The organism is Isoptericola sp. NPDC019571 (assembly GCF_044389385.1).
GTDB lineage: Bacteria > Actinomycetota > Actinomycetes > Actinomycetales > Cellulomonadaceae > Isoptericola > Isoptericola nanjingensis.
The window spans coordinates 408752-466422 of sequence record NZ_JBIRXZ010000002.1 but is presented as its reverse complement, the minus strand read 5'-3'; the positions used below and the strand labels follow the sequence as shown (position 1 = coordinate 466422).

The following is a 57671-nucleotide window of genomic DNA, read 5'->3' as shown; positions in this document are numbered from 1 at the left end:
GGCCACCCGCGACGGCGAGCCCGAACGTCGCCCGGCCGGAGGCGTCCACCCCGATGTCGGCGGCGCGCACGTCGGCCGAGGAGATGGTGCCGAAGGTGGTGACGGTGTGCTCCGGGGCGGCGAGCGACGCCATGGCCGCGACGCGCTGGTCGTCGGCGTTGAGCACGACGGCGCCGCCCGGCACGACGCCCGAGACCATCTCGGCCTTGGTGCGCGCGATGGCCTCGACCGAACCGAACTTGCCCACGTGGGCCACGCCGACGGCGAGCACGATGCCGACGTTGGGCGGGGCGATCCGCGTCAGGTAAGCGATGTTGCCGGGGCCGTCCGCGCCCATCTCCAGCACGAGGAAGCGCGTGGCCTCGGTGACGCGCAGGACGGTCAGCGGCAGGCCGACCTCGTTGTTGAACGACCCCGTGGGCACCACCAGGCCGTCCTCGGGGGCGACGCCCTCCGGCAGCAGGTCCACGAGGAGCTGGCCCAGCAGGTCCTTGGTCGTGGTCTTGCCCACCGAGCCGGTCACCGCGACGACCCGGAGGTCGCCCGCGGCCCGCACGCGGGCTAGCACGACGCGCGCGAGCTCGCCCAGCGCGGCCTGCACGTCGTCGACGACGACCGTCGGCACGCCCTCGAGCTCGCGGGCGGCCAGGACCAGCGCGGCCCCCGACTCGACGGCGCCGCGGGCGAAGTCGTGCCCGTCGACGCGCTCGCCGGGCAGCGCGACGAACAGCCCCCCGGGCTCGACGCGGCGGGAGTCCACGACGACGGGCCCGCTCACGGGCGTGGCGGCGTCGGCGTGCAGCCGTCCCCCGGTCGCCTCGGCGACGTCGGCGGCGGTCAGCGCGATCATGCGGTGGTCCTCTCGTGCCGCCGCTGCAGCGCGCGGCGGGCCTCGTCCCGGTCGTCGAGCTCGAGGTCGACGCCCGCGACCTCCTGGATGGTCTCGTGGCCGCGGCCCGCGACGAGGACGGTGTCGTCCGCCCCGGCGTCGAGCACGGCCTTCTCGATGGCGGTCGCGCGCGGCGCCGCCTCGGTCACGACGACGTCGCGACCCGAGCCGCGCGCCGCGTCGCGGGCCGCGCGGGCGCCCTCGAGCACCGCGGCGCGCACGGCGGCGGGGTCCTCGCCGTGGGGGTCGTCGTCGGTGACGACGACGACGTCCGCGCCCGCGACGGCGGCGGCGCCCATCGCGGGCCGCTTGCCCTTGTCGCGGTCCCCGGTGGCTCCGAACACGACGACGAGCCGGCCGGCCGTCGTCGGGCGCAGCGCGGCGAGCGCGAGCTCGAGCGCCTCGGTGTTGTGCGCGAAGTCCACGACGACGCGAGGGTGGCCGTCCCCGCCCGCGCCGACCACCTGCATGCGGCCCGGCACGACGGCCGAGAGGCCGTCGGCCGCGGCGAGGGCCTCGGCCACGTCCTCGACGTGCGCACCGCCCTCGAGCACCATCGCGACGGCGAGCGCGGCGTTCGCGACGTTGAACCCGCCGGGCAGGGACGTCGACGTGCGCAGCGAGCGCCCGTCGGCGTGCGTGAGCGTGAACGCGGAGCCGGTGCCGTGCGCCGCGACGTCCGTGACGGTCCAGTCCGCCGCCGCCTCGCCGTCCCGGGGGGCGCGGGTGCGCAGCGTCGCGACGGGCACCTGCGCGGCGGACGCCATGCGCTCGCCCCACACGTCGTCCACCACGACGACGCCGCGGCGCGCGTGCTCGGGCGTGAACAGCGACGCCTTCGCGTCGAAGTACGACTGCAGGTCGCCGTGGAAGTCGAGGTGGTCCTGGCTGAGGTTCGTGAACCCGACCACGCCGAACTCGATGCCGTCCACCCGGTGCATCGACAGCGAGTGGGAGGACACCTCCATCGCGAGCGTGCGCACCTCCGCCTCGCACATCGCGGCGAGCAGCGCCTGCAGGTCCGCGGCCTCCGGGGTGGTGAGCCGGCTCGGGAGCACCGTGTCGCCCGCACGCATCTCCACCGTGCCGATCAGGCCGCCGGTCCAGCCGAGGGCCCGCAGCAGGTGGTCGACCTGGTACGTCGTCGTCGTCTTGCCGTTGGTGCCGGTGACGCCGAAGGTCATCAGGTGCTCGGCGGGCTCCCCGTACACCCAGGCCGCGACGGGCCCGAGGACGGCCCGCGGGTCGTCGGCGACCAGGACCGGCACCACGGGGTCGAGCGCGTGCGGCCCGCGGGTGAGGATGGCGGCGCCCGCGGCGTCGGTGAGCACGGCCCGGGCCCCGCGGGCCACGGCGTCGGCGGCGAACCGCGCGCCGTGGGCCTGCGCACCGGGCAGGGCGACGAACAGGTCGCCACCTGCGACGACGCGGTTGTCGGACGCGACCGAGGTGACGACGACGTCGGCCGGGACCTGCGGCCGGGGGCCGCCCTCGTCCGGTGCCGCCGGCGTCGTCACCTCGAGCCCGAAGGCCAGGGCGAGGTCCCGCACCCGCCGGGGCGTCGTGCCCGCGGGCCGGATACGGGGAAGCGGGGATGTCACGGAGAAGAACCTACCGTCTGCGTGCTGCGGGCCCGGCACCCAGGGCGCCCGGCATGAGAACCGTCACGGACCGCACGGCGTCGTTCGCCGCCTCGGTCACCACGTCGTTCACCAGGTGAGGGCGTACGGCTTGAACGGGGTCGTGCTGGGGGGCACGTCCATCTTCTGCAGCGTGTACCCCATGAGGTCGCTGAAGACCGGCGCGGCCACCACGCCGCCGTAGATCGACGACTGGGGGCTGCGCAGGAAGACCGACACCGTGTAGCGAGGGTCGTCGGCGGGCGCGACGCCGATGAACGACGCCATGTAGGTGGTCCCGGCCCCCGTCCACATCTGGGCGGTGCCGGTCTTGCCGGCCACGCGGTAGCCGGGCACCCGCGCGTTGGCGGCGGTGCCCTCCTCCCCCACGACCGACTCCATCATCCGCATCACCGAGTCGGCGGTCTTCTCCGAGACCACGCGCTCCTTCGAGGGCGCTTCGGCGGGCGTGAACGTGCCGTCGGACGCGCGCGTGCCGGCGACCAGGCTGGGCTCCACCCGGACGCCGCCGTTCGCGACCGTCGAGAAGACCTGGGTCGCCTGCATCGCGTTCACGGCCACGCCCTGCCCGAACAGGATCGTGTACGGGGTGCGGGCGTCGTGCGCCAGCGTCTGCTCGGAGGGCAGGATGCCCGCCGACTCGCCCGGCAGCCCGAGGCCGGTGGGCTGCCCGAACCCGAACTTGCCGAGGTAGTCGTAGCGGACGTCGAGCGGGATCTTCTCGCCGATCTGCACCGTGCCCGTGTTGGACGAGTGCGCCAGGACGCCGGCGAGCGTCAGCTGCTGGTCGGGGTGCTCGTGCGAGTCCTTGAACGACTCGCCGTTGGGCGTGGTGAAACGGTACGGCACGCGGAACTGGCTGTCGGGCTTCCAGTAGCCCTCCTCGAGGGCTGCCGCCATCGTGATCACCTTGCCCGTGGAGCCGGGCTCGAAGACGTCCTTCACGGCGCGGGAGCCGTTGGCCACCGCGGACGTCGACCGGTCGTTGGGGTCGACGTCGCCCGAGTCGGCCACCGCGAGCACCTGGCCCGTGCGCACGTCCTCGACGACCGCCATGGCGTACTTCGCCCCGGTCTTCGAGACCGCGTCGTCGAGCAGCTCCTCCGCCTTCCACTGGACGTCCAGGTCGATCGTCAGCTCCACGTTGCTGCCGGGCACCGCCTCGGTGGTGTCCCGCTCCGAGTTGGGGATCGGGACGCCGTCGCGGCCGCGCTCGTAGGTGACCTTGCCGTCGGTGCCCGCGAGCACGTCCTCGTAGGCGCGCTCGAGCCCGCCCTGGCCCACCTGGTCGCGGTCGACGAAGCCCACGAGCGTGCCCGCGACGGTGCCCGCCGGATAGGTGCGGCGGGAGGTGAGCTCGGTGCGGACGTAGGCCTGCAGCTCCAGCTTGGCGATCGCCCGCTGCACCTCGGGCACGGCGTTGCGCTTGAGGATCACGTACCGGTCGTCGCCGTTGAGCTTCGCGGCGAGCTCCGCGGGCTGCGCGTCGAGGATCGGCGCAAGGAGCTGCGCGATGCCGAGCGCGCCGTCCTGCACCGCCTTGCCGGTGGCGGTGTCCACGCGCTGGCCGCCCTGGAAGCCCTGGATGGCGAGCGTGTCGGCGGAGATGGTGTACCGGTCGACGGACGTCGCGAGCACGCGCCCGTTGGCGTCGACGATGTCGCCGCGGTGCGCGAGCTGCACCGAGTGCGTGGTGCGCGCCTCCTGCGCCTTCGCCGCGAGCGCCGGTCCCTGGAAGATCTGCACCTGCACCAGCCGGCCCACGAAGACGGTGAGCACGAGCGCCGCGACGACCATGATCCACCGCTGCCGGCGCCCGGGGTCGCCCGGACGCCCCCGGCCCGCGGCTCCGCCACGCGGGCGCGGCGGTGCACCCCCGCCGCGCGCCGTCGTCCGGCCCGTGGAGCGGACCGGCGTCGTGCCCGCCCGCGGGCGCCCGCCGCCCGCGGGCGGGTTCGCGTTCCGGGCCGCCGTCCCGCGGCCCGGGCGGGAACGGGGCGTCGACCGCGAGGTCGAGCCTGTGCCAGGACGCGCGGCCGCCCGCGGCGTCGAGCCGTTCGTGGTGCGGGAGGTGCTCACCCCTCGAGTCTGCGGTGCCGGCGTCCGGGTCGTGCGGGCCGGGCCCGGGCGTGTCGCGCGCCCGCCGGCCGAGCGGCCTCCCGAGCCTGCGCCCGAGCCGCCGCTCCGCGCGCCGCCGCGGGCCGGAGGCGTCCGCCCGGTCACGGCGTCTCCGTGTCGCCGATCCCGACCTTCGCGCGCTTCTCGACGCTGATCATCGTCGGGTCCTCGGCGGGGACCATGCCGAGCTTCGTGGCGCGCTCCGCCAGCGACGACTCCGCGGCACGGAGCTTCTCCTGCTGGGTCTGGACGTCCTGCGCCACCTGACCCACCTCCGCCTGCAGCCGCGACGCCTCGTACGAGCCCCGCGCCATCGACGTGTTGAGGAGCAGGGCCGCCAGCAGCGCGGCGGCGAGGATCACCGCGCACAGCACGAGGAACGGGACGCCCGACGTCGCCTGGAGGGGGGCGCGGACCGCGTCGAGCCGGCGGCCGCGGTCGTCGGCGCCGCCCGGCAGCGAGGTCAGCGGTGCACGGCGGGGTGCCGCGGCCGGGCGGGTCCCGGGGGTGGCGGGGGCACGCAGGGCGCTCATCGGCGGTCCTCCTTGGGGTGCGGGCGGGTGCGCGGACGGGGCGCGGTGCGCATGTGGTCGGGGGTGGGGCGGACGCGGCGTGCGGCGCGCAGGCGGACCGAGGCGGCGCGCGGGTTGCGCCCGAGCTCCGCCTCGTCGGCCTCCTCCGCGCCCCGCGTCAGGGCCTCGAGGTAGGGCTTGTGGGTCTCCGGCTCGACGGGCAGGCCGGCCGGCGCGCTCGACGTCGTCCCGCGCGCGACGGCCCGCTTGACGATCCGGTCCTCCAGCGACTGGTAGGACTCGACGACGATCCGCCCGCCGACGGCCAGCGCCTCGATCGCGGCGGGCACGGCGCGCTCGAGCACCTCCAGCTCGCCGTTCACCTCGATCCGCAGCGCCTGGAACGTCCGCTTGGACGGGTTGCCGCCCGTGCGCCGCGCCGCGGCGGGGATGGACGCCCGCACCAGGTCGGCGAGCTCGCCCGTCCGCTCCCACGGCCGCTCCTCGCGGCGCCGCACGATCGCCCTGGCGATGCGCGGCGCGAACCGCTCCTCGCCGTACTCGCGCAGCACCCGCGCCAGCGCACGCTCGTCGTAGGTGTTGAGGACGTCGGCGGCGGTCGCGCCGCGCGTCTGGTCCATCCGCATGTCGAGCGGCGCGTCCTGGGCGTACGCGAAGCCCCGGCCGGCCTCGTCGAGCTGCAGCGACGAGACGCCGAGGTCCATGAGGACGCCCTGCACCCCGTCCAGCCCGAGCTCCGCGACGACCTCGCCGATCTCGTCGTAGACCGCGTGCACCGGGGTGAACCGGTCGCCGAAGCGGGCCAGCCGCTCGCCCGCGAGGCGCAGCGCCTGGGTGTCGCGGTCGATCCCCACGACGCGGGCCGTCGGGACCTGCTCCAGCACCGCCTCGGTGTGACCACCCATGCCCAGGGTGCAGTCGACCAGCACGCTGCCCGGCTCCGCGAGCGCCGGCGCGAGGAGGTCGACGCACCGCTGCAGCAGCACGGGCAGGTGACGGTCGCCCGCGGGTCGCGCGTCGTCCGGTGTGCTCATCGGTGCTCCTCCTCTCGTGCTCGGTCTCGTGTCGGGTCCGGCCCAGATGGTCGCCGGGGCCCCGCCCGGCCAGGTCTCCCTCCGCGCCGTTCTGGCACCGGGGAAGTGCGCCAGACCCTCGCGGGAGGAGGCCTCGTCGTGCGGGGCCCTGCTGCTGCTCGTCTGCTGTGCGGTTGTGGGTGGTGCCGGTGGTTCAGAACTGCAGGTCCGGGAAGATCTGCTCGGACGTCTCGGAGTACGACGACTCCTGCTCGGCCAGGTAGGTCTCCCAGGTGGTGCGGTCCCAGACCTCCACGCGGGTCCCGGCGCCGATCACGGCGACGTCCCGGTCGAGGCCGGCGTACGCGCGCAGGGCGGCCGGGATGACGACCCGCCCCTGCTTGTCCGGCAGCTCGTCGCTCGCACCCGACAGGAACACGCGCAGGTAGTCGCGCGCCTGCCGGCTGGTCACGGGGGCCTGCCGCACCTGCTCGTACATGCGGCCGAACTCGTCCATCGGGAGGAGGAAGAGGCAGCGCTCCTGTCCCCTCGTCATGACGAGGCCGGGAGCGAGTCGGGCGCGAAACTTCGCGGGGAGGATGAGCCGGCCCTTCTCGTCGAGCTTGGGGGTGTAGGTGCCGAGCAGCAGCCCGGCACCCGGAAACGTGTCCTCCAGACCTGCCACGGCTCGCACCTCCCCTCGCGCTCCCGCAGCCTCCACGCTACTCCACTTTCCTCCACCGGGCGCGGGGAACGAGGGGGAGTTCTCCCCATCTCACCCGCTCCCCCCACAGTCCCCACACATCGCCGCAGGTCAGGGCGTCAGGGGCGGGGCGAGCCGCCGGTGGAGGGCGGTGGAGGGCGGGTCGCCGGAATCGTGTCGCCCGCAGCGTGCGTCCGGTACCAGGAGGTGCCGCACGGCCGCGACCACCGCACGCGGGGTGCGTCGTGGAGCGAGGTGGAGCGGGTGATCGTCGTCACGTCCGGCCCCGATTCCACTAGGCTGCGAGAACGTCACGAGCACGTGAACCGGAGGTCACCCGTGCACCCAGAACCCGTCTCCCCCACGCTGGCCGGCGCACGCACGGAGACGGAGGACCACAGGGACGGACCCACCCCCTCCACGGGGACCGGCCTCGACGCCCTGACCAGAGATCTCGACGAGCTCGTCACCGCCACCACGCGGGTGCGGGAGGCGATCGACTCCGTGGTCTCGGGGCGTCCCGGCCTCGCCGAGGTGACCGTCGCCGTCCTGCTCGCCGAGGGTCACCTCCTGATCGAGGACGTCCCCGGCGTCGGCAAGACGACGCTGGCGAAGGCCCTCGCCCGCAGCATCGACTGCCGTGTCGGCCGCATCCAGTTCACCCCCGACCTGCTCCCGAGCGACCTCACCGGCGTCAACATCTTCCGCACCGCCACACACGACTTCGAGTTCCGGCCCGGGCCGGTGTTCAACAACGTGGTGATCGGCGACGAGATCAACCGCGCCTCGCCCAAGACGCAGTCCGCGCTCCTCGAGTGCATGGAGGAGGGCCAGACGACGATCGACGGCACCACGCACACGCTGCCGCGGCCGTTCCTCGTCGTGGCGACGCAGAACCCGGTGGAGATGGAGGGCACCTACCCGCTGCCCGAGGCGCAGCGCGACCGGTTCATGGCCCGCCTCACCGTCGGCTACCCGGACACGGACGCCGAGCTGCAGATGCTCGACCGCCAGGAGTCCTCCGACCCCCTGGACCACCTGTCCCCCGTCACCACCGGCGCCGACATGGTGCGGTACGCCGAGGCGGTGCGCGCCGTCTACGCGGCGGGACCCGTCAAGCAGTACGTGCTCGGCCTCGTGGGCGCGACGCGGCAGCACGAGGGGGTCCGGCTCGGCGCGTCGCCGCGGGCCTCGCTCCAGCTGCTGCGGGCCGCCAAGGCCGCCGCCGCCATGGCGGGGCGCGAGCACGTGCTGCCCGACGACGTGCAGTCCCTCGCCGTCTCGGTCCTGGCCCACCGTCTGATCCTCAGCACCGAGTCCCGGCTCGGCGGCGTGACCCCCGAGGACGTGATCTCCGAGATCGTCCAGCGCACCGCCGTGCCCGGCGGCCGCGTCGCCGTCGCCCCGCCCGCGGGGTCGTTCGCGCGGCCCTCCCGCGAACGCGGCCGGTAGGGCCGGCGATGTCCGGCGACGACCAGTCCGGCGCGGTCCCGGCCGCCACCGAGCGCAGGGCGGGGCAGCGCGGCCGCCGCGACGCCCGGCACCCGGCGCTGCGGCGGGTCGTCCGCGTCCGGCCCACGCGCCGCGGCCTCGCCCTGCTCGTCGCGGGCCTGGTGCTCGTCACGGTCGGCACCCTGCTCGACCTGCCCGACGTCGTGGGCCTCGGCGCCGCCGCCGTGCTGGCCGTCCTCCTCTCCTGGGTGCTCATGGGGGTGCAACGCCTCGACGCCGGTCGGGGGGCGCTCGTGGTCACGCGCGAGCTCACGCCGAACCCCGTCGTGCGCGACCAGACGGCCACGGTGCGCCTGGTCGTCGGCGCCCGCGCACGCACGGGCGCCGCCTACGAGCGGCTGGCCCGCCTGCGGCTGTCCGAGCAGGCCGCGCACGAGCTGGCGGGGCCGCACGGCATCCGCGCCCGGGTGACGGCGCACGCGGACCGCATCGCGGTCTCCTACGCGCTCACCCCGTCCCGCCGGGGCCGCTGGGCCCTCGGCCCGCTGCTCACCACGCGCACCGACGTCTTCGGGCTGGTCCGCACCACGCAGCCGCTCGGCGCCGCGACCCGCGTCGCGGTGTGGCCCCGCACCGTCGGCCTGCCCACGCGCACGCGGGTGCTCGGCGACGTCGAGCGCGCGGCCACCGGCGCACGGCTGGCGTCCACCGACGACTCCGTCCTGCGCGAGTACGTCTCCGGCGACGACCCCCGCCGGGTGCACTGGGCGGGCTCCGCGCGCCAGGGCCGGCTCATGGTCCGGGCGGACGAGAGCGCCGGCGTGCGGCCCGTGACCGTGCTGTTCGACCGGGCGCTGCTGCCGCCGCCCGTCGACCCGCGCACCGGCGTCTGGCCGTCCACCCGCGGCTCCCGCACGCACGCCGAGGGCGAGCTCGCCGTCGAGCTCGCGGCCTCCGTCGCGACGTCGTTTCTCGACGCCGGACACCCCGCGCGCCTGGTGCCCACCGGCTCGGGCCCCGCGCCCGTCCCCTTCGCCGCCGGCGCGCGCACCGGCCGCGCGACGGTCCTCGACCAGGCGGTCGACCTGCGCGGGCACCGCGGGGCCGCCGACGCCGAGCGCGCCGTCCTGCAGACGGTCCGCGCCCTGCGCGCCTCGCGCTCGCAGGAGGAGATCGTCGTCGCCGTGCTGGGCCCCCAGCCGGAGGCCGCGTTGCGCGACGTGGCCGAGCTCGGCGTCGAGGGCACCTGCTGGGCGCTCGTCGTGGCGCCGGCCGAGGCCCGGGACCCCGGTGCGGCGCCGGCGGGAGAGACGGTCGGCGCGCTGCGCGCCGCCGGCTGGCGCGTGGCCACCTGCCCCCCTGGCACGGCGCCCGACCGCGCCTGGGCGCTCCTCGCGGAGGGGGCAGCATGATCCCCGCCCACGCGGGCCCGACGGCCCGCACCGTCGCCTCCGGGGTCCTGGTCGCCGTGGCGGTCGCCGCCTCGATGCTCTCGCTCACGAGCATCGTGCTGCCGGGCGGCTGGACCCGCGCGGCCCTCCTCGGCATCGTCCTCGTCAGCGCGACGACGGTCACGTCCCGGGTCACGATCGAGCGGCGGGCCCGCGCTCGAGGGCTGCGCACCAAGGAGTCCGGCTCCGCCTGGCCCAGCGTGCTGGGCGGGGTCGTCGCCGCCTGGTTCGTCCTCGCGCGGTACGGCGGCCCCACCGCCGACCCCACCTTCGTGGTCACCCCGGAGCACCTGTCGCGCGTCGTGGCGCGGCTCGGCGAGGCCGGGGAGATCGCCCGGTCGGAGGTCGCCCCCGTGACGGGCAGCGTCCCCATGGGCCTGCTCACGGTCGGCGGCACGCTGCTCGTGCTGCTGCTCGCCGACGCTCTCGCGGGCGCGCTGCGCCGTCCCGCGGCGGTCGGCCTGCCGCTCCTCGCCCTCTGGGCCCCGCCGCTCGTGCTCGCGGGACGAGTGCCGTGGGGCGTGTTCGTCGTGACCGTCGCGGCCCTGCTGCTGCTCCTCACGCTCGACGGCCCGCTGGTCGCCCGGGCGCGACGGGCCGAGCGCACGCCCGCGCCCGTGCGGCGCGCCGAGCGGTCCCGCGCCGTCGCGACGACCGCCGGCGCCGTCGTCCTCGCCGTCGTCGCCGGCCTGGTCGGTACGGCGTCCGCCGCGCTCCCCGGCGGGCCCGCGGGCTGGTACCGCACCTTCACGACCACGGGCGACACCATCCGCCTCGCCGAGGACCTCGACATCCTGCGGAGCCTGACCGAACGGTCCCGCTCCGTCGTCCTGTCCTACGACACCGGTTCCGACGCCGACGTCGGGCCGTTGCGCAGCTACACCGCCACGGCCTTCGACGGGCGCCGGTGGCAGCGCGGGGAGGAGCGCGGCGGCAGAGACTTCGGCGACGGCGACGTCCTGTGGCCCGACGACCCGCCGTCCGGCGAGACCGCCGTCCGGACGGTCGCCCTCGACGTGGGCGAGCTCCGCGACGACAAGCTGCCCATCAGCATCGACCCCCGCCAGGTGGCCACGGACGGCGGCGGGTGGGGCTACGACCCCGCCAGGGACGAGGTGGTCGGGGGGCTGACGGCCGCGGGCGACTCCTACACCCTCACGGTGCACGAGCGGGACCTCGACCCCGCCACCCTCCGGGGGGCACCGGCGGCCGACCTCGACGAGGTCTACACCCAGGTGCCCGACACCGCGCACGCGGGCGACGTCGAGGCGGCCGCGCGCGAGGCCGTGGGCGACGCCGACACCGCCTACGACCAGGCCGTCGCCCTCCAACGCTGGCTGCGCGACCCCACCCGCTTCACGTACTCGACGACCATCCCCCGCGGCGGCACGGGAGACCCGGTCTGGGACTTCCTGCAGCACCGCACGGGCTACTGCATCCAGTTCGCGACGACCATGGTGGTCATGGCGCGGTCGCTCGGCATCCCCGCGCGCCTCGCGGTCGGGTACCTGCCCGGCGACCGCACCGGCGAGACCGCCTGGCAGATCACGGGGCAGGACTCGCACGCCTGGCCGGAGATCTACTTCCCCGGCAGCGGCTGGGTGCGCTTCGAGCCCACGCCCGCCCAGCAGACGGGGAGCCCGCCCGCCTACACGATGCCGCGCGCGCAGGGCGACCCGGCCGCGGCGCCCACGGCCAACGACCTCCGCGAGCGGCAGCCCACGGCGGGAAGCACCTCGACCGACGACGAGGCGACGCCGTCGGCCTCGTCCGCCACCGTGGTCACGCCCGTCGTCGACACCGGCCTCCCCGGCTGGGTGTGGATCACCGCGGGCAGCCTCGTCGTCGTCCTGGTGGGCGGCCTGGTGCTGCTGCTCGCCCGACGGCGCCGGGCGTCGCAGGAGCTCGACCCCGAGCTCGCCTGGCAGCAGGTGCTCGCGGCCCTCGCCGCCGAGGGCGTCCGGCTACCGCCGGCCACCACGCTCCGCCGCGCGCCGGACGTCATCGCGACGGCCGTGACCGCCCGGACCGGCCGCGAGCTCGCCCCAGCGGTGCGCGAGGACCTCGCCGCGCTCGCAGGGGCGGCCGAGGCTAGCAGGTACGCGCGGGAGCCCGTCGCGCCCGAGCCCGACGAGCTCGAACGGCTCACGACGGCGGTCGCCTCCGGGCTCGGTGAGACCCTGTCGACACGGTGAGCCCGGCGACGGTCGCGGGTCCGCCAGGACGAGCCCGCCCGCCCCGGGGGTGATGGACCACCAGCGCGGTGCGTCTTTGGACGCGCGTGCCGACGACCGACGAGCCCGCCCTGTCCTCGGGACAGGGCGGGCTCGTGGTGCCTGCGGTGAAGCGGTGCGTGCGACGAGGCGCCGCAGTGGGTCGCTGCTCGGCGGTTCAACGACCCTGGCGGTTCAACGGCCCTGGTCGCGTCGCCGCTCCCAGCGCTCCTCGAGACGGGCGAGGAAGCCCTCCTTCTTCGCCGCGGGCGCCGCCTGCGGGGCGGTGCGGCCCGGACGCGCGCGGTCCGGGTTGGTCGCCGGGTCGACGGTGCCGTCCGGCCGGACCACACCCGTGGGCCCCGACCGGCGCGGGGCCGCGAACGCGTAGGCGACGCCGGCGAACATCAGGACGAAGCCGACGACACCGACCCAGGCCTGCGACGTGGCAGCACCGACCACGAGCAGCAGCAAGCCCGCGACGACTCCGACGCCGGCCAGGACATAACGCAGGGGCGACCGGCGGCGCGCCTGCTGCAGGGTGTTGGCCAGACGGGGATCGTCGCTGCTCAGCGCGCGCTCCATCTGCTCCAGCACTCGCTGCTCGTACTCGGACAGTGGCATCGAGTCCCCCCGGGGATCGAGGTGGAACGGTAACGCCTTCAGGATATGCCCGCGCCGCCCGGCACGGTAGTCGACGAGGGTGAACCTCGGCGGCGACCCGACGCCGCACCCAGGCTGATCGCCGATCGGCCGAACCGCTCACGCACCGCGTCCAGCGCGAGCTCGGCCTCACGGCGGGCCTCCTGACGCGGATCCACGGCCTCGTCGAGGGTCACCTGCTCGGCGAGACCGGACCTGACCTGCAGGTTCTCGCCGCGGACGCCGACCAGCCGCACGGGCAGACCGCGCAGGTCCGCCGCACCCAGCAGCTCGCGTGCGACGAGGAAGATCGCGCGCGCCACGTCGGTCGGGCCGTCGAGCGTGCGGGACCGGGTCAGGGTCCGGAAGTCGGAGGTACGGACCTTGATCGACACCGTGCGCGCGACCACGCCCTGGTGCCGCAGCCGGGCCGCGACCCGGTCCGCGAGCTCGAGGACGCGCTGCTCCACCGCGCCCAGGTCCCACAGGTCGCGCTCGAACGTGGTCTCGGCCCCGACGCTGCGCTCCTCGTGACCCGGGACGACCGGCCTCGGGTCGCGCCCCCACGCGAGGTCGTGCAGGTGCGCCCCGGAGACCGACCCGACCGCCGCCTGCAGCGTCGGCACGTCAGTGTCCGCGAGCTGGGCCACGGTCGTGATGCCCCAGCGCGCCAGGGCGGCCTCCGTCTTTTCACCCACCCCCCAGAGCGCGCCCACCGGCAGCGTGCGCAGGAAGGGCACCGTCGCGTCCGCCGGCACGAGCATCATCCCGTCCGGCTTCGCGTGGGTGGACGCCAGCTTGGCCACGAACTTGTTGCGCGCGATCCCGACGGAGCACGTGATCCCGTGCTCGGCACGGACCTGCTCGCGCAGCCTCGCCCCGATCACCGTCGGGGCGCCGAGCCGACGACGGGCCCCGCTCACGTCGAGAAAGGCCTCGTCGACCGAGATCCGTTCCACCAGCGGCGTGATCGTGGCGAGGATCGCCATGACCGACTCGGACACCTCGTGGTACAGCGTGTGGTCGGGCGGCACCACGACGGCCTGCGGGCACAGCCGCAGACCGGCGGCCATCGACATCGCGGACCGCACGCCGAAGGCCCGGGCCTCGTAGGTCGCCGCGAGCACGACACCCCGCTCCCGGCCCCCCACGATCACGGGACGTCCCCTCAGCTCGGGGCGGCGAGCGAGCTCGCAGGACGCGAAGAACGCGTCCATGTCGACGTGCAGCACGGAGGTGCCCGACTCGTCGGCGCCCCAGTCCCGGAACGCCTCCGCAGACCGCGGACCGCGGCTCACGAGGCCGCCGGAGCGACGGCGAGCGGACGCGCGAACCCGGCGCGCGGGTCGACCAGGAGGCCGACCTCGTCCCGGAAGTCCTCCGCGCACGCCACGAGCTCGGCCGCCCGGCGGGCGTCGACGTCGGGCTCGAGCCCCGCCTCGACCGCCGCCCGGACCCGGGCACCAGAGGCGAAGTACCCGGACCATGCGGCGAGGTCGGGCTCCACGAGCGCCAGCATGTCCCAGACCGAGCGCGCCCGGCTCCGGACCGACGGGCGTCCGCGCAACGCGACGACGGCGGCCGCCGCGCGCAGCGCAGCCAGGTGGGCGTGGACGAAGCGCTCGGCGGGGTCCGTCGCCGTCGCGGCCGCCGCGAGCTCCGCGTCGGAGCGATCGAGGAGCCGGGTCACCTCGGGGCTCGGGGGCAGCACCGCGCCCCCACCGACATGACCTGCTCGGCCGGCATGGCCCCGACCGCTCGTCGGACCGGCAGATCTCGTGCGAGCCGACATCCTGCACCTCCCGTGCTCCGCGGTTCCCCGCGCCCGTCCAGTGTCGAACACCTGTTCGAACCTGTCAACCGTCGGACTCCCAGTCCGCCCCGCCCCTCGGAGCGGCGAGACTGGTCGCATGTCCCGCTCCTCCCGAGGCGGATCGCGCCCCGAGCGCCGGTCCGGTCGACGCCACCCAGCATCCCCCGACACACCGACACTCCCCGACGAGGAGGTGCCGATCGACACGGGCACGGCGCGCGTCGAGCGCGACCCGGACCACCCCGACCGCGTGACGCTGCACGTCAACGGCGTGCCGAGCTCCGCCCTCGACCTCGAGGACCCCGGCTTCCTCGCCTTCGAGTACATGCAGCAGATGGCCGCCGTGCTGGCGGGGATGCCCGACGGCCCGCTGCGGGTGCTGCACCTCGGGGCGGCCGGGTGCGCCTTCGCGCGGCACGTCGAGCACGAACGACCGGACTCGCGCCAGCTGGGCGTCGACGTCGACGCCCGCCTCCTCGAGCTCGTGCGGTCGTGGTTCGCGCTGCCGCGCTCGCCCCGACTCCGGCTGCGGGCCGACGACGCCGGCCACGCCCTCGCGTCCCTGGCGCCGGGCTCGTTCGACGTCGTCGTGCGCGACGTCTTCGCGGGCGACCGCACGCCCGACCACCTGGCCGACGACGCGTTCGCCGCGGCCGCGCACCGCGTGCTGCGGCCCGGCGGCGTCCTGCTGGCGAACTGCGCGGACCGCCCCCCGCTGTCCCTCGCGCGCCGGGAGACGGCGACGCTCGCCGAGGCGTTCGGGCCCGACGCGGCGGCCGACGGCCGGCTCGGGGTCGTCGCGGAGCACGCCGTCCTCAAGGGGCGCCGGTACGGCAACGTGGTGCTCGTCGCGGTCAGGGCCGTACCCGACGACGCCCGCGACGGGTCCGGCGAAGACGCCGCCGACGAGGTCGACCTGCACGACGCCGGCCTCGCGCGCCGGCTGCGCAGCCTGCCCGTCCCGGCGCGGCTCCTCGTCGGGGGCGAGCTCCGGAAGTTCACCGGGGCCTGACCCGGCGCGGCCGAGCGGCGGGCCGAGGGACGGACTCCCCGGTCACGACGACGGCCGCGCCCCGGGCGGGGACGCGGCCGTCGTCAGGCGAGCCGGGTGCTCAGAGCGGCACGACCTGCTCCGCCTGCGGGCCCTTGGGGCCCTGGGTGATCTCGAACTCGACCCGCTGGGCCTCGTCGAGGGTGCGGTACCCCTGCGACTGGATCGCGGAGTAGTGCACGAAGACGTCGGCCCCGCCGTCGTCCTGCGCGATGAAGCCGTAGCCCTTCTCCGAGTTGAACCACTTCACAGAACCTTGCGCCATGCTGATCCTTCGACCTTCCGTCACAACGGGCACGAGCGGGCCGGGCGGCCACCCGTCGTTGCAGGCCGCACCGCCGGTTCGTGCGAAGGAGCGCCTCTGCAACGCGGTCAGTGTGGCACGGACCACACCGACGTGCCACGGATATGCCGCGGAAGCCGCGCATCGGCCATTCAGGGCGGGGCCTGCGCGATGCGTCAGTCGTCGTCCTGCCGGGCCAGGAAGCGCTCGAACTCCGCGCCGAGCTCGTCGGCCGTGGGCAGGGGGGCCTGCTCGGCCAGGAGGCTCGGCCGCCCCACCGACCTCGTGAACGCGTCGTACTGCTCCTCGAGCGCCTTGACGACGGCCTTCACCTCGCCCGACTCCCCCACCTGCTTCTCGACCTCGATGGTCGCGTCCGCCGCGGCCTCCGCGAGCCGGCCCGTCGCGAGGTCCAGGCCCGTGGCGCGCTCCACGTGCCGCAGCGCGACGACCGCCGCCGGCGCGTAGCGCGACTGCGCGAGGTAGTGCGGCACGTGCACGGTGAAGCCGATCGCGTCGTGCCCGGCCTCGCCGAGCCGGTACTCCAGCAGAGCCGCGAGCGAGCCGGGCACCCGCACGGTGCCGAAGAACGACGTGTAGTCCTCCACCAGGCCGGGACGCGTGCCGTGCGCCGTCAGCGACAGCGGCCGGGTGTGCGGCACGCCCATCGGGATGCCGTGGAAGCCGACCGTCAGGGAGACCTCGAAGCGCTCCACGAGGCCCTTCACGGCCGCGACGACCCGCTCCCACTGCAGGTCAGGCTCCGAGCCGTGCAGCAGCAGGAAGCCGGTGCCCTCGCGGTCGGCGACGTGGTCGATCGCGAGGTAGGGCTCGTCGTACGCGGACCACCGGTCGGCGTCGAACGTCATCCCGACCCGCTTCGAGCGGTAGTCGAGGAGCTGGTCGACGTCGAAGGTCACCAGGCGCGTGGTCGTCAGCTCCTCGGTGACGTGCTCCACGGCGATCTCGCCCGCGGAGCCGGCGTCGACGAACCCGTCGAGCGCGTGCAGCAGCACGGGCCCCGTGCCGACCGACGGCGCGTCGGGCCCGTGGTGGGGCAGGACGCTCTCGACGGCGGCCTCGTCGACCTCGTAGATGCTCTGCGGGTCCAGCAAGGGGTTCCTCCTCGGTTCTCCGGCTCGCGCCGGCGGGCTCGCGCCCGCACGAGTGTCAACCGCGCCCCGCCCCGGATCCTTCCCGGCCCGTGGGCCGCCGCTCCCCGGCCCGCTCAGCGGTGGGGCAGCCGCACCACCGTGACGAAGAAGTCGTCGATCTGGCGGACCACCTGGATGAACCGGTCGAAGTCGACGGGCTTCGTCACGTAGGCGTTCGCGTGCAGCGAGTAGGACCGAAGCACGTCCTCCTCCGCCTCGGAGGTCGTGAGCACGACCACGGGGATGTGCTTGAGCCGCTCGTCCGCCTTGACCGCCGCGAGCACCTCGCGGCCGTCCATGCGGGGCAGGTTGAGGTCCAGCAGGATGAGGTCCGGCGTCGGCGCCTGGGCGTGCTCGCCCTCCTTGCGCAGGAACGCCATCGCGCTCACGCCGTCCGCCACGACGGACAACCGGTTGGCGACCTTGTGCTCCTCGAACGCCTCGCGGGTCATGAGCACGTCGCCCGGGTCGTCCTCGACGAGGAGGACCTCGATACCCGTCTGCTGGTCCGTCATGCCCGCTCCCTCGTGGTCGAACGCCCGGTCGGGGCGCGCCCCTGCCGTACCTTCTGCAGCATCGTCGCAGGTCAGCGACGTCTGCCGAGCCTAACCGACGATGACGTCGGTCGCCTCGTCACGGTCCGGGAGGGTCCACCGCACCGACGTCCCGCCGCCGGTGGCCGGCTCCAGCCAGACCCGCCCGCCGTGGTGCTCGACCACCCGCTTGACCAGCGCGAGCCCGATGCCGGTGCCCGAGTAGACGTCCTTGGGGTGCAGCCGCTGGAAGATGACGAAGACGCGCTCGGCGTACTGCGGGTCGATGCCGATGCCGTTGTCGGTGCAGGACAGCTCCCAGCCGGGCTCCGGCCCCTCGACCCGCCGCGCCGACAGGTGCACGCGCGGCGGACGGCCAGGGTCCCGGAACTTCACGGCGTTCCCGACGACGTTCGCCAGCAGCATCGTCAGCAGCGCCTTCTCCCCCCGGACGACGGGCAGCGGGTCGTGCGTGACCTCCGCGCCCGCCTCGACGATCCGGCGCTCCTGGTCGTGCCGCACCTGCTCGAGCGCCCGCTCGAGGTCGACGTCCTCGGGCTCGCTGCCGGAGCGCCCCACGCGCGAGAAGCTCAGGAGGTCCTGGATGAGCCGCTGCATGCGGCGCGCGCCGTCGACGGCGAAGGCGATGTACTGGTCGGCCCGCTCGTCCAGCTGCTCCCCGTACCGCTTCTGGAGCAGCTGGGTGAAGCTCGCCACCTTGCGCAGCGGCTCCTGCAGGTCGTGCGAGGCCACGTAGGCGAACTGCTCGAGGTCGCGGTTCGAGCGCTCCAGCTCCTGGTTGGAGCGGGCCAGCTCGCGCGCCTGCTCGGCGAGCTGGGCGTGCGCGCGCTCCGTCTCGCCGTGCGACGCGCGCACCTCGGCCACCTGCTGCACCAGCTCGCGGCGCATGTGCTCGACGTCGGCCGCGAGCGCCGCGACCTCGCCGGTGCCCTCGACCCGGATCTCGTGCTCGTGCTCCCCCGTGCTGGCGGCCCGCACCGAGTCCGCGAGCCGAGCCAGGGGCCGCGTCACGCCCCGCTGCAGCGCGCGCCACATGAACAGGCCCATGACCACCACGAGCAGGACGAGCACGATCACCACGACGAGCAGGGTGAGGTTCCACGCGTGGGCCGCGTCCATCGCCTCGTCGCCGGCGCCCACCCGCAGCAGCACCAGCGAGCGCTGGATCGCGACGAGCGCGACGGCGAGCGCGAGCAGCAGCACCGCGCCGACGATGAGCAGCAGCCGCAGGACGACGTCGTGCAGCGGGCGCTCGCGCCTCACGGGCGCGCCCACTCGGCCGAGTCCGCGAGGGTCGAGGACCGCTCCCCCAGGTAGGGCGTGTCGTGCCCGGTCCACCCGACGACGAGCAGCGCCGCGTCGTCGGTGAGCGGGCCGCCGTGCAGCGCGCGCACGCGTCGCAGCACGCGCTCGACCACGCCGACGATGCCCTGCCGCTCGAGGTCGTCGCGCACCAGCTCGTGCAGCCCGGACTGCCCGAGGCGCGGCACCCGGCGCCGCAACGGACCCACGCGCGTGGGTCGCTCGCCGTGCAGCGCGACGAGCCCGAGCGCGTCCTTGCCCAGGCCGTCCAGCACCGGCTCCGCCGCCGCGTCGGGGACGCCGCCGTGCCGCACCTCCGCCTCCACGAGCCCGTCGGTGTAGAGCATGAGCGCAAAAGGGCCGTCGAGCGCGATCCGCCGCGGTTCCCACCCGCCGTCGACGGGGACGCCGAGCGCCCGCCCCCGACCGGTGGGCGGTAGCAGCTCGCAGCGCAGGTCCCCGACCGGCCCGGTGATGAGCAGCGGCGGCAGGTGGCCCGCCAGGTAGAGGTCGATCCCGGAACGGTCGGGGGCGACGACCACCTGACAGAGGGTCACGAAGACCTCCGGCCGTGCCCGCTCGGTGAGCAGCACGCGCTCCAGGTGCTCGAGGATGCGCTCGGGCGGCGTGCCGGTGAGGACGAGGGTGCGCCAGGCGGTGCGCAGGGTCGCCCCGAGCGCCGCCTCGTCGGGGCCGTGGCCGGCGACGTCGCCCACGACGGACAGCACGGACCCGTCCGGCCGCTCCACGGTGTCGAAGAAGTCGCCGCCGAGCAGGCCGCCGCCGCCCGGCAGGTAGCCGACCATCACCGAGACGCGCTCGTCGCCGACGAGGGGCTTCGGCAGCAGGGCCCGCTCGAGCCGCGCGGTCTCCTCGGCCCGCACCGCGCTGCGGTAGAGCGCACGCTGCTGTGCCGCGGACCGGCGCCGCTGGAGCGCGTAGCGCAGCGACCTGCCGAGGAGCCCCGAGTCCGTCTCGCCCTTGACGAGGTAGTCGTCGGCCCCCGCGGCCACCGCCTGCAACCCCTGGTCGCCGCCGGTCAGGCCCGTGAGCACCACGAGGGCGGGCACGTCGTGGACGCGCTCGGCGACCTCGCGCAGCCGCGACACCGCCGTCAGCCCGACGGCGTCCGGCAGCCCGAGGTCGAGCAGGACGCAGTCGACCCCCGGTGCGCCGCCGGGCCGGGAGAGGGCGTCCACGGCCTCCGCCACGGACCGGGCGCGCCGCAGCACGACCGTGACCTCGGCGTCCTCGAGCAGCTCGGTGACGAGCAGCGCGTCCCCGTCGTCGTCCTCCACCAGGAGGACAGTGGCGGCCGCGTCCTCGGCGGGTCCGTCGGACCCGGATCGCAGGACGTCGCCGCTGCTCATGGGCCTGATCCTAGCCCCGGCCCTCCGCTCCGGGCAGGTGTCCGGGGCCCGGCGCGTCGCCGCCCGGCGCCGGACGGTGCCCGCGGGCGGCCCCGGCATCTGCAATGATGGTCCGCCGCCGGGGCCGCACCGTCGTCAGAGCGCGGCCCGAAGGACGCTGGGGAGGATGCGTGGCAGGCAGGCAGGACGAGCTGGCACGCGAGCAGGAGGTCGTCGACGGCCTCTACGCCCGACTGGACGAGCTGCGACGCGCGACGCGCGACCGGCTCGCGGAGGTCCGGCGCTCGGGGCCGTCGGGGTCGCCGCAGAACCGGAGCGAGCGGGACGCCTTCGCCACCCTCTACGAGGACCGCGTGGCCCAGCTCGACGCCGTCGAGGACCGGCTCGCGTTCGGTCGCCTCGACCTCGACGACGGCGACACCAGGTACGTGGGACGCCTGGGTCTCGCGGACGCCGAGCACCGGTCGCTGCTCACGGACTGGCGGGCGCCGGCCGCGACGCCGTTCTACCGGGCGACCGCCCTCCACCCCGCCGGGGTCCGCCGTCGCCGGCACCTCGTGACGACCGGACGCGCGGTCACCGGGCTCGAGGACGAGGTGCTCGACCTCGACGCCCTGGCGGACGGCGCCGAGGGCGGCGACGGCTCCCTCGCCGCGTCGACCCTCTCCGGCGAGGGCGCCCTCCTCGCCTCGCTGGCCGCGCGCCGCACGGGTCGGATGACCGACATCGTCGCGACGATCCAGTCCGAGCAGGACCGCATCATCCGTGCCGAGCTCGCCGGCGCGCTCGTCGTGCAGGGCGGCCCCGGCACGGGCAAGACCGCCGTCGCCCTGCACCGCGCCGCGTACCTCCTGTACGCGCACCGTCGCGTGCTCGAGCGCAGCGGCGTCCTCCTCGTGGGCCCGAGCCGCGCCTTCCTCCGGTACATCGACCAGGTGCTGCCCTCGCTCGGCGAGACCGGCGTCGTCGCGACCACCGTGGGCGAGCTGCTGCCCGGCGTCCGGGCCGACCTGGCCGACACCCCCGCCGCCACCGAGATCAAGGGGCGTCTGGTGTGGCGCGACGTCGTGCGCCGCGCCGTGCGCGCCCGCGAGCGCGTCCCGGAGCGCGACGTCCGCTTCCGGCTCGAGGGGTACGACCTCGTCGTGCGCCGCCGCGACGTGCGCGACGCGATCGGCCGCGCGCGCCGGACGCACAAACCGCACAACGAGGCCCGCGCCGCCTTCGTGCGCGACATGCTCGCGCGCCTCGTGGACCAGTACCGCGCCGCGGCCGACACCGAGCTCGCCCCCGAGGACGTCGCGATGGTCACCGAGGACCTGCGCTCCCACCGGGACGTGCGGGTCGCCCTCAACCTCGCCTGGTTCCCGATCAGCCCCGAGAAGCTCGTCGCCGACCTCTTCGCCAAGCCGCACCGGCTGGCGGAGGCCGCGCCCGAGCTGTCCGCGAGCGAGCGAGCGGCCCTCCGGCGCGACCCGGACGCACCGTGGACCGAGGCCGACGTCCCCCTGCTCGACGAGGCCGCCGAGCTGCTCGGCGAGGACGACTCGATCGCCAGGGCCGAGGCCCGGGCGCGCGCCGCCGAGCGCGCCGCGGAGCTGGAGTACGCCCGGTCCGTGCTCGAGTCCACCGGCGCGGGCGGCGGCCTGGTGGACGCCGAGACGCTGGCCTCCCGGTTCGAGTCCACCGGGCCGCGGCTGACGACCGCGGAGCGCGCCGCGGAGGACCGGACCTGGACGTACGGCCACGTGGTCGTCGACGAGGCGCAGGAGCTCTCCCCCATGGCGTGGCGGATGCTGGTGCGCCGCGTGCCCACGCGCTCGATGACGATCGTCGGGGACGTCGCGCAGACGTCGTCGCCCGCGGGCGCCCGGTCGTGGGCCCGTGCGCTGGACCCGGTGCTCGGCGACTCCTGGCGCCTGGAGGAGCTGACGGTCTCCTACCGCACCCCGGCCGCGGTCGCGGACGCCGCGCAGCGGATGGCCGCGGAGGCCGCGCTCCCCGTCTCGCCGCTCACCGCCGCCCGGCAGGTCGACGGCGCGCTGGAGCTCACGCGGGTCACGCCGTCGGGTCCCGCGCGTCCGGTGCTGGTCCAGGAGGTCGTGGACCACGCCGTCTCCCTCGCGGGCGAGTTCGTCGGTTCCGACGGCGCCGGACGGGTGGCGGTGGTGGCCGCGGCCGACCAGGTCGAGGCGATCCGGGTCGCCGTCGAGTCCGCCCTGCCCGACGCCCTCGGGCCGGACGAGGGCGCGCGCCTGCTCGCCCAGCGCCCGGAGGACGCCCAGGTGAGCGTGCTCGACCCGCGCGCGGCCAAGGGGCTGGAGTTCGACGCCGTCGTGCTGGTCGAGCCGGCGGCCGTCGCGGAGGGTCCGGGCGGGGCGTCGGACCTGTACGTCGCGATGACGCGCCCCACCCAGCGCCTCGTCGTCGTGCACGAGCGTGCCCTCCCCGCCGGCATCGTGGAGCTCGTCGCGGCGTGACGCAGGAGGTGGCACCGGACATCGCCACCGGACATGGCACCGCAACGGTGAGACGCGTTTGTCGGCGCGGGCCCGCACGGCGCACCATGGCCTCGTGCTGCGAGCCCTCCTTCTCGAGAACGTCCACCCCGTCGCTGCCCAGAATCTTCGTGATGCGGGCATCGAGGTCGTCACGCGCCCCGGCGCGCTCGACGAGTCCGAGCTGATCGAGTCCCTCGCGGACTTCCAGATCCTCGGCATCCGGTCCAAGACCACCGTCACCCGCAAGGTCCTGGAGAGCGTCCCCGGCCTGCAGGCCGTCGGCACCTTCTCCATCGGCACCAACCAGATCGACCTCGAGGCCGCCGCGGCCCACGGCGTGGCCGTGTTCAACGCGCCCTACTCGAACACGCGCTCCGTCGTCGAGCTCGCGATCTCGGAGATCATCGCCCTGACGCGCCGCCTCACGGTGCGCGACAAGGCGCTGCACGACGGTGTCTGGGACAAGACGGCGGAGGGCTCGCACGAGGTGCGGGGCCGCACACTGGGCATCATCGGCTACGGGAACATCGGCTCCCAGCTGTCGGTGCTCGCCGAGAACCTCGGCATGCGGGTGGTCTTCTACGACACCGCCGAGAAGCTCGCCCTCGGCAACGCGCACCGCGTCGAGACCATCGAGGAGCTGCTCGCCGAGGCCGACGCCGTGACGATCCACGTGGACGGGCGGGCGGGCAACGCCGGCCTCTTCGGGGCGGACCTGTTCGCCGGCATGAAGCCCGGCGCGATCTTCCTCAACCTGTCGCGCGGCTTCGTCGTGGACGTCGAGGCGCTGCGGGAGCACATCCTCTCCGGGCACCTCGGCGGCGCGGCCGTCGACGTCTTCCCGACCGAGCCGAAGAAGCGCGGCGACGGCTTCACGTCGCCCCTGCGCGGCCTGCCGAACGTCATCCTCACCCCGCACGTCGGCGGCTCGACGGAGGAGGCCCAGGAGGCGATCGGCGAGTTCGTGTCCAAGAAGCTGCGCGACTTCGTGGCGACCGGGTCCACGACGCTGTCCGTGAACCTCCCGAACCTCCAGCTCGCGCACACGGGCGTCGGCCGCATCATGCTGCTGCACCGCAACGTGCCCGGCGTCCTCGCCCGCGTGAACCAGGTCTTCGCCGACCACGGCGCCAACATCGAGGCGCAGATGCTCGCGACGCGCGGCGAGATCGGCTATGTGGTGACCGACATCTCGGACGTCACCCAGCGCGGCGCGTCGGCCAAGCTGCAGGCCATGGACTCGACGATCCGCCTCCGCATCCGCGACGCGTTCGAGCGGCCCGAGTTCCCGCCGGGGCCCGCCGCCGGCTGACACCCACCCGGCACCGCACGGCGCCCGCGCCGCACGCGCGAAGGGCGGCCCCGGTTCCCCGGGGCCGCCCTTCGCGCGTCGGTCGGTGCTCAGCCCGACTTGCGGCGGAACATCTTCTGCACGGGCCCGGTCGTCTCCGAGCCGTGCACCTGGCCGGTGTTGCCGTCCTTGCCGGCGGTCGGGTGGCTGGCGGCGTTCTTCTTCTCCAGCGCCTCCCGGAAGCGCGCCTTCGTGTCCTCGGAGGGCTTCGCCCTGGAGTCGTCCGTCATCGCGGTCACCTCGTCGTCCGTCGGGGTGGGTGTGCTCGCGCGGCGGGGCCACGCAGCACCTGGTGCCGTCCAGCATGCCCCGGGCCGTCACCCGGCGCCAGGGCATTTCGCCCGGACCGGGCGACCCGGGCGTCAGGCGGTCGTGTTTCCGCTCCCGGCGGTGGCGCGCTCGTCCCGCTCCGCCCGCAGCGAGGTGATCGCCGACTCGAAGTCCTCGAGGGACTCGAACGACTGGTAGACGCTGGCGAAGCGCAGATAGGCGACCTCGTCCAGCTCGCGCAGCGGCCCGAGGATCGCCAGGCCGACCTCGTTCGCCTCGATCTCCGGCCGGCCGGAGGCGCGCAGGGTCTCCTCGACCTTTTGCGCGAGGACGGCGAGGTCGTCGGCGCTCACCGGCCGGCCCTGGCAGGCCTTGCGCACACCCGCTACCACCTTGTCCCGGCTGAACGGCTCGGTCACCCCGGAGCGCTTGGCCACCGACAGGCTGGCCGTCTCGATCGTGGTGAACCGGCGCTGGCACGCGGGGCACTGACGCCGGCGACGGATGGACGAGCCGTCGTCGGAGGTGCGCGAGTCGACGACTCGCGAGTCCGCGTGGCGGCAGAACGGGCAGTGCATCGCTGGTCTCCTGCGCTCGGCTCCGGACCGGCGCCCGGCTGCCCGACAAGGTAAGCGGCGGGCGACCGTCCGCGCAAGCAGGATCCCCCGCGGCGGGGGCCGATCCTCGTGGTCAGTCCAGCGGGAGCACCACGACCTGCCCGGTCTGGAGCTCCGCCGACGTCAGCCCGTTGAGGTCGCGGAGCTCGGCGACCACGTCGCGCAGGTCCTCGCCCGTGTCACGCACCTGCTGCGCGTACTGCCAGAGGGTGTCGCCGGGCGCCACCGTCTGGAGCCGGACCTCGACGCCCGTGCCCGGCGACTCGGCGACGGCGCGCTGGCCGAACAGGCCCGCTCCCACGAGCACGAGGAGCACGAGGGCCGCGACCACCACCCGGCCCCTGCGGGTGAGCCGGAGCCCTCCGAGCCCGAGGAAACCGTGCGCGTCGCTGGTGCTGAGTGCGTTCTGCATCGTCCTGCCTCCGGTCCACGCGGTGCCGCCCGAGGCGGCCGCTTCGTCGAACGTCTGTTCGTCGAACACCTGTACGTCGAACTGCTGTACTAGGTGTACCACGTCCCGGCGACACGGTCGAGGCCCGATCGAACAGATGTTTGATGTCGGGCCGGAACTGGCTTAGAGTGGCCGACAGCGCGATGGAAGGTTTGTCGGATTTCATCGGCCCGCCCACGGGCCGCGCCCTGCAGGACGGAGAACGCGATGACCAGCGGACGGGACCAGGCCCCGGCGTCCACGACGACGGCGACGCCATGGGCTGCCCAGGACGAGACCCTCGACGGCGCGGCCACGACGACGGCCGGCGCCTCGACGACCGCGCTGGCGTCGGTGAGCGAGCTCTCGCCGTCGTCCGACCGCCTCACGCCCCGCCAGCGGCGCGTGCTCGAGACCATCCGCAGCTCCGTCGAGGCACGCGGCTACCCGCCGACCATGCGCGAGATCGGCGAGGCCGTGGGCCTGGCGAGCCCGTCCTCGGTCAAGCACCAGCTCACCACGCTCGAGCGCAAGGGCTACCTGCGCCGCGACCCCAACCGGCCGCGCGCGATCGAGGTCGTCGACCCCGAGGCGCCCGCCATCGACAGGTCGGCGCCCGAGGCAGACCCCGCCCCGGGGTACGTGGCAGGGTCGCTCGCCGCGTCCGACGCGCAGCCGGCCCAGGCCCCGTCCTACGTCCCGCTGGTCGGCAGGATCGCCGCCGGAGGCCCCATCCTCGCGGAGCAGGTCGTCGAGGACGTCTTCCCGCTCCCGCGGCAGGTCGTCGGCGACGGCGACCTGTTCCTGCTCAAGGTCGCGGGCGACTCGATGGTCGACGCCGCGATCTGCGACGGCGACTGGGTGGTCGTGCGCAGCCAGCCCGTCGCCGAGAACGGCGAGGTCGTCGCCGCGATGATCGACGGCGAGGCCACGGTCAAGACCTTCAAGCAGGCCGACGGGCACACCTGGCTGCTGCCGCAGAACGCCGCCTACTCCCCCATCCCGGGCGACGAGGCGCAGGTGCTCGGCCGGGTCGTGGCGGTGCTCCGCAGCCTCTGAGCACCGCCGGTGCGGCCCCGGGCCGTCAGAACCCGAGGCGCTGCTGCACGGCCCGCATGCTCTCGGCCGACGCGCGCAGCCCGGCGACCTCGTCGTCCGACAGCGGGGTGTCGATCGTCTCTGCCACGCCCCGGCGGCCGACGAGCGACGGTACCGACAGGCAGACGTCGCTGATGCCGTAGAAGTCGTCCAGGCGCGAGGACACGTTCATCACGCGGTGCTCGTCGTTGAGCACCGCCTCGATGATCCGGGTGGCCGCCAGGCCTACCGCGTAGTTGGTGGCCCCCTTGCCGGCGATGACGCGGTAGGCGGACTCCACGACGTCGGTCGCGATGCGCCGCCGGGCAGCCTCGTCCAGGGGCGGGTGCCCCCGGAACGGCCGCCAGTCCAGGAGGGGCACGCCGGCGATCGTCGCGGAGCTCCACAGCACGATCTCCGAGTCGCCGTGCTCGCCCGCGATGTTCGCGTGCACGTTCCCGACCGCCACCCCGCAGTGGCGGGCCAGCGCGTCGCGCAGCCGCGACGAGTCGAGGACGGTCCCGCTGCCGAACACCCGCCCCCGGGGCAGGCCGCTGATCTCCTGCGCGGCGTAGGTGACGACGTCGACCGGGTTGGTGACCATGAGGAACACGGCGTCCGGGGCCACCTCGAGGAGGCCCGGCAGGATGGACCGCGTGAGGCCGACCGTCGCCTCGGCCAGGTCGAGGCGGCTCTGTCCGGGCTTCTGCTTGGCCCCCGCCGTCACCGCGACGATGTCGGCGCCGCGGCAGACCTCCACGTCGTCCGAGCCGTCGATCTCGGCCTGAGGGATGAACATGCCCCCGTGCCGGAGGTCGAGCACCTCGGCCTCGACCTTCGCGCGGTTGACGTCCAGGAGGGCGACGGACCGGGCCGCGCCCCGGGCCAGCGCCGCGTACGCGAGGGTGGAGCCCACCGCGCCCGCTCCGACGATCGCGAGCTTGGTCGTCCTGCGTGTCTCGTCCACGGCCCCACGCTAGGTGTCGAGGCGCCGGAGCGCAGCGCGGACGAGTTCCCCGTCCGTGGTCGGCCAGAAGTCGGGCATGGAGCGGGTGAGGAAGGACCCGTAGCGGGCGGTCGCGAGGCGCGGGTCGAGCACGGCCACGACGCCGCGATCCTCGCCCGTGCGCACGAGCCGGCCGGCGCCCTGCGCGAGGAGCAGCGCAGCGTGCGTGGCTGAGACCTGCATGAACCCGTTGCCGCCCGCCTGCTCCACCGACCGGGCCCGCGCCGCCTTCACCGGGTCGTCCGGGCGCGGGAACGGGATCCTGTCCACGAGCACCAGCTGGCAGTTCGGGCCCGGGACGTCGACGCCCTGCCACAGCGAGAGGGTGCCGAAGAGGCAGGTCGCGGGATCGTCGGCGAACGCCTTCACGAGGGTCGGGAGCTGGTCGTCGCCCTGGCACAGCACGGGGACGTCCAGCCGCTCGCGCATCGCCTCCGCGGCGGCCGTCGCCGCCCGGCGGGAGGAGAACAGCCCGAGCGTCCTCCCCCCAGCGGCCTCGATCAGCCCGGCGATCTCGTCGAGCTGGGCATCGGTCGTCGGCTCACGTCCGGGCGCCGGCAGGTGCCGCGCCACGTACAGGATCCCCTGGCGCGGGTAGTCGAACGGGCTGCCGACGTCGAGCCCCGCCCAGTCCGCGGTCTCGTCGGAGCCCCCCGAGCCCGCCAGGCCGAGCGACCGCGCGACCGGGTCGAAGGTGCCGCCGAGGGTGAGCGTCGCCGAGGTGAACACGCCGGTCGCCTCGCCCAGCAGGTGCGTGCGGATCAGCCCCGCCACCGCGAGCGGCGCGGCATGCAGCCGCGTCACGCCGTCGCCCGCCCACGGCGCGTTCTCCGGCGGGCGCGAGCACCACAGCACGTCCGCCGTCGTGTCCTCCGCCGCCATCCTCTCGGCGACCTCGAAGAGCTGCAGGACGGCGGACTGCGCCATCTTCGTGCCGGCGTCCGGCGCCTCCTGCCCCTTCCCCGCGCCCTGGGGCTTGAGCCGGGTGAGAAGCTCGCGCGCCGCGTCGCGCACGGCGCCCACCGCGGCGCGCAGGTCGTCGGGGAGGCCGAGGGGGAACCGCTCCGCGGGCGCCGTGGCGAGCAGGTTGCCCAGGCGCTGCGACGCGGCGTCGAGCGCCTCGGTCTCGGTGCCGCCGTGCCGACGCGCGAGGCGTGCGGCGTGCTCCACCACCGTCAGGGAGAGGTCGACGGTGGCTGCCGCCGTCACGCGCTCGGCGAGCTCGTGCGCCTCGTCGACGACGACGGCGTCGTGCTCGGGCAGCACGCCCGGGTTCCCCGAGACGGCGATGCCGAGCATCGCGTGGTTGGTGACGACGACGTCCGCGTCCCGGGCCGCCGCGCGCGCCCGCTCGGGGAAGCACTCCGCCAGGAGCGGGCAACGCTGCCCCAGGCACTCCAGCGCGGTGACGGACACCTGGCGCCAGGCCTTGTCGGGGACCCCGGGCACGAGGTCGTCCCGGTCGCCCGTGTCGGTCTCGTCGGCCCAGGCGTGCAGCCGGCGCACGTGGTCGGCCAGCGTCGCGGTGTCGTCGGCGCGCCCGCCGCGTCCGCGGGGGCCGGGCGGCGCCGGGTGCTGCTCGGCGGCCGCGCCCTCGCCGGGGCCGGGGTCGGCCGGGAGGTCGAAGAGCGTCGCGCCCTCGACCGGGTAGCCCCCGGTCACCTTGTGCTTGCACAGGTAGTTGTGCCAGCCCTTGAGCAGCGCGACCTTGGGAGGGCGGGGCAGCTTCGGCCCCACCGTCTCGGCGACCAGCGGCAGGTCGCGCGTGACCACCTGGCGCTGCAGCGCCAGGGTCGCGGTGGAGACGATGACGCGCCTGCCGTCGACGACCGCGTGCCGCACCGCCGGGACGAGGTACGCGAGCGACTTGCCCGTCCCGGTGCCCGCCTGCACCAGCAGGTGCCGGCCCTCGTCGACGGCCTCGGCCACCGCCTCCGCCATGCGGCGCTGACCCTCCCGCCGTCCGCCGCCGAGGGCCCCCACCGCCAGGTCGAGGAGCTGGGGGGCGTCGGGGGCGTCGGCGGAGGTCACCCGTCGATCCTAGGGCGCCCCGCTGACCGTCCGGGGCGCCGCCCACAGTCGGGTCGACGACCGGTGGGCGGCGACCACGGCGGGCGGTCAGCCCCCGACGGCGGCGGCCTTGAGCTCGGCCGCGAGAGCCTCGTCCACGCGACCCCGCAGGCGGGTGCCCTCGGCCAGGTGCTCCTCGGCGACCGACCCGCCGGCCTCGTGCACGCGGTGGACCAGGTCGCCGCGTGAGTACGGGACGACCAGGTCGATCTCGACGTGCGGCTGGGGCAGCTCGGCCGCGATGAGCTCCCGCAGCTCGGCCATGCCCTCGCCGGAGTGCGCGGACACGACGACGCTGCGCCGCTCGCGACGCTGCACCCGGCCGACGACGGCCGGGTCGGCGACGTCGGCCTTGTTGAGCACGACGACCTCGGGCACGTCCGCGATCCCCGGGATCTCGGCGAGCACCTCGCGCACCGCGGCGATCTGGCCCTCGGGGTCCGGATGGGAGGCGTCGACCACGTGCAGCAGCAGCGCGGCGTCGCCCACCTCCTCGAGCGTGGACCGGAACGCCTCGACGAGCTGGTGCGGCAGGTGCCGCACGAACCCGACGGTGTCCGTGAAGGTGTACGGCCGGCCGTCCTCCGTGCGGGCCCTGCGGACGGTCGGGTCCAGCGTCGCGAACAGGGCGTTCTCGACGAGGACGCCCGCGTCGGTGAGCGCGTTGAGCAGCGACGACTTCCCGGCGTTGGTGTAGCCGGCGATCGCCACGTTCGGCACGCCGTGCCGCTTGCGGTCCAGACGCTTGGTCTCGCGCCCGGGCGCCATGGCGGCGATCTCGCGGCGCAGCTTGGCCATCCGGTTGCGGATCCGGCGCCGGTCCAGCTCGATCTTCGTCTCGCCGGGGCCGCGGGATCCCATGCCGGCGCCCTGGCCGCCCACCTGGCCACCGGCCTGGCGGGACATCGAGTCGCCCCAGCCGCGAAGGCGCGGCAGGAGGTACTCGAGCTGGGCGAGCTCGACCTGGGCCTTGCCCTCCCGCGACTTGGCGTGCTGGGCGAAGATGTCGAGGATCAGCGCGGTGCGGTCGACCACCTTGACCTTGACGATGTCCTCCAGCGCGCGGCGCTGCGACGGGGCCAGCTCGGTGTCGGCCACCACGGTGTCGGCGCCGACGGACGCGACGACGTCGGCGAGCTCGGCCGCCTTGCCGGACCCGAGGTACGTGCCCGGGTCGGGCTTCTGACGACGCTGCAGCAGCCCGTCGAGCACCTGCGAGCCCGCGGTCTCGGCGAGCGCGGCGAGCTCGCGCAGCGAGACCTCCGCCTCGCGGGCCGCGGCCTCGCCGCCGGAGTACAGGCCGACGAGCACCACGCGCTCCAGGCGGAGCTGGCGGTACTCGACCTCGGTGACGTCCTCGAGCTCGGTGGAGAGCCCCGCGACGCGGCGGAGCGAGATGCGCTCCTCGAGGTCGAGCTGGTCGCCGTCGTGGGCGGTGTGCACCGTGGCGCCCTCGGACCGCGCCGTCCCGGCCCGTGCGAGCACCCGGGCGACGACGTCCTGCGCGATCGCCTGGGCGTCGCGCTCGGCCTCGCGGCGCGCGTCCGCCGAGGTCTCGGCGCCGGAGGCCCCGGCGGTCTCGTCGGCCTGCGGGGTCTCGGGGTTGGTCGGGTGGGTCAAGGTGTGCCTCTCGGGTCGGGGTCGGCGGTCCGGCCGCCGTACGAGTACAACAAGGGTCCCACGCGAGACAGTCCCGGTGGAGAGTTTTTCCCGCGCGGGCCCGTCCGGCAGTTCTGCGGGTCGGGCGCCGGAGACGACGCCGGAGGCGACGCCCGGGACCTAGGATCGCGGGGTGAGCGAGCAGCCCGACCACTACTTCACCGCGCAGCCGGCCTCCGCCGCCGAGCGCCGTCGCGCCGTCGTCGAGCTCGCCGGCCGGGAGGTCGAGGTGGACGTCGCCTCCGGCGTCTTCTCCCCCGGCGGCGTCGACAAGGGGACGCGCGTGCTGCTGCGCGAGGTGCCCGCCCCGCCCGCCTCCGGCGACCTGCTCGACCTCGGCTGCGGCTGGGGACCCCTCGCCCTCACGATGGCGCTCGCGTCCCCCGGGGCGACCGTCTGGGCGGTGGACGTCAACGAGCGTGCGCTCGACCTGCTCCGCTCGACCGCGGCGCGCCTCGGGCTGGAGAACGTCCGCGCCGTGCGCGCCGAGGACGTGCCGGACGGCGTGCGGTTCGCCGCGATCTGGTCGAACCCCCCCATCCGCGTCGGCAAGGCCGTGCTGCACGACCTGCTGCGCGCCTGGCTCCCCAGGCTGTCCCCGGACGCCGCGGCGTGGCTCGTGGTGCAGAAGAACCTGGGATCCGACTCGCTGGCGCGCTGGATCGAGGCCGAGCTGGGCCGCGGCGTCGAGCGGGCGTCGTCGTCCAAGGGCTTCCGCGTGCTCCGCGTCGACTGACCCGCGACGCCGCCGTTGCTCAGAGCTCCCCGAGCTCCGTCTCGCCGCTGAACACCAGCTCCGCCGGGCCGGCGAGCTCCACGTGCCCGCCGTCGAGCAGCCGCACCCGGACGAGCCCGCCGGGCACCTCGACCTCCCAGATGTCCGGCACGGGGCCGTCGGCGCCAGCCACGGCCCACGCGCGCACCGCGAGCGCCGCGGCGCACGCCCCCGTGCCGCAGGACTGCGTCTCCCCCACCCCGCGCTCGTGCACGCGCATCCGCACGTGCCCGACCGCCCGCCCGTCGGGGTCCACCGTCTCGGCGAGGGGCACGACGAGCTCCACGTTCGTGCCCTCGGGGGGCAGGGGGTCGACCTCGGGCGCGCGGGTCAGGTCGGCCTCGGCGAGCTCCGACGGCCGCGCGAGGGCGACGACGGTGTGAGGATTGCCCATGTCGACGCTCAGCGCCGGGCGCGGGGCGTCCCAGCCCCGCACGAGGACGGCGGCGTCGGCGCCGCGCGTCGCGGCCTCCTGCCCGCCGGGCAGCGCCCAGGGACCCATGTCCACGGCGTACCAGCCGCCGGGCTCCTTGCGGACCCGGCGCACGCCGGCGCGGGTGCCGAGCGCGAGCTCCTGCCCGTCCTCGAGGTCCGCGAGGCCGAGCTGCTCGGCGAACGCGGTGAAGACGCGCACGCCGTTGCCGCACATCTGGGCGACGGAACCGTCGGCGTTGCGGTAGTCCATGAACCAGATGGCCGCGGGCTCCTCGGCGAGCACACGGTCGGCGACCGCCTCGCCGGCGCGCGCGACGGCCGCGGTCGGCGCGAGCCGGATGACGCCGTCACCGCCGATCCCGCCGCGTCGGTCGGCCAGGCGCCGCACCTGGTCCGGGGTCAGGTCGAGGTCCCCCCGCGTGTCGGCCAGCAGCACGAAGTCGTTCTGGGTGCCGTGACCCTTGGTGAAGCGCAGCGTCATGAGCCCAGACTACGGCGCACGGGCCCCGTCCCGGGCTCCGGCAGCCGCCCGGCGTCGGCGGCGCGCACCACCGCGAGCGCCTCGTCGAGCAGGTCGGGCGAGCCCGCGTCGAGCCAGCGCACCCGCGGGTCCCGGCCGAACCAGCCCATCTGCTTGCGCGCCAGACGACGGGTGTTCGCGACGATCGCCTCGCGCGCGGCCTCGAGCGTGAGCTCGCCGCGCCAGCACGCGAGCAGCTCCGCGTAGCCGACCGCGCGGGCCGCCGTCGTGCCCAGGCCCGCGCCCGTCCCGCCCTGCTCGGCCGAGGCGAGCGACCGCACCTCCTCGACGAGGCCCTCCGCCCACATCCGCTCGACCCGGCCCGCCACGCGGGCGTCGAGCACCTCGCGGTCGCAGTCGAGCCCGATCTGCACGGCCGGGCGGACGTGCTCCTGGCGGGGCAGGTTGGCGGTGTACGGGCGGCCGGTGAGCTCGATGACCTCGAGCGCACGCACGATCCGGCGCGTGTTGTGCGGGCCGATCGACGCCGCGGCGTCGGCGTCGAGACGGGCGAGCTCGTCGTGCAGGGCGCGGCGCCCCTCGCGCTCGGCGCGGTCCTCGAGCCGGGCCCGGACGGCCGCGTCGGTGCCCGGGAAGTCCATGTGGTCGAGCAGCGCGCGCACGTACAGGCCGGAGCCCCCGACGACGACGACGCGCGCCCCGCGGCCCGCGATCGCGTCCAGGTCGGCGCGCGCCGCGCTCTGGTACCGCGCCACGGACGCGTCCTCGAGCGGGTCCAGGACGTCGAGCTGGTGGTGCACGATCCCGCGCCGATCGCCGACCGGAACCTTCGCCGTCCCGACGTCCATGCCGCGGTAGAGCTGGAACGCGTCCGCGTTGACGATCTCGGCGTCGGCGGTCCCCCGCACGGCGCCCTGCGCGCCGGCTCCGGACGGCGACAGGGCCTGCGCCAGGTCGAGCGCCAGGTCGGACTTCCCCGTCGCCGTCGGGCCGACGACGGCGACGACCACGGCCGCGCCGGACCCGCCCCCGCACGCGCTCTCGGACGGGCTCGCGGTGGGGTCGGGTGCGCTCACGCCCACGACCCTAGCCCGCCGTCCGAGGGCTGTCGGACCGGCTGGTTAGGGTGTCCTTCGCCACCCACCGAGCCCGGCGCGACGACGTGTGCGCCCCGGCTCCCGCACAGGACGAGGACCCATGGCCTTCTTCACCAAGCCCACCGTCGCGGCGACCGCCGCCCCCGCCCCGCTCACCCGGGACCGGCTCGAGGCGCTGATGACGCGCCGCGAGTGGTACTTCGGCATCGACGACGACGGCGACCTCGGCGGGGTCTGGGACGAGAACACGTTCTACTTCCTGCTCGTGGGCGAGCCGGCCGGGATCCTGCAGATCCGCGGCCGATGGAGCCGCACCCTCCCGGTCTCCGAGCTGGGGACGCTCACCGCGCTCCTCAACGAGTGGAACGTGGGGCGCATCTGGCCCAAGGTCTTCGCGCGCCCGGAGGACGACGGGTCGGCCGTCGTCGTGTACGCCGAGGTGGCCACCGACCTGCGCAGCGGCGCGAACGACGAGCAGCTCGAGCGGATCGTCGACTGCGGTCTCGCCACGGGGCTGTCCTTCTTCGAGATGCTGGACGAGCGCTACCCGGCGGCCGACGGCGCGCAGGGGGCGGATCAGGAGGCCGCACGCCCCGCGGCGGGCGACGCGCGGTGACCAGCGGCACCGACGCCTTCCAGGTCGACCTGCGCGGCCTGGTCGAGCTGCTGAGCCGGCACCTGTACTCGAGCCCCCGCGTCTACCTGCGCGAGCTGCTGCAGAACGGCGTCGACGCGATCACCGCGCGCCGCGCCCTGGACGCCGACGCGCCCTCGCGCGTGCTGCTGCGCCCGCTGGACGACGGCGGTCTCGAGGTGCACGACACGGGCGTCGGCCTCACCGCCGACGAGGCCCGCGACCTGCTGGCCACCATCGGGCGCAGCTCGAAGCGCGACGCCGGGCCCGCCGACCCGGCCGACCCGCTCGCCGGGGCTCTCGGCACGGGGTTCGGGGGCGGGCGCGAGGAGTTCCTCGGCCAGTTCGGGATCGGCCTGCTGTCGGCGTTCATGGTCGCCGACGAGATCGACCTCGTGTCGCGCTCCGCGCGAGACCCGGAGGCGCCGCCGGTCCGCTGGCGCGGCTATGCCGACGGCGGGTACGAGCTCACCGAGCTCGACCCCGAGGACCCCTCGGCTCCCGGCGAGCCCGGGAGCGTCGTCCGGCTGCGCCCGCTGCGCGACGCGGAGCACTGGCTCGAGCCCGACACCGTGGCGGCCCTCGCCGCCGACTTCGGCGGGCTGCTGCCCGTGGACGTGTCGGTCGAGGTGCGCCTGGACGACGGTGGCACGGTCAGGCGCCGCCTCAGCGGCGGCGAGCTGCCCTGGCGCGCGACCCATGCGGACGACGCCGAGCGCGCGCGGGCGCTGGCGGCGTACTGCGAGCGCACCCTCGGCTTCACGCCGCTGGCCCACATCGACCTCGACCTGCCGGTCGCCGGGCTCACCGGGGTCGCGTTCGTGCTCCCCGCCGCCGTGGCCCCCACGACCGCCGCGCACCACCGGGTGTCGCTCAAGCGCATGCTGCTCGGCACGGGCGTCGAGAGCCTCCTGCCCGAGTGGGCGTTCTTCGTCCGCTGCGTCGTCGACGCGTCCGCCCTGCGGCCGACGGCGTCGCGCGAGGGGTTGTTCGAGGACGACGTCCTGTTCGCCACCCGCGAGGCGCTCGGCGAGCAGGTCCGCGCCTGGGCCCTCGAGACGCTGGCCGAGCCGTCGCCGCTGGCCCGGTCGTTCCTGTCCACGCACCACCTCGCCGTCCGCGCCCTGGCGGTGCAGGACGACGCCATGCTCGACCTGGCCGCCCGCGTGCTGCCGTTCGAGACGACCGTCGGCACGCGCACCCTCGCGGACCTGGCCGAGCCCGCCGACGGAGGGGCGCCCGCCCGGGTGCTGTGGACCACCAGCGTCGAGGAGTACCGCCGGGTGGCCGCGGTCGCCGCGGCGCAGGGCCTGCCGGTGCTCAACGCGGGGTACGTGTACGACGCCGACCTGCTCGCCCGCGTCGCCCGGCGACGGCCGGGGTGGCGCCTCTCCCCCGTGGCGCCGGGCGACCTCGAGGCCGTGCTGGGCGAGGTGGAGCCGCTGCGCGAGCTCGAGGTGACCGACGCGCTCGCCGCCCTCGGCGACGACCTCGCCGACCAGGACTGCGACGTCCAGCTGCGGGTCTTCTCGCCGTCCGAGGTGCCCGCGATGCTGCTCACCGACCGGGACGGCGAGCACGCCCGCCAGACCCGCGAGGCCGCCGCCCCCGTCGGCGACGCCACGGACGTCTGGGGCTCCGTCCTCGCCGGCCTCGCCGGCCCGGCCCGCGCCCGCCGGCTCGTGCTGAACGACGCCAACCCGACGGTCCGCGCGCTGCTCGCGGCCGACGACGCCCCCGTCCGCGCGGCGGGCGCCCGGTCGCTGTACGTGACCGCCCTGCTCGCGTCCGGCCGGCCGCTGGCCGGCGCCGAGGCGAGCCTGCTCGACCACGCCCTGCGCACGCTGCTCGAGCGTGCCCTGCCCGACGCCCGCACCACCGAGCCCCGCACCACCGAGCCCCGCACCACCGAGCCCCGCACCACCGAGCCCCGCACCACCGAGCCCCGCACCACCGAGCCCCGCACCACCGACACCGAGGACGACGCCCGATGACCCGCACCCTGGACGAGGCGAACCGCGCCGTCTCGACGATCATGAGCATGCCGTACGGCGTCGCGCGCAGCGCTGCCGCGGAGCAGGAGGCCGCACGTATCACCGCGGAGGGCCCGGACGAGGCCCGCGCGTACGCCCTCTTCGCGCTGGTCGACTCCTACACCTCGACGCCCGAGGCCGAGAAGGCGTTCCTGCCGTTCACCCAGCTCCTGCGCTGGTGGGACGCGCACCCGGAGCTGTTCGACGGCAGCGACACCCACTCGCTGTTCTGGTCGTTCAAGTGGATGGTGGGCCTGCTCGCGCGGTTCCCCTCCGTCCCGACCGCACAGCTCGACGCGACGCTCGACGACATGGAGCGCCGCTACGCGCTCGCCGGGAACGGGACCAGCGCGGTGGCCGGCGAGCGGTTCGCCTGGCTGCGCGCCCAGGGCGCCCCCGGCACCGAGGAGGCCTACCGGACCTGGATCACCACGCCCCGCGACTCCTTCTCGGACTGCGCCGCCTGCCTGCCCGCCGGCCAGGCGGAGTACCTCGCCGAGACCGGCCGCGTCCGTGAGGCGGCCGACGTCGTGAGCGCCGCCGTCGCGTCGGGCGCCACCTGCGGCGACGAGCCCGCGGGGATGGAGTCCCTGCTGCAGCTGCTCCTGCTGGACCTGGGCGACGCCGCGGGCGCCGCGGCCGCGCACCGCAGCGCGATGAGCCACCTCGACGCCGCGGTGTCGAAGGAGATCGCCACCTCCCGCCACGTGGAGTTCCTCGCGCGGACCGGGCACCCGGAGCGCGCCCTGCGGCTCCTGCACGCCTCCCCCGAGCACCTCACGGTGTCCGACTCGCCGGGCGAGCGCCTCGCCGTGCTCACCCACGTCGCGGTCGCCACGGGCGTGCTGCGCGAGACGCACGCCGAGACGCCCGTCGAGCTCGCGGGGGTACCGGCGCGCACGGTCGCCGAGCTGGACGCGTGGGCCCGCGGCGAGCTCACGCCGGTCGCCCGCGCCTTCGACGCCCGGCACGGCACCGACCGGCACGCCCGCCTGCTCGACGCCGCGTGGGAGCGGCAGTCGCGCCGGCTCCCCGTCGAGCTCGGGGTGCTCGCCGCCGCCGAGCGCACGGCCGCCGCGACCGGCCCCCTCCCCGGCCCGGCGCCCGACGTGCTGACCGACGAGCTGCCCGTGTCGCTCGCGGGCGCGGACGCGGGCTCCCCCGCCGGCGTCGACCTCGCCGGCGTGACGGACCCGCGCGACGACGCCGACCCGGTCGGCGCCGCTCTCGCGCGGGCGGAGCTCGAGCCCGACCCGGTCGAGGCCTCCGCGGCCTACCTCACCGCCGCTCGCGTGGCCGAGGAGGCCGGGCGGCTCGAGGACGCCGGCTTCGCCCTGGCCGAGGCCGCGCAGGTGGCCGCCGCCCTGGGCGACGACGAGGGCGCGGTGCCCGCGTTCGGGCGGGCGGTCGGCCTGCTCCGGGCCGCGGGGACCGACCCCGCCTACGTCGGCCCCGTGGTCCGGGCCGCCGCCGCGGCCCAGGCTCGCGCCGGCGACGTCGACGCCGCCCTCGCCGCGGTCGAGCGGGTGCTCGGGGGCGTCGTGCGCCCCACGGTCGGCGCGCCCGCGGCTCCGACGCCCGCGCTGTCGGAGGACCTCGCGACCCGCCGCGCCGCGTTCGCCGCCGCCGAGGAGCGGCAGCTGCGCGACGTGCGCGCCCGCCTCCTCGCGACCGCGGGGCAGCACGCCGAGGCGGCGCGCCAGGCGGAGACGGTGGCCGAGGAGTTCGGTCGTGCCGGCCTGCCCTTCGACGCCGCCCACGCGTTCTGGCTGGCGGGCAGCGCGCTCCGGGCCGCGGGCGACGCCACCGCGGCGGTCGACCCGCTGCGGGCCGCGTTGGAGGGTCTCGCGGCGGTGGGCGCACGGGCGGACCTGGCCGCCGTCGCGGACGAGCTCGTCGGGACGCTCCGGGGTCTGGGTCGCGCCGAGGAGGCCGACGCCGTCGCCTCATCGCTCGTGCCCTGACGCGCGGCGGCCGTCGCGCGACGCCGGTCGCGCCGGGCCGGTGACGCGAGGCGACCCGCCGACCGCCGGACCGGTCGACGGGTCAGCCCGCGCGTCCCTCGGCGACCCCGTAGGACGGCGGCAGGTGATCGTGGCCGCCGGGGACGGTCGTCACGCACCACGACCACCGGCCCGGCGCCACGGCGGCGTCCAGCAGGGCCGAGACCGCCGGCGCGAGGAGCACCGGGCAGCCGGCTCCCCGGTGGGACGCCGGACCGGGCTCCGGATCGGGCGCAGGGTCCGGCACCGCCGCGGCGCCCGGGGTCCCGGGCGCGGCACCCCCCGCGACGACGACCGCGGGCGCGCGATGCAGCGCGGCGACCGCCTCGGCCGGCGCCTCGGCGGCGTCGGACACCTCGAGCACGACGACGTCGGGCGGTCCGCCGTGTCCCGCTCGCCGCAACGAGGCGCGCAGCGCGAGCAGCGCCACCGACGCCGGGACGTGCGCGGGACGGGCCGACGCCGGGTCCGCCCGGGCCCACGCGGCGACCTCGGGCACCCAGCGGTCGGCGACGCCCGCCCCCGCGAGGGACGGCCGCCTCCGGCCGAAGCCGCCTCTCGCCCCCCGAGGCGCGGCCGCCAGCACCACGAGAGGTGCGTCACCGTCCCGGCGCGTCGTCGCCGGGGTGACGGACGCGGCCACCAGCCGGTCGAGGGCCGCGGCCACCGCGACGCGGACGTCACCGAGGCGGTCGGCGCCGCCGCCGGCACCGGGCACGAGCAGGGACGTTCCTGGGAGGACGACGGCGCGGGCTGGCACGCGCCCAACCTACCCTCGCCCTCTCGCTCGCCCTCTTCACGCCCCCGCCACCGCCCCGGCGGGCGGCACGGCCCGCGACCCCGGGCCGTCCGGAGCTCGGCGCTCGCGCCCCGCCGTGGGTCCCGGCGTGTAGCGTGGACGGGTGAGGTTCTTCGGTTCACGCCGGGCAAGCAAGATCCGGCCGACCTCCGTCGGCCGGGAGGACGAGCTCGTGGGCGGCCTTCGGGACGACGATCTCCACGACCGGATCGAGGGTCTGCTCGCCGACCACGTCGGCGCGGACGACGCGCTGGCCCCGTTGTCGCGCGACCGCGTGACGGACTGGCTGGAGCGGTCCGGGTTCTCCTACTTCGTCGACTCCGACGGTGACGTCGGCGGCCTGTGGCACGGCTGGTTGTTCTACTTCCTCGTGCTGGGCGAGCGGTCGGAGGTGCTCCAGGTCCGCGGCCAGTGGCACCGCGACCTCAGCATCGACCGGCTCGGCGAGATCCTCGAGATCTGCAACGAGTGGAACGCCGAGCGCATCTGGCCCAAGACGTACGTGCGCGTGCGCGACGACGGCTCCGTCGTCGTCTGCGCCGAGGTCACGGTCGACGTCGGCAGCATGGTCGGCGAGGCGCAGCTCGACCAGCTGCTGCAGTGCGGCCTCAGCACGGGGTCCATGTTCTTCGAGCACCTCGACACCACGTTCCGCGACCCGCTGCGGGACGCGTCGTGACCGGCGCGGACCGGTCCGGCACCGCCCGCCGGCTGCTCGGCGGCGTCCGGCGAGCGGCGGACGCGGTCGGTCGCGCCGTGCAGGACGCCGGCGCACGCGTCGCCGCCCGCGCGGAGCGTGCACCCGCGGGCCCGCGCGGCACGACACCGCGGCCGTTGTCCCACTTCCGTGTGGCGGACGACCTGACCCGCCGGGGCTACCGGTTCCGCACGGACGACGACGGCGACGTGACCGGGACGTGGGACGGCAACCGGTTCTGGTTCCTCCTGCTCGGCGACCACGACGAGATCCTGCAGGTGCGCGGCCGCTGGGCCGGCACGGTGCCCGAGGGCGCCCGCCTGGCCGTCCTGCAGGCCGTGAACGACTGGAACCGCGAGCGGGTGTGGCCCAAGGTCTACGCCCGGGCGGAGGGCGAACGACTCGCGCTCTACACCGAGGTGTCGGTGGACTTCGAGCACGGCGCGACGGACGAGCAGCTCGCCGCCACCGTGTCGTGCGGCCTCGTCACGTCGTCGCAGTTCTTCAGCACCGTGGGTGCGATGACGCCCGGCGGGCCGGAGATCGACGACCCGTCCTGAGCCGGCCCGGTTCGGGCAACCCGCCCGGTCAGCCTCGCAGCGAGGGCATCCCGAGCACGACCGGGCCCGCGGACGGCGCCGTGCCGTGGGAGTGCTCGTCCTCTCCCCCGCCGAGGCGCGCCGTCTCCCGCTGCGCCCAGGCGTCGCCCGACCGGGTGCGGCGCACGGCGTACGCGCCGCCGTCGAGCACCGCGTCCGCGACGAGGAAGTGCGGCGCCGACCGCGTGACCCCCACGGTCACGACGTCGCCCGGGCGCGGCAGGCGCGCGTCGAGCGTCGCGGCGTCGGCGAGCCGCGGGTCCTCGAGCGAGGTCGGGGCGCCGGCGAGGCCCTCGGCCCCGGCGGCGACGTCGTCGAGCAGGTCGGCGGGGAGCGCGAGGTGCACGAGCCGGTTGTCGGGGGCGCGTCCGGAGAGCCGGTGCGTCGCGCCGTCCTTCTTGCCGGCACCCTCGGAGACGAGGACGTCGATCGTGCGCCCGACCTGGCGGGCGGCCTCCTCGCCGGCGATGCGCTCCTGGAGGGCCAGCAGGCGCTCGAACCGCTCCTGCACGACCTCCTTGGGCAGCTGCTCCTCCATGGTCGCGGCCGGCGTGCCGGGGCGCGGGGAGTACTGGAACATGAACGCCGAGCTGAACCGCGAGGCCTCCACGACGCGCAGCGTCTCGCGGAAGTCCTCCTCCGTCTCCCCCGGGAAGCCCACGATGATGTCGGTCGTGATCGCGGCGTCCGGCATGGCGTCCCGCACGCGGTCGAGGATGCCGAGGAACCTGGCCGACCGGTACGACCGGCGCATGGCGCGCAGCACGCGGTCCGAGCCGGACTGCAGCGGCATGTGCAGGCTCGGCATGACGTTCGGCGTCTCGGCCATGGCGGCGATGACGTCGTCGGTGAACGCCGCCGGGTGCGGGGAGGTGAAGCGCACGCGCTCCAGCCCCTCGATCGCGCCGCAGGCGCGCAGCAGCTTCGCGAACGCCCCGCGGTCGCCGAACTCGACGCCGTAGCTGTTGACGTTCTGGCCCAGCAGCGTGACCTCGACGGCGCCGGCGGCCACGAGCGCCTCGACCTCGGCCAGGACCTCCCCCGGCCGGCGGTCGCGCTCCTTGCCGCGCAGGTGCGGCACGATGCAGAACGTGCAGGTGTTGTTGCAGCCGACCGAGATCGACACCCAGCCCGCGTAGACCGACTCGCGGCGCGTGGGCAGCGTGGAGGGGAAGACCTGCAACGACTCCGCGATCTCCACCTGGGCCTCGGCGTTGTGCCGGGCCCGCTCGAGGAGGACCGGGAGCGCGTCCAGGTTGTGCGTGCCGAAGACGACGTCCACCCACGGAGCCTTGGACACGATCTCGCCGCGGTCCTTCTGCGCGAGGCAGCCGCCGACCGCGATCTGCATCCCCGGCCGGTCCGACTTGATCCCGGCGAGCTGCCCGAGGTTCCCGTAGAGCCGGGTCGCGGCGTTCTCGCGCACGGCGCAGGTGTTGATCACGACGACGTCGGCGCGGCTGGCCGCCTCGTCCTCGGCGGTGGCGCGCGCGTAGCCGGCCTGCTCGAGCATGCCGGCCATGTGCTCCGAGTCGTGCACGTTCATCTGGCAGCCCAGGGTGCGCACGAGATAGGTGCGCTGGCCGGACGGCTCGTCGGTGGGACGTGCCGACACGGCGGGGCTCTGCGTGGTACTGGACATCGCATCTAGGGTACGGTGCCCGACGGCCGGGCCCCGACGAGGTGACCCAGACCTCCTGCTCGACGGCGTGGCCGCCGCGGTCAGGGCCCGGAGCGCAGTCATGCTGCGCAAGCACTGTTACTGAACCGTTGCGGAACCGGACAACCCGGTGCTGGTCGCGGAAACACCGAGTGGATAGGTTCGACAGATGGATCACGGCGATGCGACCACGACGACCGACCCCGCCGAGGCGGAGTCCTCCCTCGGTGCCCCGCTCGTCGAGCTGAAGAACGTCAACAAGCACTTCGGCGAGCTGCACGTGCTCCAGGACATCGACCTCACCGTGCGCCGGGGCGAGGTGCTCGTCGTCATCGGCCCGTCCGGCTCCGGGAAGTCCACCCTGTGCCGGGCGATCAACCGCCTCGAGACGATCGACTCCGGCGAGATCCGGATCGACGGCCAGCCGCTGCCCGAGGAGGGCAAGACCCTGGCCAAGCTGCGGGCCGACGTCGGCATGGTGTTCCAGGCGTTCAACCTCTTCGCGCACAAGACGATCCTGGAGAACGTCACGCTCGGGCCGGTCAAGGTCCGCAAGGAGCGCTCGTCGGCCGCGAAGGAGCGCGCCCTGCAGCTGCTCGACCGGGTCGGGGTGAAGAACCAGGCCCAGAAGATGCCCGCCCAGCTCTCCGGCGGTCAGCAGCAGCGCGTCGCGATCGCCCGCGCGCTGGCGATGAAGCCCAAGGTGATGCTCTTCGACGAGCCCACCTCGGCGCTCGACCCGGAGATGATCAACGAGGTCCTGGACGTCATGGTCGCCCTCGCCAAGGAGGGCATGACGATGATCGTCGTCACCCACGAGATGGGCTTCGCCCGCAAGGCCGCGAACCGGGTCGTCTTCATGGCGGACGGCCAGATCGTCGAGGAGGCCACCCCCGAGGAGTTCTTCACCGCGCCGAAGAGCGACCGCGCCAAGGACTTCCTGTCCAAGATCCTCTCCCACTGACCAGCACTGATCCACCCACGACCACTGCCACGCTAGGGCGGGAACCCCCGCCGGCCGCGCGGTCCGGGACCTGACATCGGCGTCCCCGGCCCGCCCGGGCGACCACAACGAAGGGTAAGAACGATGCGCACACGACACGCAGGGGCCGCGGCGCTCGCCGCACTGACCGCTCTCACGCTCGCCGCCTGCGGCGGCAGCGACGTCGGCGGCGAAGGTGGCGGCGACGAGCCCGGCGGTGCCGGGGGCGGCGACACCATCAAGATCGGCATCAAGTTCGACCAGCCCGGCCTGGGCTACCAGGACGGCAGCGAGTACACCGGATTCGACACCGACGTCGCCCGCTACGTCGCGGACAAGCTCGGCTACTCGGAGGACCAGATCGAGTGGGTCGAGGCGCCGTCGGCCAACCGCGAGACCATGCTGCAGACCGGCCAGGTCGACATGATCTTCGCGACCTACTCCATCACCGACGAGCGCAAGGAGCAGGTCGCGTTCGCCGGCCCGTACTTCATCGCCGGTCAGGACCTCCTCGTCGCCGAGGACAACACCGACATCACCGGTCCCGAGACGCTCGAGGGCAAGAACCTCTGCTCGGTGACCGGCTCGACGTCGGCGCAGCGCATCAAGGACGAGTACGCCGAGGGTGTGCAGCTCGTGGAGCGGCCCGGCTACGCCGAGTGCGTCACCGCGCTCACCGCCGGCCAGGTGGACGCGGTCACGACCGACGACATCATCCTCGCCGGCCTCGCCGCCCAGCCCGCCAACAAGGGCAAGGTCAAGGTCGTGGGGGCTCCGTTCTCCGAGGAGAACTACGGCGTGGGCCTGCCGCAGGACAACGACCGCTGCGAGGACATCAACGCCGCGATCACGGAGATGATCGACGACGGCTCGTGGGAGGAGGCCGTGACCTCGAACACCGAGGGCACCGGCTACACCCCGAACGCCGACCTCAACCCGCCGACGCCGGACGCCTGCGCCTGACGAGGTCGTCCGACCGTCCGATCGGCACGAGGGGGGCGGCGCCGCCGCGCCGCTCCCCTCGTTCGTCGACATTCGTCCGTCCACCGCGGTTCCCGCCGCACCACCCTCCGGGAGGCTGACACACCGTGGGTGACTTCCTGTCCCAGTTCGGCGAGCTCTTCGCGATCTACGACGTGCCCGCCGCGTTCTGGGTCAACATCCAGCTGACGTTCTGGGCCGCGATCTTCTCGCTGATCCTCGGTACCGTGCTCGCGCTCATGCGGATCTCGCCCATCGCGAGCCTGCAGTGGGCGGGCGCGGCCTACGTGAACATCCTGCGCAACACTCCGCTGACCGTCATCATGACGTTCCTGTTCCTGGCGGTCTGGACGCAGCTGCAGATCACGCTGTCCGACGACTTCGCTCAGAACTTCTTCCGGTTCGGTGTGATCGGCCTGACCGTGTACCACGCGGCGTTCGTGTGCGAGGCGATCCGCTCGGGGGTCAACACCGTGCCCCTGGGCCAGGCGGAGGCCGCCCGGGCGATCGGCCTGTCCTTCCTGCCCGCCGCCCGGCTGATCATCCTGCCGCAGGCGTTCCGCGGCGCGATCGCGCCCCTCGGCAACACCCTGATCGCGCTGCTGAAGAACTCGACGGTCGCGGTCGCGGTGAGCGTCTCCACGGAGACCTCGACCCTCATGCGGGAGATGATCGAGAGCAACGCGAACTACATCTACGCGATCTTCATGATCTTCGCGATCGGCTTCGCGGTGCTCGTGATCCCCATCGGTCTGCTCACCACCTTCCTCTCCAACCGACTGGCGGTGCGCCGATGAGCTCTCAGCAGTCCGTCCTCTTCGACGCCCCCGGCCCCCGTGCGCGCCGGTTCATCGTGCTCGGCAACATCCTCGGCGCGCTCGTCGTGCTGGGCATCGCCGCGCTCGTCGTGGTGCAGCTCGCCGCCAAGGGGCAGTTCGCCGCGGCGCTGTGGGAGCCGATCTTCACGTCCAGCGCCTGGCAGAACTACTTCATCCCCGGCCTGCAGAACACGCTGCGGGCCGCGGGGTTCGCCATCGTCGGCGCCGTGGTCTTCGGCCTCATCTTCGGGTCCGGGCGGCTCGCCCGCGTGCGCGCCGTCCGCTGGTTCAGCGGCGTGGTCGTGGAGTTCTTCCGCGCCGTGCCGGTGCTGCTCATGATGGTCTTCTTCTGGCTGCTGTTCGGGTTCAACCGGATCAGCGACGACCCGGCCTTCCTCGCCGTCGTGATCGCCCTCATCCTCTACAACGGGTCCGTCATCGCGGAACTGGTGCGGGCGGGCGTCGGCAACCTGCCGAAGGGCCAGTCCGAGGCCGGCCTCGCGGTCGGGCTCACCGGCGGGCAGGTGCTGCGGTCGATCCAGCTCCCCCAGGCCCTCATCGCGATGCTGCCGGCCCTGGTGTCCCAGCTCGTGGTGGTCCTCAAGGACACCGCTCTCGGCCAGATCATCACCTACAACGAGCTGCTGCGCGCGGCGCAGATCTTCGGCAACGGGAACAGCAACAACCTGCAGACGCTGACGGTCGCCGCGCTGATCTTCATCGTCATCAACTGGGCGCTGACCGCCTTGGCCCGCTGGCTGTCGCGGTACCTCAGCGGCCGCACGTCGGGGGTCACCGCGGCCGGTCCCGGGATCGGCAACCCGACCGCTGTCGCCGGCGGCAAGACGACGGGGCCGGGCAACGCCATCGCGGCCACCGGAGACCCGAGCGCGACCTGACGCGCGATCGCGCCTGCCACGCAGGACGACGGATGCCCCCGGACGCTTCTCGCGTCCGGGGGCATCCGTCGTCCTGGGGCGTGCGTTGAGATCCGATCCTGCGGGCGGAGATCCATGACAAGCGTGGACGTGGAGGCGACGGCACCCACGGACGGCGGAGCCCGCTGGCAGCGCGCGAGTCAGTCCACGGCACCGGGGTAGTCGTCGTCCAGGGCGTCCTCGCCCTCCTCCGCGAGGGCGTCGCGCACGACGCCGAAGGAGACGCCCGGCGCGTAGCCCTTGCGCCCGAGCGCCCCGACGGCGCGGCGGACGCGCACGTCGCGCTCCAGCCCGCGGGTGCGTGCCACGTGCTTGCGGGCCAGGGCCAGAGCGGCCGCGCGCTCGTCGTCGGGGTCCACCTGCTCGAGCGCGTCGGCGGCCGTCTCCTCGGCGATGCCGCGGCGGCGCAGCTCCATCGCCAGCGCGCGCCGCGAGAGCCCCCGCTCGGAGTGCCGCGTGCGCACGAGCATGTCGGCGTAGGCGGCGTCGTCGACCAGACCCACCTCGTCGAACCGGTCCAGCACCGGCCCCACGACCGCCTCCGGGTAGCCCTTGCGCGCGAGCGACTGCTCCAGCTCCGCGCGGCTCTTCGGGGCCGCCGTGAGGATGCGCAGCAGCGTCTCGCGCGCCTTCTCCGTGGCGTCCTCGAGCGTCAGCTCGCCGGCCTCGAGCCGCTCGGCCACCGTGCGACGGGGCTGACGCCCGCGCGGGGCGCCGTCCGCGTCGCCCTCCGCGTCGCCCTCCGAGCCGGCATCTGAGTCGGCATGGCGGCGGCCGCGACGCTTCCCCACACCGCGACCGCCCGGGGCAGTATCCCCCGAAGTCACGAGACCCCTCCTCCGTCGACCGCGACGAGCGCGGCGCCTGTCAGAACGGCGCCTTCTTGCCCTTGGCGCCCGCCTTGGCGGCCGGTGCCGGGTCGACGCTCAACCCCGTGGCGGAACCCGCGGCGCCCGTGGCCGGAGCCTCCGCCGCGGGGGCGTCCAGCTTGGCGCCGACACCGAGCTTCTCCTTGATGCGCTTCTCGATCTCGTTCGCCAGGTCAGGGTTGTCCTTCAGGAAGGCCCGGGCGTTCTCCTTGCCCTGGCCCAGCTGGTCGCCCTCGTAGGTGAACCACGAGCCGGACTTGCGCACGAACCCGTGCTCCACGCCCATGTCGATGAGCCCGCCCTCGCGGGAGATGCCCACGCCGTACAGGATGTCGAACTCCGCCTGCTTGAACGGCGGCGCCATCTTGTTCTTGACGACCTTGACGCGGGTCCGGTTGCCGACCGCGTCCGTGCCGTCCTTGAGGGTCTCGATGCGGCGGATGTCCATGCGCACCGAGGCGTAGAACTTCAGGGCCTTGCCGCCGGTGGTGGTCTCCGGCGAGCCGAAGAACACGCCGATCTTCTCGCGGAGCTGGTTGATGAAGATCGCCGTGGTGCCCGACGCGCTCAGCGCACCGGTGATCTTGCGCAGCGCCTGCGACATCAGGCGGGCCTGGAGGCCGACGTGGCTGTCGCCCATCTCGCCCTCGATCTCAGCCTTCGGCACGAGCGCCGCGACCGAGTCGATGACGATGATGTCCAGCGCGCCGGAGCGGATCAGCATGTCCGTGATCTCCAGGGCCTGCTCGCCGGTGTCCGGCTGCGAGACCAGCAGGGCGTCCGTGTCGACGCCGAGCTTCTTGGCGTACTCCGGGTCGAGCGCGTGCTCGGCGTCGACGAACGCCGCGATGCCGCCGGCCCGCTGGGCGCTGGCGACGGCGTGCAGCGCGACGGTCGTCTTGCCGGAGGACTCCGGGCCGTACACCTCCACGACGCGCCCGCGCGGGAGGCCGCCGATGCCGAGCGCGATGTCCAGCGCGATCGAGCCGGTGGGGATGACCTCGACGGGCGCGCGACCCTCGTCGCCGAGGCGCATGACCGAGCCCTTGCCGAAGCTGCGGTCGATCTGGGCGAGCGCGGCCTCGAGTGCCTTCTCGCGGTCTGCCGTTGCGGGCATGTCGGTCACCTTTGCGTTCTGGGCGCGGCGGCTGCGCGCCTGCGTTCGTGGCTGCGTGCTCATGTTGTCGTCGACCGTACGTGCCGCCACCGACACGGTCGGGGCGGTCCGTCGCGGCTGTGGAGGACGACGTCCGAGGACCCTCCTGGGGGCAGACTCTACCCGAACACGTGTTCGAGGGCGTCGTCGTCCCCGGGCGTGTCGCGCCACGTCCCGCCGGGCCGCAGCACGACGACGCGCACGTCCGGCGCCGCCCGGCGGCAGGCCGCCGCGAAGGCCTCCCCGGCGTGGTCCATCCACCCGCGCGGCAGGTGCTGCCCGCCCGGCACGTGCAGGGTGCCCCAGTGCACCGGGACCGCCACGCGCGGCCGGACCTCCGCGCACACCTCGGCCGCACCGCGGGGGCCGAGGTGGCCGCCCGACAGCCGCGGGCCCCAGCCGGACACGGGCACGAGGGCCACGTCCACCCGGCCGCCTGCCAGCTCGCGCACGCGCCCCACGCCCGGGTGGTGCTCGGTGTCCCCCACGGCCCACACCGTCGTTCCGCGCCCGCGCACCAGGTGCCCGCTCGCGGCGTTCGGCCGGTGCGGCATCGGCCGGTCGCCGTGCACCGCGGCGGTCAGGCGCACCTGCACGCCTGCGACGTCGTGCCAGTCCCCGTGCTGCGGGGCGTGCTGCGGGGCGTGCTGCAGGGCACGGTGCGAGCCGTGGTGAGCGACGTCGTGGCCCGGCGGGTGCCCCGCGGCAGGCGGCAGGTCGAGGCCGACACCGCGCAGGCCCTTGCCGCGCAGCCAGCGGGCGTTCGCGGGTGCCGTGAGCACCGGCACGTCCCCGAGCAGCCGCAGCGAGCCCAGCTCGGCGTGGTCGTGGTGCAGGTGGGACAGCAGGGCGGCGTCGGCGCCCCGCCAGGCGTCCGCGTCCGGACGGTCGCCCCGGCGCCGCAGGAGGCCCGCGTGCCGCCGCAGCAGCGGGTCCGTCACGAGCCGGGCGGTGCCCCCGCCCGCGCGCGGGACGTCGAGGACGACGGTCGAGTGCCCCAGCCACGTCACCCGGAGCCCGGCCCCCGTGACGGGGGCGTGCCCGCCCGGCACGTCACCCGGCGCCCCGCTCATGAGGCCTCCCGCAGGCCGAGCGCGGCGAGCCAGGCGACGAGCCGGCGGTGCACCGCCTCGGCGCCCACCAGCACGCGGGCGCCGTCCACGTCCTCGCGCTCGTCGTCGGGCACGACGAGGTCGGCGGGGTGCAGCAGCAGCGCCTCGCTCTGCGCGCCGCCGAGCCCGCCGTGCGAGCCCACCAGCCCCTCGAACGCGTGCACCCGGCCCATCGGGCCGACCGACGACACGACCACGAGGTCGCCGGCGTCCTCCAGCCCGGCGACGCGCAGCAGGTCGGCGCGCGCCCGCGACCCGTAGCCGACCAGGGGGTCCCGACCGGTCACGCGGCCGGTCGCCAGGTCGTGGGAGCCGAGCCGCCCGCGCGCCACCGGCCCCTGCGCGCCGTGGACCACGACGAAGCCGACGGCGGGCGACTCGACCAGGCCGGGCACGAGCGCGGGCCAGCGGGCCTCGACCTCCGCGGCCGACAGCCGGCGGGGCTCGCGGCGGAACCACACCATCCCGAGGTTGCCCGACCCGATCACCTCGACCTCGGGCAGGCCCGTCCGGCCGGTGTCGCGGTCCGGCCCGACCAGGAGCCGGCCGTCACCGTCGTCGTCCCGGCGCAGCGCGTGCAGCGCGGTGTTCGCCGGGCCCCACGCCTCGCCGTCCGCCCGGCCGGCCTGCGCCGGGGCGGGGATCGCCATGAGCCGGTGCACCTCGTCGGCGAACGACCGCCCCACCACCTGCTCGAAGGTCGCCCCCAGCGACTGCCCGTGGTCCGACACGACCACCGTGCGGTACCGGCGCGGGGCGCCGCGCGCGATCTCCTCCCACAGCCCGACGACGCGGTCGAGCCCCTCCAGCGCACGCAGCGCCTCCGGCCGCAGCGGGCCGGCGTGGTGCGCGATCTCGTCGTAGTCGACGAGGTCCACGCACACCACGGGCGCGCCGCGCACGAGCTGCTCCGCCACGAGCGAGGTGTTGAGGTCGCGCAGCAGCACGTTGGTCACCGCGCGCAGCACCGGGTACCAGCCGCGGCGCGCCACCCGTGGACGCACCCCGCGCACCACCTGCTGCCACCCCTGGTACACCTCCTTGAGCGCCTCCCCGACGGTGCCGGCCACCGCCCGCACCAGCACGAACGGGCTCGAGAAGAAGCGGACGAACAGCTGGCCGGGGCCGAGCCCCTCCGTCGCGCGGCTCATCACGAGCAGGCTGGTCGGGGCGTCGCCGGAGAACATCGTCGACACCGCCACCCCGCCGTCGGCGAGCAGCCCGCGGCCGTCGGAGGCCGACCGCTCCACCTGGGCGGCGTCCGCCGGCCGGTTCGTCACCACCAGTCGGCCGAGCCGCCGCGACCACCACCGGAACGCCGGGACCGCGTCGGTGGTGCCGTGCAGCAGGCCCAGGGTGCTGGCCGGGGTGGTGCACGGCACGCGGGCCCACCACGACTCGAGCCGGTGGCTTCCCGACCCGAGCCAGCGCTCCATCGTGGGCACGAGCCCGGCCTCCAGGGCGTGGTCGAGCGTCGGCCGGGCCACGCCGTCGAGCATGACGACGAGCACGCCCGGGGGCCGGTCGTCCACGCCGTCCCCACCGGCCTCGCCGCCGTCGCGGGCGACCCGGCGCGGGAGCCCGGCGCGACGCCGGGCCCGGCGCAGCAGGTCGCCGACCACGTACGCGTTGTCCCGCGCCCCGACCACCCAGTGCCCGCACGCCATCACGAGCGCGGCGACGAGGAGCACGGCGAGCACGTCCGCCCACGAGCCGCTCGTCACGCCCGGGAGGAACGTCAGCGCGGCCCAGACGACCGCCACCTGCGCCGCCAGGCCGAGCAGGAGCGCCACGACCGCCCCGCCGCCGCGCGCGAGGCGACGCAGCGGCGCCCGCAGCAGCGCGTCGCCGAGCCCCACGACGAGCGCCGCGAGCAGCACGTCCCACGGTGAGGCGACCCGCACGCCGTCGACCACGGCGATCGCGACCCCGAGCCCGGCGGCCGTGGAGACCAGGGACCAGAGGGCGCCGCGGACGTCGGCCACCGTCACGAGCGGGGGACGGTGGCGGCGCATGGCGCCATGATGCACCGCCTGCCCGACGTCGGCCCGAGCGGCGGGCGGTCGGCGCGCGGGCGGTCAGCGCGCGGGCGGCGCCTGGCGGCGGTCGTCGCGGCCCCAGCGCTCCGCGTCGGGGACGTCGAGCGCGTCGCACAGCGCGTGCCAGACGTCGCGGGGCTCCAGCCCGGACTCGAGCGCCTCGGCCGGGGTCCTGCCGTCGAGGCGCGGCAGGACCTGCTCGCGCACGAGGGCACGCCCGTAGGCGGGCCCGAAGACCTCGTCGACCAGCTCGGCGAACTCGCGATAGCGCACGCCCCCAGCCTCGCACGGCCGGGAGGACGGTCGGGACGCCGGGCGCCGCGGACGCCGGCGCGGCGGGCCGGCCCGCCCTGCGGGCTGTCGGTGCTCCCTGCCAGGATGGCGAGGTGGTCGTCCCCCCGTCCGGCGTTCCCGCCGACCCTGCCGTCGCGCACGACGGCGTCCTCGCGCGGTTCGGACCCGCGACGCGTGCCTGGTTCGCCGGAGCTTTCGCCGCGCCGACCGCGGCTCAGGCCGGGGCGTGGGACGCGATCAGCTCCGACCGGCACGCGCTCGTCGTCGCGCCGACGGGGTCCGGCAAGACCCTCGCGGCGTTCCTCTGGGCCATCGACCGCCTCACGACCACGCCACCGCCGGAGCGGGCCCGCCGCTGCCGGGTCCTGTACGTCTCCCCGCTCAAGGCGCTCGCCGCCGACGTGCAGCGCAACCTGCGCTCCCCGCTGGCCGGCATCCGGCAGGCCGCCGCACGCGAGGGGCTCACGGTCGAGGAGGTGACCGTCGGCGCGCGCACGGGCGACACCCCCGCCTCGGAGCGCCGCGCGTTCGCCACCCGCCCGCCGGACGTGCTCGTCACCACCCCCGAGTCGCTGTTCCTCGTCCTCACGTCGCAGGCGCGCGCGGGCCTCGCGGGCGTCGAGACCGTGGTCCTGGACGAGATCCACGCGGTGGCGGGCACCAAGCGCGGCGCCCACCTGGCGCTGAGCCTCGAGCGGTTGGACGCGCTCCTCGACCGGCCCGCGCAGCGCGTCGGCCTGTCCGCGACGGTCCGCCCCGTGGAGACGGTGGCCGAGTTCCTCGCCGGGCACCGCACCCCGGACGACGGCGGCCGGGAGGTCGTCGTCGTGCAGCCCGAGTCCACCAAGAAGTGGGACATCGACGTCGTCGTGCCGGTGCCCGACCTCGCCGACCTCGACTCGGGCGGTGTGCCCGACCCGACCGCGCCGGCGCCCGCGGCGGCGCCGTCCGCGGCCGGGCTGGGCGACGAGGAGCTGGACCTCACCGGCGACGCCGCGTCGCCGCTGCGCCGCGCGTCCGTGTGGCCGCACGTCGAGGAGCGGGTCGTGGACCTCGTCGCCGAGCACCGCTCGACGCTGGTGTTCACCAACTCGCGCCGCGGCGCCGAGCGGCTGACCGCTCGGGTGAACGAGATCTGGGCGGAGCGCTCCGGGGTCGACCTGCCGGAGCCGGGCACGCAGTGGCCCGCGCAGACGCAGGGGCAGTCGGGGGCGTCGGTCGGGCTGCCGGCCGACGACGGCGCAGGGCCGCACGTGCTCGCGCGCGCCCACCACGGCTCCATGAGCCGGGTCGAGCGCACCCGCACCGAGTCCGACCTCAAGGCGGGCCGCCTGCCGGCCGTGGTCGCGACGTCGTCCCTCGAGCTCGGCATCGACATGGGCGCCGTGGACCTCGTCGTGCAGGTCGGTGCGCCGCCGTCCGTCGCGAGCGGGCTGCAGCGCATCGGGCGCGCCGGCCACCAGGTGGGCGCGGTGTCGCACGGCGTCGTCTTCCCGACGTTCCGCGGCGACCTGGTGCCCGCGACCGTCGTGGCGCAGCGCATGCGCGCGGGCGAGATCGAGCACCTGCACGTCCCCGCCAACCCGTTGGACGTGCTCGCCCAGCAGGTGGTGGCGGCGCTCGCCACGGACGACTGGCAGGCCGACGACCTCCTCGCCGCGTTCCGCCGGGCGCACCCGTTCCGCTCGCTCGGCGACGCGACCTGGCGGGCCGTGCTCGACATGCTCGCCGGCCGCTACCCCAGCGAGGAGTTCGCCGAGCTTCGCGCCCGCATCGTCTGGGACCGCGCCACCGGCCGCCTGTCCGGGCGCCCCGGCGCCCTGCGGCTCGCCGCGACGAGCGGCGGCACCATCCCCGACCGCGGGCTCTACGGCGTCTACCTCGCCACGGAGGCGCCTGCCTCGGGCGTGCCGGCGGACGGCGGCGGCACGGCCGACCGGCCCCGCGGCGGGAAGCGCGTGGGCGAGCTGGACGAGGAGATGGTCTACGAGTCGCGCGTCGGCGACACGTTCACCCTCGGCTCGTCGACCTGGCGCATCGAGGAGATCACGCCCGACCGCGTCCTGGTGACCCCCGCGCCCGGGCTCCCCGGGCGCCTGCCCTTCTGGAAGGGCGACTCCCCCGGCCGTCCCGTCGAGCTGGGGCGTGCGGTGGGCGCGTTCGTCCGCGAGACCGACGCGCTGCTCGCCGACGACGAGGAGCGCGGCACCGGGCGCGGCCGGGAGGTGCTGCGCGACGCCGGGCTCGACACCTGGGCGGCGGACAACCTCGCCGCGTACCTGGGCGAGCAGCGTCGCGCGACGGGACGGCTGCCCGACGACCGCACCGTGGTCGTGGAACGGTTCCGCGACGAGCTCGGCGACTGGCGCGTCGTGATCCACTCCCCCTTCGGGGCGCCGGTGCACGCGCCGTGGGCGCTGGTCGTCGCCGCGCGCCTGCGGGCGCGGTACGGCACCGACGTCGCGGCGATGCACGCCGACGACGGGATCGTGCTGCGGCTCCCCGACGCCGGCGACTCCGGCTGGGACCTGGGCGGACCGGGCTGGGGCCCCGGGCCGGACGGGGCGGGGCGCGGCGACGCCCCGGCGGTCACGGCCGAGGACCTGCTCGTCGACCCGGACGAGGTGCTCGACGCGGTGCGCGAGGAGCTCGGCGGCTCGGTGATGTTCGCGGCGCGCTTCCGCGAGGCCGCCGCGCGGGCGCTGCTCCTGCCGCGGCGTCGTCCCGACCGGCGGCAGCCGCTGTGGCAGCAGCGGCAGCGGGCGTCACAGCTGCTGCAGGTCGCGTCGCAGTTCCCGGACTTCCCGATCATGCTCGAGGCCGCCCGCGAGTGCCTGCGCGACGACTTCGACGTCGCGGCGCTCACGGACCTCATGCGCGACCTGGAGGGCGGCCGGGTGCGGCTGGTCGAGGTGACCACCCCGACACCGTCGCCCTTCGCGCAGGCGCTGCTGTTCGGCTACACCGCGCAGTTCCTGTACGACGGTGACGCGCCGCTCGCGGAGCGGCGGGCGGCCGCGCTGTCCCTGGACCCGGACCTGCTCACGGAGCTGCTCGGCGAGCAGGGCGCCACCCCGCTCGCGGACCTCCTCGACCCGGGCGCCGTGGAGCGCACCGAGGCGGAGCTCCAGGCGCTGGCACCCGAGCGGCAGGCGCGCGACGCGGAGGGGCTGTGGGACGTGCTCCGCCGCACCGGGCCGCACCCCGCGTCCGCGCTGCGGGCTCGGACCCGCGAGGGCTCCCGCGACCTCGTCGACGCGTGGCTGGCCGACCTGGAGGGCGCGCGCCGCGTCCTCCGGGTGCGGGTCGGCGGCCGCCCGGGCGACGACGCCGACGCCGAGCAGTGGGCCGTCGTGGAGGACGCCGGCCGGCTGCGCGACGCGCTCGGCGTCGCCCTGCCCGTGGGCGTGCCCGAGACGTTCACCGAGCCGGTGCCCGACCCCCTCGGCGACCTCGTCCGCCGCCACGCCAGGACGCACGGTCCGTTCCCCGCCGTGGACGTCGCGCGCCGGTTCGGGCTCGGCGTCGCGGTCGTGGCCCAGGTGCTGGCCCGGCTCGAGGCGGCGGGCGCGGTCGCGCGCGGGGCGCTGCGGCCTTCCTCGCTGGGCGGCACGGGCGACGAGTGGTGCGACCCGGAGGTGCTGCGCACGCTGCGGCGCCGGTCGCTCGCCGCGCTGCGCGCCGAGGTGGAGCCGGTGGAGCCGGAGTCGCTCGGTGTCTTCCTCCCGCGCTGGCACGGGATCGGGGTGCGGGTGGGCGGCGCCGGGTCCGGTGGCGGGACGCTGCGCGGCGCGGACGGCGTGCTGCGCGCGGTGGAGCAGCTCTCGGGGGCCGCGGTGCCGGCGTCGGCGCTCGAGACGCTCGTCCTGCCCGCCCGCGTCTCCGACTACTCCCCCGCGGTCCTCGACGAGCTCACCACGGCCGGCGAGGTGCTGTGGTGCGGGCACGGCCGGCTCCCGGGGTCGGGCGGCGGCGACGGCATGGTGAGCCTGCACCTGGCCGACGGCGCCCCGCTCACCCTGCGCGACCCGGACCCGGTGGACGAGGGCGGGCCGCTCGACAGCGACCTGCACCGCGCGGTGCTCGACCTGCTCACCGGCTCGGGCGGGTACTTCCTGCCCCGCCTCGCGGAGCTCGCGGGCGCGAGCCAGGCGACCACGCTCGACGCCTTGTGGGACCTGGTGTGGGCGGGCTGGGTGACGAACGACCGCCTGGGTCCGCTGCGCGAGTCGCTCGGCGGGTCCACCCGGCGCGGGGCCAGGCACGGCGGCGGCGCGCACCGCGCTCCCGCGGCCCCCGGGCGGGCCCGCCCCGTGCGGCCGTCCCGCTTCGGGCTCGCCCGCCCGACGTCGGCGGCCGCCGTGCCGCGGACCGGCGGCGGCCGCTGGTCGGCGCTGCCGGCCGTGGAGCAGGACCCGACCGTGCGCGCGCACGCGCTCACCCAGGTGCTGCTGGAGCGGCACGGCGTCCTGACCCGCGCGGCGGCGCCCGCGGAAGGGGTGACCTCCCGCTTCCGCGACGTGTACCGGGTGCTCCGGGTGCTCGAGGAGCGCGGGACCGTGCGGCGCGGCTACTTCGTCGAGGGCCTGGGTGGCTCGCAGTTCGCGCTGCCCGGAGCGGTCGACCAGCTACGGACGGACGCCGCCGACCGCGCCCGCGCCCGGGACGCCCTCGTCGAGGGCGACGGTGCCGGCCCCGTGAGCAGCGGCGGCCGGGCCGAGCCGGGCGCCGTCCTCCTCGCCGCGACCGACCCGGCCAACCCGTACGGCGCCGCGGTCGCCTGGCCGCGCGCGGCGACCCCACGCACCGGGTCGTCCGCGGCCCGCGCCTCGGACGGCGGGGACGACGCCGCGGGTGCGCACCGTCCGGGGCGCAAGGCCGGCGCGGTCGTCGTGCTGGTCGACGGCGAGCTGGTGTTGTTCGTCGAGCGCGGCGGGCGCACGGTGCTGTCCTTCGCCCGCGGCGACGCGGGCGACGGCCCCCGCCTCGCCGCCGCGGCCCGGCTGCTCGTGACGGAGACGCGCGCCGACCGGCTCGGGCGCGTCACCGTGCAGCGCGTCGACGGCGTCCCCGCCCTCACCGCCGCCCGCGACCGGATCCCGGCCGCGGCCGCGCTGCTGGACGCCGGCTTCGGCGTGACGCCGCGCGGCCTGCGGCCGGCCTGACCCCGCACCGGGAGGCGACCGTGCCCGAGGGAGACGTGCTCCGGCTCACCGCCGAACGGCTCGGCGTCGCGCTGCGCGGCTCGCCCCTGGTGCGCGCGGAGCTGCGCTGGCCCTCGGCGGCGGGCGTGGACCTCGTCGGCGCCACGGTCCGCGAGTCGGTCGCGTACGGCAAGCACCTGCTCACCCGGTTCGACGACGGCCGCACGCTGCACACCCACCTGCGGATGGACGGCTCCTGGCGCGTGCACCGCACGGGCACCCGCGAGGCGGCCGGTCGCTCCCCCGCCGTCCGCGCCCTGCTGGCCACCGCGTCGTGGACCTGCGTCGGCCTCCAGCTCGGCATGCTCGACGTGCTCCGCACCCGCGACGAGCCGCGCCTGCTGGGCCACCTGGGCCCGGACGTCCTCGGCGACGACTTCCCGGAGCGGCTCGACGAGGGCGGACGTCGCCTCGCCGCCGACCCCGCCCGGCCGCTGTGCGTCGCCCTGCTCGACCAGCGCGGGGTGGCCGGGCTGGGCACGATCTGGACCGCGGAGTCGCTGTTCGTCACCCGGCGGTGGCCCTGGACGCCCGCCGGGGCCCTGGACGACGACGAGCGCCGGGCCCTGCTCGGGGCGGCCCGCCGGCTCATGGCGCGCAGCGTCCAGGTGGGACGACGTACCGGGCTGGGCGCCGTCGAGCTCGCCGTGCACGGGCGGCACCACAAGCCCTGCCGCCGCTGCGGGACGCCCGTCGCGCTGGGCAGCACCAGCGGCCCCGGGCGGCGGCCCGACGCCGGCGAGCGGGCGATCTACTGGTGCCCGACCTGCCAGCATGCGCCGAGATAGAGAACTCGGACCCGCGAGATAGAGAGGCGGGGGGGGGGCCCCCCCCCCGGGGGGGGGGGGGCCCCCCCCCGCCCCCCCCGCGGGCGGGCGGGGGGGGAGGGGGCCCCAGGTTGGC

Annotated in this window: 48 protein-coding genes (1 of these 48 cut by a window edge); 19 read left to right on the top strand and 29 right to left on the bottom strand. The window is 75.6% G+C overall.

Going from position 1 to position 57671, the window contains the following annotated elements; genetic code table 11:
* The 6 genes from murF to mraZ all read right to left on the bottom strand — a co-directional run.
* Positions 1–850: the 5' portion of a UDP-N-acetylmuramoyl-tripeptide--D-alanyl-D-alanine ligase gene (gene murF, locus ACH443_RS05470; RefSeq protein ID WP_430589686.1), read on the bottom strand. The gene continues 635 nt to the left of window position 1, outside the view; only the first 850 of its 1485 coding nucleotides appear in the window; its start codon is at positions 848–850; its stop codon lies off the left edge, out of view.
* Complete coding sequence (locus ACH443_RS05465) at positions 847–2490, bottom strand: UDP-N-acetylmuramoyl-L-alanyl-D-glutamate--2,6-diaminopimelate ligase (protein WP_430589685.1); 1644 nt, start codon at positions 2488–2490, stop codon at positions 847–849. Before ACH443_RS05465 ends, murF begins: the two co-directional genes overlap by 4 nt.
* Before the next feature lie 108 nt (positions 2491–2598).
* Entirely contained in the window at positions 2599–4326 is a 1728-nt protein-coding gene (locus ACH443_RS05460; protein WP_430589684.1) for a peptidoglycan D,D-transpeptidase FtsI family protein, read from the bottom strand.
* A 422-nt stretch (positions 4327–4748) separates the two neighbouring features.
* Complete coding sequence (locus ACH443_RS05455; protein ID WP_429762187.1) at positions 4749–5180, bottom strand: hypothetical protein; 432 nt, start codon at positions 5178–5180, stop codon at positions 4749–4751.
* Positions 5177–6214 (bottom strand): 16S rRNA (cytosine(1402)-N(4))-methyltransferase RsmH, encoded by a 1038-nt coding sequence (gene rsmH, locus ACH443_RS05450; RefSeq protein ID WP_430589683.1) that lies wholly within the window; start codon positions 6212–6214, stop codon positions 5177–5179. The genes ACH443_RS05455 and rsmH overlap by 4 nt, the downstream gene beginning before the upstream one ends.
* Positions 6215–6407: 193 nt before the next feature.
* Complete coding sequence (gene mraZ, locus ACH443_RS05445; protein ID WP_429762671.1) at positions 6408–6842, bottom strand: division/cell wall cluster transcriptional repressor MraZ; 435 nt, start codon at positions 6840–6842, stop codon at positions 6408–6410.
* Between the two features lie 495 nt (positions 6843–7337).
* Between mraZ and ACH443_RS05440 the strand changes: the two genes are divergently transcribed.
* The 3 genes from ACH443_RS05440 to ACH443_RS05430 are packed head-to-tail and all read left to right on the top strand — an operon-like array spanning position 7338 to position 11994.
* Positions 7338–8348, top strand: a complete 1011-nt coding sequence (locus tag ACH443_RS05440; RefSeq protein ID WP_429762672.1) for an AAA family ATPase — start codon at positions 7338–7340, stop codon at positions 8346–8348.
* Positions 8349–8356: 8 nt separating this feature from the next.
* Positions 8357–9760, top strand: coding sequence for a DUF58 domain-containing protein (locus tag ACH443_RS05435; protein WP_430589682.1), 1404 nt, complete (start codon positions 8357–8359; stop codon positions 9758–9760).
* Positions 9757–11994, top strand: a complete 2238-nt coding sequence (locus tag ACH443_RS05430) for a transglutaminaseTgpA domain-containing protein (RefSeq protein WP_430589681.1) — start codon at positions 9757–9759, stop codon at positions 11992–11994. The genes ACH443_RS05435 and ACH443_RS05430 overlap by 4 nt, the downstream gene beginning before the upstream one ends.
* 213 nt (positions 11995–12207) lie before the next feature.
* On the opposite strand, the gene ACH443_RS05425 is transcribed toward ACH443_RS05430, so the two are convergent.
* The 3 genes from ACH443_RS05425 to ACH443_RS05415 are packed head-to-tail and all read right to left on the bottom strand — an operon-like array spanning position 12208 to position 14365.
* Entirely contained in the window at positions 12208–12636 is a 429-nt protein-coding gene (locus ACH443_RS05425; RefSeq protein WP_429762191.1) for a DUF3040 domain-containing protein, read from the bottom strand.
* Positions 12637–12674: 38 nt separating this feature from the next.
* Positions 12675–13952, bottom strand: coding sequence for a DNA polymerase IV (locus ACH443_RS05420; protein ID WP_429762192.1), 1278 nt, complete (start codon positions 13950–13952; stop codon positions 12675–12677).
* A complete protein-coding gene (locus tag ACH443_RS05415) occupies positions 13949–14365 on the bottom strand; it encodes an SAV_6107 family HEPN domain-containing protein (protein ID WP_429762193.1) in 417 nt (138 codons plus the stop codon). Before ACH443_RS05415 ends, ACH443_RS05420 begins: the two co-directional genes overlap by 4 nt.
* Positions 14366–14660: 295 nt before the next feature.
* Here ACH443_RS05415 and ACH443_RS05410 point away from each other — a divergent pair, with 295 nt between their 5' ends.
* Entirely contained in the window at positions 14661–15479 is an 819-nt protein-coding gene (locus ACH443_RS05410; RefSeq protein WP_430589680.1) for a spermidine synthase, read from the top strand.
* A gap of 100 nt (positions 15480–15579) precedes the next feature.
* On the opposite strand, the gene ACH443_RS05405 is transcribed toward ACH443_RS05410, so the two are convergent.
* The 5 genes from ACH443_RS05405 to ACH443_RS05385 all read right to left on the bottom strand — a co-directional run bounded on the left by ACH443_RS05405 (position 15580) and on the right by ACH443_RS05385 (position 20181).
* The gene (locus ACH443_RS05405) at positions 15580–15783 is read right to left on the bottom strand and encodes a cold-shock protein (protein WP_429762195.1); all 204 of its coding nucleotides are present in this window, start codon (positions 15781–15783) and stop codon (positions 15580–15582) included.
* A 194-nt stretch (positions 15784–15977) separates the two neighbouring features.
* On the bottom strand, positions 15978–16916 hold the full coding sequence (locus ACH443_RS05400) for a proteasome assembly chaperone family protein (RefSeq protein ID WP_429762196.1): 939 nt from the start codon (positions 16914–16916) through the stop codon (positions 15978–15980).
* A 113-nt stretch (positions 16917–17029) separates the two neighbouring features.
* Positions 17030–17470 (bottom strand): response regulator, encoded by a 441-nt coding sequence (locus tag ACH443_RS05395; RefSeq protein ID WP_429762197.1) that lies wholly within the window; start codon positions 17468–17470, stop codon positions 17030–17032.
* 90 nt (positions 17471–17560) lie between these two features.
* Positions 17561–18772, bottom strand: coding sequence for an ATP-binding protein (locus ACH443_RS05390; RefSeq protein ID WP_430589679.1), 1212 nt, complete (start codon positions 18770–18772; stop codon positions 17561–17563).
* Positions 18769–20181, bottom strand: a complete 1413-nt coding sequence (locus tag ACH443_RS05385) for a PP2C family protein-serine/threonine phosphatase (RefSeq protein ID WP_430589678.1) — start codon at positions 20179–20181, stop codon at positions 18769–18771. Before ACH443_RS05385 ends, ACH443_RS05390 begins: the two co-directional genes overlap by 4 nt.
* A 170-nt stretch (positions 20182–20351) precedes the next feature.
* On the opposite strand from ACH443_RS05385, the gene ACH443_RS05380 reads away from it, so the two are divergent.
* Positions 20352–22661 (top strand): HelD family protein, encoded by a 2310-nt coding sequence (locus ACH443_RS05380; RefSeq protein WP_429762200.1) that lies wholly within the window; start codon positions 20352–20354, stop codon positions 22659–22661.
* A 94-nt stretch (positions 22662–22755) separates the two neighbouring features.
* Positions 22756–23994, top strand: coding sequence for a phosphoglycerate dehydrogenase (gene serA / locus ACH443_RS05375; RefSeq protein ID WP_430557183.1), 1239 nt, complete (start codon positions 22756–22758; stop codon positions 23992–23994).
* Between the two features lie 89 nt (positions 23995–24083).
* On the opposite strand, the gene ACH443_RS05370 is transcribed toward serA, so the two are convergent.
* From ACH443_RS05370 to ACH443_RS05360, 3 genes are all read right to left on the bottom strand, one after another.
* The gene (locus ACH443_RS05370; RefSeq protein ID WP_429762202.1) at positions 24084–24263 is read right to left on the bottom strand and encodes a DUF5302 domain-containing protein; all 180 of its coding nucleotides are present in this window, start codon (positions 24261–24263) and stop codon (positions 24084–24086) included.
* Positions 24264–24395: 132 nt separating this feature from the next.
* A complete protein-coding gene (nrdR, locus tag ACH443_RS05365; protein ID WP_430589677.1) occupies positions 24396–24881 on the bottom strand; it encodes a transcriptional regulator NrdR in 486 nt (161 codons plus the stop codon).
* Positions 24882–24993: 112 nt separating this feature from the next.
* Positions 24994–25332, bottom strand: coding sequence for a LysM peptidoglycan-binding domain-containing protein (locus tag ACH443_RS05360; protein ID WP_430589676.1), 339 nt, complete (start codon positions 25330–25332; stop codon positions 24994–24996).
* A gap of 246 nt (positions 25333–25578) precedes the next feature.
* Here ACH443_RS05360 and lexA point away from each other — a divergent pair, with 246 nt between their 5' ends.
* Positions 25579–26409: a transcriptional repressor LexA gene (gene lexA / locus ACH443_RS05355; protein WP_430589675.1), complete on the top strand. Its 831-nt coding sequence runs from the start codon at positions 25579–25581 to the stop codon at positions 26407–26409.
* Positions 26410–26434: 25 nt separating this feature from the next.
* On the opposite strand, the gene ACH443_RS05350 is transcribed toward lexA, so the two are convergent.
* From ACH443_RS05350 to hflX, 3 genes are all read right to left on the bottom strand, one after another.
* Positions 26435–27394 carry an L-lactate dehydrogenase gene (locus ACH443_RS05350; RefSeq protein WP_429762206.1) on the bottom strand — a complete coding sequence of 320 codons (960 nt, stop codon included), beginning with the start codon at positions 27392–27394 and terminating at the stop codon, positions 26435–26437.
* Positions 27395–27403: 9 nt separating this feature from the next.
* Positions 27404–29464, bottom strand: coding sequence for an ATP-dependent DNA helicase (locus tag ACH443_RS05345; RefSeq protein ID WP_430589674.1), 2061 nt, complete (start codon positions 29462–29464; stop codon positions 27404–27406).
* Between the two features lie 87 nt (positions 29465–29551).
* Positions 29552–31123 carry a GTPase HflX gene (gene hflX / locus ACH443_RS05340; RefSeq protein WP_430589673.1) on the bottom strand — a complete coding sequence of 524 codons (1572 nt, stop codon included), beginning with the start codon at positions 31121–31123 and terminating at the stop codon, positions 29552–29554.
* A 172-nt stretch (positions 31124–31295) separates the two neighbouring features.
* Here hflX and ACH443_RS05335 point away from each other — a divergent pair, with 172 nt between their 5' ends.
* On the top strand, positions 31296–31898 hold the full coding sequence (locus ACH443_RS05335) for a class I SAM-dependent methyltransferase (RefSeq protein ID WP_429762209.1): 603 nt from the start codon (positions 31296–31298) through the stop codon (positions 31896–31898).
* Positions 31899–31917: 19 nt separating this feature from the next.
* Here the strand turns inward: ACH443_RS05335 and dapF are convergent, their stop codons facing one another.
* Positions 31918–32853, bottom strand: a complete 936-nt coding sequence (gene dapF / locus ACH443_RS05330; protein ID WP_429762210.1) for a diaminopimelate epimerase — start codon at positions 32851–32853, stop codon at positions 31918–31920.
* A complete protein-coding gene (miaA, locus tag ACH443_RS05325) occupies positions 32850–33863 on the bottom strand; it encodes a tRNA (adenosine(37)-N6)-dimethylallyltransferase MiaA (protein ID WP_430589727.1) in 1014 nt (337 codons plus the stop codon). Before miaA ends, dapF begins: the two co-directional genes overlap by 4 nt.
* Positions 33864–34050: 187 nt before the next feature.
* On the opposite strand from miaA, the gene ACH443_RS05320 reads away from it, so the two are divergent.
* From ACH443_RS05320 to ACH443_RS05310, 3 genes are read left to right on the top strand one after another with little or no spacing between them, the layout of a single operon-like run.
* Positions 34051–34566 (top strand): YbjN domain-containing protein, encoded by a 516-nt coding sequence (locus ACH443_RS05320; protein WP_430589672.1) that lies wholly within the window; start codon positions 34051–34053, stop codon positions 34564–34566.
* A complete protein-coding gene (locus ACH443_RS05315; RefSeq protein WP_430589671.1) occupies positions 34563–36578 on the top strand; it encodes an HSP90 family protein in 2016 nt (671 codons plus the stop codon). Before ACH443_RS05320 ends, ACH443_RS05315 begins: the two co-directional genes overlap by 4 nt.
* Positions 36575–38581 carry a hypothetical protein gene (locus tag ACH443_RS05310; protein WP_430589670.1) on the top strand — a complete coding sequence of 669 codons (2007 nt, stop codon included), beginning with the start codon at positions 36575–36577 and terminating at the stop codon, positions 38579–38581. The genes ACH443_RS05315 and ACH443_RS05310 overlap by 4 nt, the downstream gene beginning before the upstream one ends.
* Positions 38582–38663: 82 nt before the next feature.
* Here the strand turns inward: ACH443_RS05310 and ACH443_RS05305 are convergent, their stop codons facing one another.
* Entirely contained in the window at positions 38664–39380 is a 717-nt protein-coding gene (locus tag ACH443_RS05305) for a hypothetical protein (RefSeq protein WP_430557175.1), read from the bottom strand.
* Positions 39381–39522: 142 nt separating this feature from the next.
* On the opposite strand from ACH443_RS05305, the gene ACH443_RS05300 reads away from it, so the two are divergent.
* Complete coding sequence (locus tag ACH443_RS05300) at positions 39523–40098, top strand: YbjN domain-containing protein (protein WP_430589669.1); 576 nt, start codon at positions 39523–39525, stop codon at positions 40096–40098.
* The gene (locus tag ACH443_RS05295; RefSeq protein ID WP_430557173.1) at positions 40095–40676 is read left to right on the top strand and encodes a YbjN domain-containing protein; all 582 of its coding nucleotides are present in this window, start codon (positions 40095–40097) and stop codon (positions 40674–40676) included. The genes ACH443_RS05300 and ACH443_RS05295 overlap by 4 nt, the downstream gene beginning before the upstream one ends.
* A 28-nt stretch (positions 40677–40704) precedes the next feature.
* Here ACH443_RS05295 and miaB read toward each other — a convergent pair whose 3' ends face one another.
* Entirely contained in the window at positions 40705–42357 is a 1653-nt protein-coding gene (miaB, locus tag ACH443_RS05290; protein ID WP_429762218.1) for a tRNA (N6-isopentenyl adenosine(37)-C2)-methylthiotransferase MiaB, read from the bottom strand.
* A gap of 187 nt (positions 42358–42544) precedes the next feature.
* On the opposite strand from miaB, the gene ACH443_RS05285 reads away from it, so the two are divergent.
* The 4 genes from ACH443_RS05285 to ACH443_RS05270 all read left to right on the top strand — a co-directional run bounded on the left by ACH443_RS05285 (position 42545) and on the right by ACH443_RS05270 (position 46055).
* On the top strand, positions 42545–43339 hold the full coding sequence (locus ACH443_RS05285; protein ID WP_430557172.1) for an amino acid ABC transporter ATP-binding protein: 795 nt from the start codon (positions 42545–42547) through the stop codon (positions 43337–43339).
* Between the two features lie 123 nt (positions 43340–43462).
* The gene (locus ACH443_RS05280; RefSeq protein ID WP_430589668.1) at positions 43463–44320 is read left to right on the top strand and encodes a glutamate ABC transporter substrate-binding protein; all 858 of its coding nucleotides are present in this window, start codon (positions 43463–43465) and stop codon (positions 44318–44320) included.
* Positions 44321–44445: 125 nt separating this feature from the next.
* Positions 44446–45135 carry an amino acid ABC transporter permease gene (locus ACH443_RS05275; protein ID WP_429762221.1) on the top strand — a complete coding sequence of 230 codons (690 nt, stop codon included), beginning with the start codon at positions 44446–44448 and terminating at the stop codon, positions 45133–45135.
* Positions 45132–46055 carry an amino acid ABC transporter permease gene (locus ACH443_RS05270; protein ID WP_430589667.1) on the top strand — a complete coding sequence of 308 codons (924 nt, stop codon included), beginning with the start codon at positions 45132–45134 and terminating at the stop codon, positions 46053–46055. The genes ACH443_RS05275 and ACH443_RS05270 overlap by 4 nt, the downstream gene beginning before the upstream one ends.
* A 179-nt stretch (positions 46056–46234) precedes the next feature.
* Here ACH443_RS05270 and ACH443_RS05265 read toward each other — a convergent pair whose 3' ends face one another.
* The 5 genes from ACH443_RS05265 to ACH443_RS05245 form a co-directional block, all read right to left on the bottom strand.
* Positions 46235–46777 carry a regulatory protein RecX gene (locus ACH443_RS05265; RefSeq protein WP_430589666.1) on the bottom strand — a complete coding sequence of 181 codons (543 nt, stop codon included), beginning with the start codon at positions 46775–46777 and terminating at the stop codon, positions 46235–46237.
* A 184-nt stretch (positions 46778–46961) separates the two neighbouring features.
* A complete protein-coding gene (recA, locus tag ACH443_RS05260) occupies positions 46962–48080 on the bottom strand; it encodes a recombinase RecA (protein WP_430589665.1) in 1119 nt (372 codons plus the stop codon).
* A 158-nt stretch (positions 48081–48238) separates the two neighbouring features.
* Positions 48239–49192 carry an MBL fold metallo-hydrolase gene (locus tag ACH443_RS05255; RefSeq protein ID WP_430589664.1) on the bottom strand — a complete coding sequence of 318 codons (954 nt, stop codon included), beginning with the start codon at positions 49190–49192 and terminating at the stop codon, positions 48239–48241.
* The gene (locus tag ACH443_RS05250; protein ID WP_430589663.1) at positions 49189–51246 is read right to left on the bottom strand and encodes an alkaline phosphatase family protein; all 2058 of its coding nucleotides are present in this window, start codon (positions 51244–51246) and stop codon (positions 49189–49191) included. Before ACH443_RS05250 ends, ACH443_RS05255 begins: the two co-directional genes overlap by 4 nt.
* Before the next feature lie 63 nt (positions 51247–51309).
* A complete protein-coding gene (locus ACH443_RS05245) occupies positions 51310–51543 on the bottom strand; it encodes a DUF3046 domain-containing protein (RefSeq protein ID WP_430589662.1) in 234 nt (77 codons plus the stop codon).
* A gap of 113 nt (positions 51544–51656) precedes the next feature.
* Between ACH443_RS05245 and ACH443_RS05240 the strand changes: the two genes are divergently transcribed.
* Positions 51657–56729, top strand: coding sequence for a DEAD/DEAH box helicase (locus ACH443_RS05240; RefSeq protein ID WP_430589661.1), 5073 nt, complete (start codon positions 51657–51659; stop codon positions 56727–56729).
* A 20-nt stretch (positions 56730–56749) separates the two neighbouring features.
* Positions 56750–57556, top strand: a complete 807-nt coding sequence (locus tag ACH443_RS05235; RefSeq protein ID WP_430589660.1) for a DNA-formamidopyrimidine glycosylase family protein — start codon at positions 56750–56752, stop codon at positions 57554–57556.
* Positions 57557–57671 lie beyond the last annotated feature (115 nt).

Excerpts from the sequence above, each read along its gene's own strand:
- ACH443_RS05460 (WP_430589684.1), bottom strand. The coding sequence starts at position 4,326 with ATGGTCGTCGCGGCGCTCGTGCTCACCGTCTTCGTGGGCCGGCTGGTG.
- ACH443_RS05455 (WP_429762187.1), bottom strand. The coding sequence starts at position 5,180 with ATGAGCGCCCTGCGTGCCCCCGCCACCCCCGGGACCCGCCCGGCCGCG.
- rsmH (WP_430589683.1), bottom strand. The coding sequence starts at position 6,214 with ATGAGCACACCGGACGACGCGCGACCCGCGGGCGACCGTCACCTGCCC.
- ACH443_RS05435 (WP_430589682.1), top strand. The coding sequence starts at position 8,357 with ATGTCCGGCGACGACCAGTCCGGCGCGGTCCCGGCCGCCACCGAGCGC.
- ACH443_RS05430 (WP_430589681.1), top strand. The coding sequence starts at position 9,757 with ATGATCCCCGCCCACGCGGGCCCGACGGCCCGCACCGTCGCCTCCGGG.
- ACH443_RS05425 (WP_429762191.1), bottom strand. The coding sequence starts at position 12,636 with ATGCCACTGTCCGAGTACGAGCAGCGAGTGCTGGAGCAGATGGAGCGC.
- ACH443_RS05405 (WP_429762195.1), bottom strand. The coding sequence starts at position 15,783 with ATGGCGCAAGGTTCTGTGAAGTGGTTCAACTCGGAGAAGGGCTACGGC.
- ACH443_RS05395 (WP_429762197.1), bottom strand. The coding sequence starts at position 17,470 with ATGACGGACCAGCAGACGGGTATCGAGGTCCTCCTCGTCGAGGACGAC.
- ACH443_RS05385 (WP_430589678.1), bottom strand. The coding sequence starts at position 20,181 with ATGAGCAGCGGCGACGTCCTGCGATCCGGGTCCGACGGACCCGCCGAG.
- ACH443_RS05370 (WP_429762202.1), bottom strand. The coding sequence starts at position 24,263 with ATGACGGACGACTCCAGGGCGAAGCCCTCCGAGGACACGAAGGCGCGC.
- nrdR (WP_430589677.1), bottom strand. The coding sequence starts at position 24,881 with ATGCACTGCCCGTTCTGCCGCCACGCGGACTCGCGAGTCGTCGACTCG.
- ACH443_RS05360 (WP_430589676.1), bottom strand. The coding sequence starts at position 25,332 with ATGCAGAACGCACTCAGCACCAGCGACGCGCACGGTTTCCTCGGGCTC.
- lexA (WP_430589675.1), top strand. The coding sequence starts at position 25,579 with ATGACCAGCGGACGGGACCAGGCCCCGGCGTCCACGACGACGGCGACG.
- dapF (WP_429762210.1), bottom strand. The coding sequence starts at position 32,853 with ATGACGCTGCGCTTCACCAAGGGTCACGGCACCCAGAACGACTTCGTG.
- ACH443_RS05320 (WP_430589672.1), top strand. The coding sequence starts at position 34,051 with ATGGCCTTCTTCACCAAGCCCACCGTCGCGGCGACCGCCGCCCCCGCC.
- ACH443_RS05310 (WP_430589670.1), top strand. The coding sequence starts at position 36,575 with ATGACCCGCACCCTGGACGAGGCGAACCGCGCCGTCTCGACGATCATG.
- miaB (WP_429762218.1), bottom strand. The coding sequence starts at position 42,357 with ATGTCCAGTACCACGCAGAGCCCCGCCGTGTCGGCACGTCCCACCGAC.
- ACH443_RS05285 (WP_430557172.1), top strand. The coding sequence starts at position 42,545 with ATGGATCACGGCGATGCGACCACGACGACCGACCCCGCCGAGGCGGAG.
- ACH443_RS05280 (WP_430589668.1), top strand. The coding sequence starts at position 43,463 with ATGCGCACACGACACGCAGGGGCCGCGGCGCTCGCCGCACTGACCGCT.
- ACH443_RS05270 (WP_430589667.1), top strand. The coding sequence starts at position 45,132 with ATGAGCTCTCAGCAGTCCGTCCTCTTCGACGCCCCCGGCCCCCGTGCG.
- recA (WP_430589665.1), bottom strand. The coding sequence starts at position 48,080 with ATGCCCGCAACGGCAGACCGCGAGAAGGCACTCGAGGCCGCGCTCGCC.
- ACH443_RS05255 (WP_430589664.1), bottom strand. The coding sequence starts at position 49,192 with ATGAGCGGGGCGCCGGGTGACGTGCCGGGCGGGCACGCCCCCGTCACG.
- ACH443_RS05250 (WP_430589663.1), bottom strand. The coding sequence starts at position 51,246 with ATGCGCCGCCACCGTCCCCCGCTCGTGACGGTGGCCGACGTCCGCGGC.